The sequence below is a fragment of the Aeromonas eucrenophila genome (assembly GCF_000819865.1).
GTDB classification, from domain to species: domain Bacteria; phylum Pseudomonadota; class Gammaproteobacteria; order Enterobacterales; family Aeromonadaceae; genus Aeromonas; species Aeromonas eucrenophila.
In genome coordinates, this window is sequence record NZ_CDDF01000019.1 from 1 (window position 1) to 56,899 (window position 56,899).

Annotated in this window: 49 protein-coding genes and 1 riboswitch (1 of these 50 cut by a window edge); of the genes, 28 read left to right on the plus strand and 21 right to left on the minus strand. The window is 61.5% G+C overall.

Annotation, left to right across the window (positions count from 1 at the left end; translation table 11 throughout):
- Window positions 1-740 precede the first annotated feature (740 nt).
- The 4 genes from BN1124_RS19595 (at window position 741) to BN1124_RS19610 (ending at window position 5,824) form a co-directional block, all read left to right on the plus strand.
- On the plus strand, window positions 741-1,193 hold the full coding sequence (locus BN1124_RS19595) for an early set domain-containing protein (RefSeq protein ID WP_042644715.1): 453 nt from the start codon (window positions 741-743) through the stop codon (window positions 1,191-1,193).
- Window positions 1,194-1,403: 210 nt separating this feature from the next.
- Window positions 1,404-3,551: an adenosylcobalamin-dependent ribonucleoside-diphosphate reductase gene (locus BN1124_RS19600; protein WP_042644717.1), complete on the plus strand. Its 2,148-nt coding sequence runs from the start codon at window positions 1,404-1,406 to the stop codon at window positions 3,549-3,551.
- A gap of 9 nt (window positions 3,552-3,560) precedes the next feature.
- Entirely contained in the window at window positions 3,561-4,244 is a 684-nt protein-coding gene (locus BN1124_RS19605) for a TSCPD domain-containing protein (protein WP_042644719.1), read from the plus strand.
- Between the two features lie 209 nt (window positions 4,245-4,453).
- Window positions 4,454-5,824: a PhoH family protein gene (locus BN1124_RS19610; protein WP_042644721.1), complete on the plus strand. Its 1,371-nt coding sequence runs from the start codon at window positions 4,454-4,456 to the stop codon at window positions 5,822-5,824.
- A 69-nt stretch (window positions 5,825-5,893) separates the two neighbouring features.
- Here BN1124_RS19610 and thiQ read toward each other — a convergent pair whose 3' ends face one another.
- The 3 genes from thiQ to thiB all read right to left on the minus strand — a co-directional run bounded on the left by thiQ (window position 5,894) and on the right by thiB (window position 9,254).
- Complete coding sequence (gene thiQ / locus BN1124_RS19615) at window positions 5,894-6,601, minus strand: thiamine ABC transporter ATP-binding protein (RefSeq protein WP_042644723.1); 708 nt, start codon at window positions 6,599-6,601, stop codon at window positions 5,894-5,896.
- 68 nt (window positions 6,602-6,669) lie between these two features.
- Window positions 6,670-8,298, minus strand: coding sequence for a thiamine/thiamine pyrophosphate ABC transporter permease (gene thiP / locus BN1124_RS19620; protein ID WP_156128452.1), 1,629 nt, complete (start codon window positions 8,296-8,298; stop codon window positions 6,670-6,672).
- Window positions 8,274-9,254 (minus strand): thiamine ABC transporter substrate binding subunit, encoded by a 981-nt coding sequence (gene thiB / locus BN1124_RS19625; protein WP_042644726.1) that lies wholly within the window; start codon window positions 9,252-9,254, stop codon window positions 8,274-8,276. The genes thiP and thiB overlap by 25 nt, the downstream gene beginning before the upstream one ends.
- A gap of 53 nt (window positions 9,255-9,307) precedes the next feature.
- Window positions 9,308-9,398, minus strand: a riboswitch (TPP riboswitch).
- A 91-nt stretch (window positions 9,399-9,489) separates the two neighbouring features.
- On the opposite strand from thiB, the gene BN1124_RS19630 reads away from it, so the two are divergent.
- Window positions 9,490-9,780, plus strand: a complete 291-nt coding sequence (locus tag BN1124_RS19630; protein ID WP_042644728.1) for a PilZ domain-containing protein — start codon at window positions 9,490-9,492, stop codon at window positions 9,778-9,780.
- A gap of 127 nt (window positions 9,781-9,907) precedes the next feature.
- On the opposite strand, the gene BN1124_RS19635 is transcribed toward BN1124_RS19630, so the two are convergent.
- The 5 genes from BN1124_RS19635 to leuA all read right to left on the minus strand — a co-directional run bounded on the left by BN1124_RS19635 (window position 9,908) and on the right by leuA (window position 15,764).
- Entirely contained in the window at window positions 9,908-10,834 is a 927-nt protein-coding gene (locus BN1124_RS19635) for a transglutaminase-like domain-containing protein (RefSeq protein WP_042644730.1), read from the minus strand.
- Window positions 10,835-10,983: 149 nt separating this feature from the next.
- Window positions 10,984-11,583 carry a 3-isopropylmalate dehydratase small subunit gene (leuD, locus tag BN1124_RS19640; protein ID WP_042644732.1) on the minus strand — a complete coding sequence of 200 codons (600 nt, stop codon included), beginning with the start codon at window positions 11,581-11,583 and terminating at the stop codon, window positions 10,984-10,986.
- A gap of 12 nt (window positions 11,584-11,595) precedes the next feature.
- Window positions 11,596-12,993 (minus strand): 3-isopropylmalate dehydratase large subunit, encoded by a 1,398-nt coding sequence (gene leuC, locus BN1124_RS19645; protein WP_042644734.1) that lies wholly within the window; start codon window positions 12,991-12,993, stop codon window positions 11,596-11,598.
- 29 nt (window positions 12,994-13,022) lie between these two features.
- The gene (gene leuB / locus BN1124_RS19650) at window positions 13,023-14,108 is read right to left on the minus strand and encodes a 3-isopropylmalate dehydrogenase (RefSeq protein ID WP_042644736.1); all 1,086 of its coding nucleotides are present in this window, start codon (window positions 14,106-14,108) and stop codon (window positions 13,023-13,025) included.
- Window positions 14,109-14,201: 93 nt separating this feature from the next.
- On the minus strand, window positions 14,202-15,764 hold the full coding sequence (gene leuA, locus BN1124_RS19655) for a 2-isopropylmalate synthase (RefSeq protein ID WP_042644738.1): 1,563 nt from the start codon (window positions 15,762-15,764) through the stop codon (window positions 14,202-14,204).
- 404 nt (window positions 15,765-16,168) lie between these two features.
- On the opposite strand from leuA, the gene BN1124_RS19660 reads away from it, so the two are divergent.
- The 6 genes from BN1124_RS19660 (at window position 16,169) to ilvN (ending at window position 21,332) form a co-directional block, all read left to right on the plus strand.
- Complete coding sequence (locus BN1124_RS19660) at window positions 16,169-16,792, plus strand: TetR/AcrR family transcriptional regulator (RefSeq protein ID WP_042644740.1); 624 nt, start codon at window positions 16,169-16,171, stop codon at window positions 16,790-16,792.
- A gap of 140 nt (window positions 16,793-16,932) precedes the next feature.
- Complete coding sequence (locus BN1124_RS19665; protein ID WP_042644742.1) at window positions 16,933-17,436, plus strand: phosphatase PAP2 family protein; 504 nt, start codon at window positions 16,933-16,935, stop codon at window positions 17,434-17,436.
- On the plus strand, window positions 17,433-18,542 hold the full coding sequence (locus BN1124_RS19670) for an MJ1255/VC2487 family glycosyltransferase (RefSeq protein ID WP_042644744.1): 1,110 nt from the start codon (window positions 17,433-17,435) through the stop codon (window positions 18,540-18,542). Before BN1124_RS19665 ends, BN1124_RS19670 begins: the two co-directional genes overlap by 4 nt.
- 36 nt (window positions 18,543-18,578) lie before the next feature.
- The gene (locus BN1124_RS21470; RefSeq protein WP_156128454.1) at window positions 18,579-18,731 is read left to right on the plus strand and encodes a hypothetical protein; all 153 of its coding nucleotides are present in this window, start codon (window positions 18,579-18,581) and stop codon (window positions 18,729-18,731) included.
- A gap of 388 nt (window positions 18,732-19,119) precedes the next feature.
- Complete coding sequence (locus BN1124_RS19675; RefSeq protein WP_042644746.1) at window positions 19,120-20,838, plus strand: acetolactate synthase 3 large subunit; 1,719 nt, start codon at window positions 19,120-19,122, stop codon at window positions 20,836-20,838.
- Window positions 20,838-21,332, plus strand: a complete 495-nt coding sequence (gene ilvN, locus BN1124_RS19680; RefSeq protein ID WP_005311605.1) for an acetolactate synthase small subunit — start codon at window positions 20,838-20,840, stop codon at window positions 21,330-21,332. The genes BN1124_RS19675 and ilvN overlap by 1 nt, the downstream gene beginning before the upstream one ends.
- A 520-nt stretch (window positions 21,333-21,852) precedes the next feature.
- Here the strand turns inward: ilvN and pta are convergent.
- Both pta and BN1124_RS19690 read right to left on the minus strand, forming a co-directional pair.
- A complete protein-coding gene (pta, locus tag BN1124_RS19685) occupies window positions 21,853-24,006 on the minus strand; it encodes a phosphate acetyltransferase (protein WP_042644750.1) in 2,154 nt (717 codons plus the stop codon).
- A gap of 70 nt (window positions 24,007-24,076) precedes the next feature.
- Window positions 24,077-25,279, minus strand: a complete 1,203-nt coding sequence (locus tag BN1124_RS19690) for an acetate kinase (protein ID WP_042644752.1) — start codon at window positions 25,277-25,279, stop codon at window positions 24,077-24,079.
- A 302-nt stretch (window positions 25,280-25,581) separates the two neighbouring features.
- On the opposite strand from BN1124_RS19690, the gene yfbV reads away from it, so the two are divergent.
- Complete coding sequence (gene yfbV, locus BN1124_RS19695) at window positions 25,582-26,022, plus strand: terminus macrodomain insulation protein YfbV (protein WP_042644754.1); 441 nt, start codon at window positions 25,582-25,584, stop codon at window positions 26,020-26,022.
- 52 nt (window positions 26,023-26,074) lie between these two features.
- Here yfbV and BN1124_RS19700 read toward each other — a convergent pair whose 3' ends face one another.
- From BN1124_RS19700 to BN1124_RS19710, 3 genes are all read right to left on the minus strand, one after another.
- On the minus strand, window positions 26,075-26,575 hold the full coding sequence (locus BN1124_RS19700) for a YfbU family protein (protein ID WP_042644756.1): 501 nt from the start codon (window positions 26,573-26,575) through the stop codon (window positions 26,075-26,077).
- 200 nt (window positions 26,576-26,775) lie between these two features.
- Window positions 26,776-27,243 (minus strand): thioredoxin-dependent thiol peroxidase, encoded by a 468-nt coding sequence (gene bcp / locus BN1124_RS19705; protein ID WP_042644758.1) that lies wholly within the window; start codon window positions 27,241-27,243, stop codon window positions 26,776-26,778.
- A gap of 16 nt (window positions 27,244-27,259) precedes the next feature.
- On the minus strand, window positions 27,260-27,793 hold the full coding sequence (locus BN1124_RS19710; protein WP_042644760.1) for a glycine cleavage system transcriptional repressor: 534 nt from the start codon (window positions 27,791-27,793) through the stop codon (window positions 27,260-27,262).
- Between the two features lie 196 nt (window positions 27,794-27,989).
- Between BN1124_RS19710 and dapA the strand changes: the two genes are divergently transcribed.
- From dapA to BN1124_RS19725, 3 genes are all read left to right on the plus strand, one after another.
- Window positions 27,990-28,877 carry a 4-hydroxy-tetrahydrodipicolinate synthase gene (dapA, locus tag BN1124_RS19715; protein ID WP_042644762.1) on the plus strand — a complete coding sequence of 296 codons (888 nt, stop codon included), beginning with the start codon at window positions 27,990-27,992 and terminating at the stop codon, window positions 28,875-28,877.
- A complete protein-coding gene (gene bamC, locus BN1124_RS19720) occupies window positions 28,870-29,997 on the plus strand; it encodes an outer membrane protein assembly factor BamC (RefSeq protein ID WP_156128455.1) in 1,128 nt (375 codons plus the stop codon). Before dapA ends, bamC begins: the two co-directional genes overlap by 8 nt.
- Window positions 29,998-30,186: 189 nt before the next feature.
- Window positions 30,187-31,290, plus strand: coding sequence for a phosphoribosylaminoimidazolesuccinocarboxamide synthase (locus BN1124_RS19725; RefSeq protein ID WP_042644764.1), 1,104 nt, complete (start codon window positions 30,187-30,189; stop codon window positions 31,288-31,290).
- Between the two features lie 138 nt (window positions 31,291-31,428).
- Here the strand turns inward: BN1124_RS19725 and BN1124_RS19730 are convergent, their stop codons facing one another.
- Window positions 31,429-32,031 carry a short chain dehydrogenase gene (locus tag BN1124_RS19730; RefSeq protein WP_042644765.1) on the minus strand — a complete coding sequence of 201 codons (603 nt, stop codon included), beginning with the start codon at window positions 32,029-32,031 and terminating at the stop codon, window positions 31,429-31,431.
- A 99-nt stretch (window positions 32,032-32,130) separates the two neighbouring features.
- Between BN1124_RS19730 and BN1124_RS19735 the strand changes: the two genes are divergently transcribed.
- The 4 genes from BN1124_RS19735 to BN1124_RS19750 all read left to right on the plus strand — a co-directional run bounded on the left by BN1124_RS19735 (window position 32,131) and on the right by BN1124_RS19750 (window position 35,068).
- Window positions 32,131-33,030, plus strand: a complete 900-nt coding sequence (locus tag BN1124_RS19735; RefSeq protein WP_042644767.1) for a LysR family transcriptional regulator — start codon at window positions 32,131-32,133, stop codon at window positions 33,028-33,030.
- A gap of 83 nt (window positions 33,031-33,113) precedes the next feature.
- A complete protein-coding gene (locus tag BN1124_RS19740; RefSeq protein ID WP_042644769.1) occupies window positions 33,114-33,737 on the plus strand; it encodes a DUF2057 domain-containing protein in 624 nt (207 codons plus the stop codon).
- A 65-nt stretch (window positions 33,738-33,802) separates the two neighbouring features.
- Complete coding sequence (locus BN1124_RS19745; protein WP_042644771.1) at window positions 33,803-34,234, plus strand: HIT domain-containing protein; 432 nt, start codon at window positions 33,803-33,805, stop codon at window positions 34,232-34,234.
- A gap of 135 nt (window positions 34,235-34,369) precedes the next feature.
- The gene (locus BN1124_RS19750; protein ID WP_042644774.1) at window positions 34,370-35,068 is read left to right on the plus strand and encodes a DUF3334 family protein; all 699 of its coding nucleotides are present in this window, start codon (window positions 34,370-34,372) and stop codon (window positions 35,066-35,068) included.
- A 63-nt stretch (window positions 35,069-35,131) separates the two neighbouring features.
- On the opposite strand, the gene BN1124_RS19755 is transcribed toward BN1124_RS19750, so the two are convergent.
- Window positions 35,132-36,130 carry a DUF2860 family protein gene (locus tag BN1124_RS19755; protein ID WP_042644776.1) on the minus strand — a complete coding sequence of 333 codons (999 nt, stop codon included), beginning with the start codon at window positions 36,128-36,130 and terminating at the stop codon, window positions 35,132-35,134.
- A gap of 201 nt (window positions 36,131-36,331) precedes the next feature.
- Between BN1124_RS19755 and arcB the strand changes: the two genes are divergently transcribed.
- From arcB to BN1124_RS19785, 6 genes are all read left to right on the plus strand, one after another.
- Window positions 36,332-38,644: an aerobic respiration two-component sensor histidine kinase ArcB gene (gene arcB / locus BN1124_RS19760; RefSeq protein WP_042644778.1), complete on the plus strand. Its 2,313-nt coding sequence runs from the start codon at window positions 36,332-36,334 to the stop codon at window positions 38,642-38,644.
- A 40-nt stretch (window positions 38,645-38,684) separates the two neighbouring features.
- Entirely contained in the window at window positions 38,685-40,049 is a 1,365-nt protein-coding gene (gene dgt, locus BN1124_RS19765; RefSeq protein ID WP_042644780.1) for a dGTPase, read from the plus strand.
- Between the two features lie 287 nt (window positions 40,050-40,336).
- Window positions 40,337-40,540 (plus strand): hypothetical protein, encoded by a 204-nt coding sequence (locus tag BN1124_RS21055; protein ID WP_082041672.1) that lies wholly within the window; start codon window positions 40,337-40,339, stop codon window positions 40,538-40,540.
- Between the two features lie 143 nt (window positions 40,541-40,683).
- On the plus strand, window positions 40,684-44,967 hold the full coding sequence (locus BN1124_RS19775) for an ATP-binding protein (protein ID WP_042644784.1): 4,284 nt from the start codon (window positions 40,684-40,686) through the stop codon (window positions 44,965-44,967).
- 22 nt (window positions 44,968-44,989) lie between these two features.
- The gene (locus BN1124_RS19780) at window positions 44,990-46,171 is read left to right on the plus strand and encodes an EAL domain-containing response regulator (protein WP_378051864.1); all 1,182 of its coding nucleotides are present in this window, start codon (window positions 44,990-44,992) and stop codon (window positions 46,169-46,171) included.
- Between the two features lie 38 nt (window positions 46,172-46,209).
- A complete protein-coding gene (locus tag BN1124_RS19785) occupies window positions 46,210-48,183 on the plus strand; it encodes a HAMP domain-containing methyl-accepting chemotaxis protein (RefSeq protein WP_042644788.1) in 1,974 nt (657 codons plus the stop codon).
- A gap of 30 nt (window positions 48,184-48,213) precedes the next feature.
- On the opposite strand, the gene rfaH is transcribed toward BN1124_RS19785, so the two are convergent.
- The 6 genes from rfaH to queG form a co-directional block, all read right to left on the minus strand.
- A complete protein-coding gene (gene rfaH / locus BN1124_RS19790; RefSeq protein WP_042644790.1) occupies window positions 48,214-48,714 on the minus strand; it encodes a transcription/translation regulatory transformer protein RfaH in 501 nt (166 codons plus the stop codon).
- 97 nt (window positions 48,715-48,811) lie between these two features.
- The gene (metQ, locus tag BN1124_RS19795; protein WP_042644792.1) at window positions 48,812-49,612 is read right to left on the minus strand and encodes a methionine ABC transporter substrate-binding lipoprotein MetQ; all 801 of its coding nucleotides are present in this window, start codon (window positions 49,610-49,612) and stop codon (window positions 48,812-48,814) included.
- Window positions 49,613-49,638: 26 nt separating this feature from the next.
- The gene (locus BN1124_RS19800) at window positions 49,639-50,292 is read right to left on the minus strand and encodes a methionine ABC transporter permease (RefSeq protein ID WP_042644793.1); all 654 of its coding nucleotides are present in this window, start codon (window positions 50,290-50,292) and stop codon (window positions 49,639-49,641) included.
- Window positions 50,273-51,316 (minus strand): methionine ABC transporter ATP-binding protein MetN, encoded by a 1,044-nt coding sequence (gene metN / locus BN1124_RS19805; protein WP_042644795.1) that lies wholly within the window; start codon window positions 51,314-51,316, stop codon window positions 50,273-50,275. Before metN ends, BN1124_RS19800 begins: the two co-directional genes overlap by 20 nt.
- Window positions 51,317-51,922: 606 nt before the next feature.
- The gene (gene ppgK / locus BN1124_RS19810; RefSeq protein ID WP_042644797.1) at window positions 51,923-52,666 is read right to left on the minus strand and encodes a polyphosphate--glucose phosphotransferase; all 744 of its coding nucleotides are present in this window, start codon (window positions 52,664-52,666) and stop codon (window positions 51,923-51,925) included.
- Between the two features lie 187 nt (window positions 52,667-52,853).
- Window positions 52,854-53,996 (minus strand): tRNA epoxyqueuosine(34) reductase QueG, encoded by a 1,143-nt coding sequence (gene queG / locus BN1124_RS19815; RefSeq protein WP_042644799.1) that lies wholly within the window; start codon window positions 53,994-53,996, stop codon window positions 52,854-52,856.
- 135 nt (window positions 53,997-54,131) lie between these two features.
- On the opposite strand from queG, the gene BN1124_RS19820 reads away from it, so the two are divergent.
- The 3 genes in view from BN1124_RS19820 to BN1124_RS19830 are tightly spaced (at most 17 nt apart) and all read left to right on the plus strand, a layout consistent with a single transcriptional unit that may run on beyond the window.
- On the plus strand, window positions 54,132-55,634 hold the full coding sequence (locus BN1124_RS19820; protein WP_042644801.1) for a bifunctional ADP-dependent NAD(P)H-hydrate dehydratase/NAD(P)H-hydrate epimerase: 1,503 nt from the start codon (window positions 54,132-54,134) through the stop codon (window positions 55,632-55,634).
- A 17-nt stretch (window positions 55,635-55,651) separates the two neighbouring features.
- Window positions 55,652-56,125 carry a tRNA (adenosine(37)-N6)-threonylcarbamoyltransferase complex ATPase subunit type 1 TsaE gene (tsaE, locus tag BN1124_RS19825; protein WP_042644803.1) on the plus strand — a complete coding sequence of 158 codons (474 nt, stop codon included), beginning with the start codon at window positions 55,652-55,654 and terminating at the stop codon, window positions 56,123-56,125.
- Window positions 56,116-56,899 carry the 5' portion of an N-acetylmuramoyl-L-alanine amidase gene (locus BN1124_RS19830; RefSeq protein WP_042644805.1) on the plus strand. 752 nt of this gene lie beyond the right edge of the window, so the window shows 784 of its 1,536 coding nt (coding positions 1-784); the start codon lies at window positions 56,116-56,118; its stop codon lies off the right edge, out of view. The genes tsaE and BN1124_RS19830 overlap by 10 nt, the downstream gene beginning before the upstream one ends.

Below are 56,899 nucleotides of genomic sequence, written 5' to 3' on the forward strand. Positions count from 1 at the left end.
TCAATCGAGCGGGCTTTTTTATTGGCTGAGATGTGGGGTTTGGCAGATATTTTGTTCACCTTTAGCCTATTTATCAGACAACCACTTCGTAAAAACACATCAATTTAGTCAAATATACTGCCTTCTGCGTCTCCGATTACCTATCTCCAGCCTCTTTTTAGCTCCAAACTACCGGACTACCGGACTACCGGACTACCGGACTACCGGACTACCGGACTACCGGACTACCGGACTACCGGACTACCGGACTACCGGACTACCGGACTACCGGACTACCGGACTACCGGACTACCGGACTACCGGACTACCGGACTACCCGTATCTCCTCTCCACCTCCATACACAAGGCGGCTATGCCCTGCATCGATCATCACGATTGTTCGAAATGGGCGCGGCCAATCAGGTCATCAGCGTTATCTGAAATGGACGGGTGAAGAAGGTAATCAGCATTGCCTGAAACGGGCGCGGAATTGCCATTCCCTGAAACTGTTGGGGTCAGGCAGGTAATCACCATGGCCTGAAGCTGATGTGTGCAAGCAGACACAAACAAGTTCCTCTGATGTGGCTCCCTCTCTTTACCACGACAATCCCGTTACTCGATATTTCTCTGTTTACCCTTGTTTTGAATATAAAAAGTACAGAATGTGATACCCCTACCTTTCTTGGCGGGCCCGCTCTGCTTTAATTCGTCTGCCCACATTCGATGGGCCAAGGAAACACAATAATCTGAGGAAAGGACACATGTTCAAAAGAACAGTAACGATGATGCTGGCGGCGGGAACCCTGGTATTAGGCGGTTGCGCAGCTAACGGTGGCGCTGAACAGGCAGGGGCGGACAACAGCGATTTCGGTGGCAAGTCCATCTACCTGCGTGGGGAGATGAATGACTGGATGGCCAACGATGAGACCAAGGCGGTCAAGGTGGCCGACAAGCTCTACATGGCCAAGGGCACACTCAAGAAGGAGTGGGCTCCCTACAAATTCAAATTTGGTGACTCAAGCTGGAGCTGCGGCACCAACTTCGGCTACAAGAGCCCGAGCGATGGCGTTGCCGTGCTGGGCGGCGAGCCAGTCCCGGTCAACCCCTGTTCCAAATACGAGGACATGAAGTTCTCGCCGGAAGCAGACGGGGTCTATGAGTTCTATCTGAACCTGGCTGGCGAAACCCCGACTGTCTACGTCAAGAAGCCCTGATCCTGTCCCGAGTGGTCAATCTCTCGGACAATGAGACGGTTAACGGCCCTGGCTCAGCACTCTGCTGGCCGGGGCATTTTTTTAGGCTTGGGCCGACGACCCATGATATGAAGACTACTATATATAGTGTTTTCGTATTTCACATTTACATATGGGTTGTGTTTTTATCCCTGTCATGACGCTGATGCATTCACATAAGGTGGCTTGAAAATGGCTAAATCCAATCCGGTGCTGGAGACAGATCCCGGCACCGACCTCATCCCCCTGCAGGAAACCTCCCTCGAGATCTGGGACAGCAAGTATCGCCTCAAGCACAAGGATGGGGCCCCCATCGACGGCTCGGTTGACGAGACCTACCAACGGGTGGCCCGTGCCCTGGCCGCACAGGAGCGCGAGCCTGATGCCTGGTACGAGCCCTTCCTGTGGGCGCTGCGCAATGGGGCCATCCCGGCGGGGCGCATCACCTCCAACGCGGGAGCCTTCGAGCACAAGCCCGCCACCTCCACCATCAACTGCACCGTCTCCGGCACCATCGAAGATTCGATGGACGACATCCTCGGCAAGGTGCACGAGGCGGGGCTGACCCTGAAGGCGGGTTGTGGCATCGGCTATGACTTTTCTACCCTGCGTCCCCGTGGCGCCTTCGTCTCCGGCGCTGGTGCCTACACCTCGGGGCCTCTCTCCTTCATGGATATCTACGACAAGATGTGTTTCACCGTCTCGTCCGCCGGCGGTCGCCGCGGCGCCCAGATGGGGACCATGGATATCCGCCACCCGGACGTCGTCGAATTTATCCAGGCCAAGCGCGAGGATGGTCGCCTGCGCCAGTTCAACCTCTCCCTGCTCATCACAGAGGAGTTCGTCAAGGCGGTGAAGGAGGATGCCCCCTGGACGCTTATCTTCCCCTACACGGCGAAGGAGGTGGAGCAGGACGGGATCGCGCTGGACGACCCAGAGCAGGTGCTCTGGGCCGACTGGCCGAACAAGGAGGGGGTGGTCATCAATGCTCTGGGGCAGGTCGCCTGCAAGCGCTACAAGAGGCTGCCTGCCCGGAAGCTCTGGAACGTCATCATGAGTTCCACCTATGACTATGCCGAACCCGGTTTCATCCTGATCGACAAGGTGAACCAGATGAACAACAACTGGTTCTGCGAGGAGATCCGCGCCACCAACCCCTGCGGCGAGCAGCCACTGCCCCCCTATGGCGCCTGTCTGCTGGGCTCGGTCAACCTGACCAAGTTCGTACGCAACCCCTTCTCCGAGCAGGCGAGCTTCGACTGGCCCGCGTTTCGCAAGGTGGTGGCGATCTTCACCCGCATGCTGGACAACGTGGTGGAGATCAACCAGCTGCCTTTGCCCAAGCAGCGGGAAGAGATTATCAACAAGCGTCGGCACGGCATGGGCTTCCTGGGCCTCGGCTCGACCCTTACCATGCTGCAGATAAAATATGGATCCGCCACCTCCGTCGCCTTCACCGAAGAAGTCTCCCAGGAGCTGGCCATGACCGGCTGGCGCGAGTCCCTGGCCCTGGCTAAAGAGAAGGGCCCGGCTCCCATCATGGAGCAGGAGTTCGAGGTGACCGGCAAGATGCTGCGCCTGCGCCCGGAGATGGCGGCAGATGGCATCAAGCTCGGCGACAAGGTGAAGGGCCGGGTGCTGCACGCCCGCTACAGCCGCTACATGCAGCAGGTGGCCGAGGTGGATCCCGCCCTGGTGGCCGAGCTGGCCGAGCAGGGTGGCCGTTTCACCCACCACAGCAGCATAGCGCCGACGGGTACCATCTCTCTGTCGCTCGCCAACAACGCCAGCAACGGCATAGAGCCGAGCTTCGCCCACCACTACAGCCGCAACGTCATCAAGCCCGGCAAGAAGAGCAAGGAGAGCGTGGACGTCTACTCCTTCGAGCTGCTGGCCTACCGCGCGCTGGTCAATCCGGCCGCCATGCCCTATGGGGAGGAAGAGGGGACCCGGCTGCCGGACTACTTCATCACCGCCGATGACATCAGCCCGGCTCAGCACGTGGACATTCAGGCCGCGGCCCAGCGCTGGATAGACTCGTCCATCTCCAAGACTGCCAACATTCCCACCGACTTCCCGTTCGAGCAGTTCAAGGACATCTACCTCTATGCCTCGGATTCCGGGCTCAAGGGCTGCACCACCTTCCGCTTCAATCCGGCCGCCTTCCAGGGGGTCTTGGTGAAGGAGAAGGATCTGGAGAACACCAGTTACGAGTTCACACTGGAGGATGGCTCCGTCATCACCGCCAGGGGTAACGAAGAGATCGAATACGATGGGGAGCTGCACACCGCCGCCAACCTCTACGACGCCTTGAAAGAAGGCTATTACGGTAAATTCTGAGGACGACACATGGTCAAGAAGATCGACAGGAAAATCGTCGCTTACAAGGTGCAAACCCGGGACGAGCCGCAAGAAGCGCCGGCGCCGCAGGATGACGTGGTGCAGATGCACGAGACTGTGCTGCGCCCGGAGCGGCTGATGGGCACCACCTACAAGTTGAAGACGCCGGAGCATGTCTCCGAGCACTCGCTGTTCATCACCATCAACGACATCATTCTCAACGAGGGCACTGTGCACGAGAGTCGCCGCCCGTTCGAGATCTTCATCAACTCCAAGAGCCTGGAGCACTACCAGTGGATAGTGGCGCTGACCCGCATCATCTCGGCGGTGTTTCGCAAAGGGGGGGATGTCACCTTCCTGGTGGAGGAGCTGAGATCCGTGTTCGATCCCAAGGGGGGTTACTGGAACAAGGGCAAGTACGTTCCCTCCCTGATTGCCGAGATTGGCAACGTGATCGAGACCCATCTCACCGAAATCGGCATGCTCAAGGCCCCCAGGCTGGATGAGCATCAGCAGGCCTTCCTGGCCGAGAAGCGGGCCCAACTGCAGACCGAGCAGGAGGACGCAGCGCAATCTGCTGGCAGCGGCTTCCCCGCCAATGCGGCGCTCTGCTACAAGTGCCACACCAAGGCGCTGGTGCTGAAAGATGGCTGCATGACCTGTTTGAACTGCGGCGATTCCAAGTGCGGTTGAGAAGATAGAGTCTCAAAAAGACCGGCCCATTGGCCGGTCTTTTTTGTTGGGTGTTTTTTGTTCACTTGAATGTGGGAGCCAAAGGGATGTGTTGCGCACTGGTTAAATCGGGCGTAGCGTTGGTAGGTAATAAAACTGTCACGGCCGTGTGGTTTCAATGACATCTGAGATTCACACACGTGGCACCTTCAGTGCCAAGGAGGATGCTTATGGACAACACTGACCGAAAGCTGTTTATCCTGGATACCAACGTTCTGCTTCACGAACCCCTCGCCATTTACTCCTTCAAAGAGCACGACGTGCTCATCCCCATGACGGTGCTCGAAGAGCTCGACAACATCAAGGATCGCCAGAAAGACGTCAGCCGTGATGCGCGCGTCGCCATCCGGGCGCTGGAGGACGTGTTCCGCGATGCGGCCCCTGAGCAAATCGTGCAGGGGGTGGGACTGGCCGGGGAGGCGAGCGGTCACATCTCCATCTTCAGCGATCACCATCTGCCTCAGGATGCCGAGGTGTTCACCGACAAGGAGGCGGACAACCGCATCATCAATGCCGCCCTCTACCTGCAAAAGCATGAGATGAAACGCCAGGTGGTGCTGGTGACCAAGGACATCAACATGCGCCTCAAGGCCAAAGGAGCCGGGCTGGCGCACGTTGAGGACTATCGCAGCGACCAGTTGATCGACGATATCCGTCTGCTGGCCAAGGGCTTCCAGGTGGTGCCAGGCAGCTTCTGGGAGCGGGTCGGCGAGTGCGACAGCGAGACCCATGGCCGGGACACCGTCCATGTGATCGACGCCGAGCTGCTGGAGGGGGTACACGTCAACCAGTACCTGCTGGACGAGGAGAACTTCTTCGCGGCCCGGGTGCTGAGCCACGACGGCCACAAGATCCGCCTGAAAGATCTCGGCCGCGAGCGGTTGATGTCCCGCAAGGCCTGGGGCGTGCATCCCAAGAACGTCTATCAGGGCATGGCGCTGGACGCCCTGCTGGATCCGCACATCGATCTGGTGATCCTGACCGGCCCGGCCGGTTGCGGCAAGACCCTGCTGGCCATGGCAGCGGCGCTGGAGCTGGTGATCGAGAAGGGGATCTACGAGAAGGTGATCGTCACCCGCAACACCCCGGAGATCGCCGAGAGCATCGGCTTCCTGCCCGGCACCGAAGAAGAGAAGATGATGCCCTGGCTGGCGGCGGTCACCGACACCCTGGAGGTGTTGCACAAGCAGGACGAGAACATGAGCGGGTCGCTGAGCTACATCATGGAGAAGGCCAACATCCAGTTCAAATCCGTCAACTTCATGCGCGGGCGCAGCATCCAGAACACCTTCGTGCTGCTGGACGAGTGCCAGAACCTGACCGCGTCCCAGATCAAGACCATCATCACCCGCTGCGGCGAGGGCACCAAGATAGTCTGCTCCGGCAACCTGGCCCAGATTGACTCCAACTACCTGAGCCCGGTGACCTCGGGCCTGACCTACATCGTCGAGCGTTTCAAGGATTTCGACGGCAGTGCCAACATCTTCCTGAACGGGGTGGTGCGCAGCAAGCTCGCCTCCTTCGCCGAGGAAAATCTCTGATTTCACGTAATATCTTCATATGAAAAAGGGAGGCCACTGGCCTCCCTTTTTTGATCTCGTGACTTTGTGCTAGGTACTCTGGGAGTGGCCCAGGTAGCGCTGCAGGCCCGGGTGATCGCTGTTTTGCAAAATATCCGGTGTACCCTGCAGGGCGATGCGCCCCTCGTCCACGAACAGCACCCGATCGGCGATGAGCTGAGCATCCTCGGGATTGTGAGACACCATCAGTACGGTAATGCCCTGCTCGCAGGCGAGGCGGGCGACTTCTGCCAGCATCTCCCGGCGCAGGGCGGGGTCCAGCGCCGAGAAGGGCTCGTCCAGCAGCAGCAACGGCTTGCCACGCACCAGGGCGCGGGCCAGGCCCACCCGCTGCCGCTGACCACCGGAGAGCTGCTCCGGCAGCCGGTCCTGCATGTCGCCGAGCCCCACCTTGATGGCCGCTTCTTTCACCTGGGCGCGCTGGGCCGGGCTCAGGCGCAGGCCCGGATGCAGGCCGATGGCGATGTTGTCGAACACCGACAGGTGCAGAAACAGGTTGTGATCCTGGAACAGGGTGGTGACCGGACGCTCGGCGGGGCCGAGCGGTAATAGATCGATGCCATCGAAGCGCAGGGCTCCTGATTCTACCGGCACGAAGCCCGCTATCATGCCGAGCAGGGTCGATTTGCCGGCCCCGCTCGGGCCGATCAGCGCCGTGATCTCCCCCCTCGGCAGAGAGGCGCTGAAGGTCACCCGCCAATCAGGGTAACTGGTTGCCAAATCATCAATTAACAGCATCTTTGACTCCTATGATATGGCTGGGTGTACAGACCGCATGTGAAACCGTGCCATGGCAGCGAACTCGACTATCCAGCATCCTGGTTTTTGCCTCCGAGACCCCGCTCCACCAGCCAGAACAGGGAGAAACAGAGGATAAGCAGCAGCAGGGCGGTGGCCGCCGCCTCGGTCAGCCGGTAGCTGCCGAGCTGCTGATAGAGCAGCCAGGGCAATGTGGTGAGCTCCTGGCTGCCGAACATGGCGATGGCGCCGAGATCTCCTAAAGACAAGATCATGGAAAGCGCCATGGCCAGCGCCAGCGGGCGGCGCAGCAGGGGCCACTCCACCAGGCGCAGGCGCTGCAGGCCGCGCACCCCCAGACTGTCAGCCAGCCTGTCGTACTGGCGCACCACCAGCTGCATGGGGGCAGAAAGGGTGCGCAGCACATAGGGCAGCGCCATCAGGGCATTGACCAGCACCACCAGCCAGGGCCCGAGGGCGAAGACATCGGTGAAGGGCATAAACAGGATGAAGAGGCCGGTACTCAGCACCACCGCCGGGATCATCAGGATCATGGAGCCGCTGGCCTCCCACAGGGCGGCGGCCCGCCGCTTGCGCGCCCGTACCCGCAGGTGGCGGCTGGTGAGCAGCAGGCCGGCGCCGAGCAGAGTGGCGAGGCTCCCCGCCGCCAGCGCGATACCGAGGGACTGACCCCCCGCCTGCCACAGCCGGGAGGAGCCAAGCGCCGTCAGCAGGCCGGGGTTGAAGCCCGCCACCACGATGGCCAACAGGGGCGGCAGGAAGATGGCGAGGCCGAGGCTGAGGGCGGCGATGTCCATCAGCCGGGTGCCTGGCTGGAACCTGTCCGGCCGCAGGCTGGGACGACGAGTCGACACCCGGCTGGCCGGGGTGGTCTGCAGCTTGTGTTGCAGCAGCAACAGGCCTGCGGTCAGCAGCAGCTGCACCAGCGCCAGGCCGCCGGCGGTGGCGAGATCGAAGTCAAAGCGCAGGGCCTGATAGATGGCCACTTCCAATGTGGTGGACTTGGGGCCACCGCCCAGCGCCAGCACTGTGGTGAAGCTGGTGAAGCAGAGCATGAAGATGAGGCTCGCCAATCCCGGCAGCAGGCTCCGAATGATGGGCCACTCCAGCAGCCGGAAGATGTGGGAGGAGCGCATGCCGAGCTGGCTGGCGAGGCGCCAGGAGGACTCGGGGATGCTCTCTATCCCTTGCAGAATGAGGCGCGCGGCGAGCGGCATGTTGAAGAACACGTGGGCCAGCAGTATGCCGAACAGGCCGTACAGGTAGTTGCCGGGATCCAGCCCCAGGCTGCGCAGGGCGTGGGGCAGCCAGCCCTGGGAGCCGTGCACCGCGACTATGCCGAAGATGGCGATGATGACCGGCAGCACCAGGGAGAGGCCGAACAATTTGAGCAGCAGTCTTCGGCCGCGAAAACGGCGCCGCGCCAGGGCTCGCGCCACCGGAATGGCCAGTCCCAGGCTCAGCAGGGTGGAGAGCAGGGCCTGCCCCAGGCTGAAGCCCAGCACGTGGCGCAGGTAGGGGTCTGCCAGCAGGCTGCTTGGGAGCGCACCAGCCTGCCACAGCAGGGCCACGAGCGGCCCCAAGGAGAGCAGCAGTATGACGGCGGTGGCTGCGCTACCCGGCAGCCACCAGAGAGGACGAGAGTGGGCACTCACTGGGTGACGGCTTGCAGCCATTCCTTGATCCAGCCCTTGCGATTGGCGGCCACCTCATCGGAGCTAAAGCTCAGCGGTTTGGCGACTGTGATCATCTGCTCGAAGCCCTTGGGCAGCGGGGTGTCCGTCACCGGATACATCCAGTTGCCGCCCGGGATCTCCTGCTGGAAGGCGGGGCTGACCATGAACTGCAGGAACCGGTCCGCCAGCTTGTCTTGCTTGGCGCTCGCGAGCTTGGCGGCCACCTCTACCTGGCGATAGTGGCCCTCCTCGAAGGCCGCGGCCTGGTACTGGGCATTGTTCTCGGCGATCAGGTGATAGGCCGGGGAGGTGGTGTAGGAGAGCACCATGTCCGCCTCTCCGTCGAGGAACATGCCGTAGGCCTCGGACCAGCCCTTGGTGACTGTAACCGTCTTCTTGGCGAGCTGGGCCCAGGCGGCCGGTGCCTCCTTGCCATAGACGGACTTCATCCACAGCATCAGCCCCTGACCCGGGGTGGAGGTGCGGGGATCTTGGTAGATCACCTTGAGATCCGGGCGCTCCACCAGCTCTTTCAGGCTCTTGGGAGGGGTCTTGAGCTTGTCCTTGTTGTAGACGAAGGCGAAGTAGCCGTAGTCATAGGGAACGAAGGTGTCGTCCTGCCAGCCACCCGGCACCTTGAGGGCCGCGAGATCGGTGTGATGGGGGGCGAACAGGCCGCTCTGCTTGGCCTCGCTCACCAGGGCATCGTCCAGCCCCAGCACCAGATCGGCCTGGCTGTGTTTGCCTTCCAGTCGCAGCCGGTTGAGGATGGCGACCCCGTCTTCCAGCGCCACCAGCTTGAGGGTGCAACTGCACTCCTTCTCGAAGGCCTGCTTGATCTTGGGACCCGGTCCCCATTCGCTGGCGAAGGAGCCGTAGGTGTAGACGGTGAGGGTATCGGCCGCGAAGGCCTGGGCACTGAGCAGGCTGGTGGCGACCAGCAGCAGGGTTTTCATGGATGGCACTCCTGTGAGTCGTGAAGTGCCAGCGGGGGGAGGGCGCAAAAAACGAGCGCCATGCCTCAAATTCCTCCGCCAGCATTATCTGGATCAGGTTCACGGGTATAATCTCAGCGGCAAGCCGCACCCCGTTTGAGAAACGAACCGCATTGTATTAACGTTCCTTGGGGTAGGCCAGCACAATTATTTCACCGGCCGATACGGGCGTAGCGGCATAGCAGAGGAGGTCCTCGTGATCACCAGTACCAAGGAAAGGCGCGCCTTTGCGCGCATGGTCATCAATGCCCCCGTCACCCTGTTTCAGCATCAGGATGTGCTGGAGGGGGTTTGTCGGGATCTCAGTGCCAACGGCATGGGGGTCGAGGTGAACGAGCACAGCTTCGATGTGCATCAGCCCATCCGGGTGAGCCTGGCTACCAGCAGCAACCTGCTGCCGCCGTTCGAGGTTCAGGCTCGCATAGTGCGGGTGCTGGAGGAAGAGGGGGGGCTCTTGCTGGCGCTGGAGTTTCAGTCTCTGGCCTGATGTGACGACAGATTTCACTGCTTTTCATCGGCCAGCCTCTGTTGGCCGATGTCGTTTTGGTTATCAGTAGATTGATATGCTGCCGCCTGGCCATTCTCCATGGCTTCCCGGCCCGTCTGGCGGCGACTCACTGGCTGGCCAGCACGGGCTGCACACTTAGCTGCCGGCTGTCGATCAAGGTCTTGCTGGTGGGCGCGAGCTGGCCCATGGGGAGCTGGGCCGGGCCGGTCGGCTCCATCAGCAGATAGGTCTGCCCCTCCCAGCTCAGGGTCGCGTCTCCCGGTTTGGCGGGCAGGGCGACGCCGAGCAGCGCATGGCCAGGCACGAACACCATGGCCTGGGGGAGCTCGGGGAAGAGCTGGGCCAGCATGGCCGCCATCAGGGTCATCTTGCTGTCGCAATCCCCCCGGTTCTGCTCCAGCACCTGGCGCGGGGTCAGAAAGCCCTTGCCGGCGCGGCCGGACTGGCTGTCCAGCAGGCTATAGGGAATGGTTTGAACGAAGTCGAGCATGAAGGCCACCGTCTGCTGGCGCGCCTCCACCTCTGTGGTCCCCTGCCGTTTGAGCTGATCCGCCAGCGGTGCCAGCTCGGTCCGGCTCTCCAGTGCGATGCGCACGTGATCCTGCTTGATGGCGGGCACCCCATCGGATGGGGTGAAGCGCTGGAAGTAGTGCTGCTTGAGCCACTCCTGTTCCAATTTTGCCTGTTCAGGCCCAACCCAAGCCTGGGCTTCTCTCGCCTTGTCGGCGTTGCGGCTCTTGATGTTGAGGGCGAGCGCGGGGCGGGAGAGGGAGAACTGCACCTCGGGGAACTCGATGAAGGCCTGTTGCAACAGCTGTTGCAACATATCCTCCTGCATTCGCGCGGGTCTGTAGGCGATGAGGGGCGGCAAGGTGCCCGCCTCCAGGCGGTAGCTGAGCTGCTGTTCCTTGCCCTCCCTGTCCTGCCAGCCGACGTTGAGCTGGCCGCCGTTGCTGTGAAAATAGCGCTGCCCGGCACCGGCCGGCAGCGCGAACAGCAGGGCGCAGAGCAGGAGGCCACTCGCTTTCGTCATCATCCTCTCCTCGGGTATCGGTTGGCCGTTTGCCGGAAATGAAACAGGGAGCCTGGGCTCCCTGTGGATGCTACTCGTTGTGGCTATTCGTGCCTAGCTCCCGCTCGGCTGCCTTGTTTCGAAGGCGCAGAGACGGGTTTTGATCGTGCCTAGATCCAGCTCGGCTGCTTCGCCTCGAAGGCGCCGATGGCGGCCTCGTGCTGCAGGGTCAGGCCGATGGCATCCAGCCCGTTGAGCAGGCAGTAGCGGCGGAACTCGTCTATCTCGAAACCAAAGCAAAGCGTGCCTGCGCGCACCTGGTTGGCCTCCAGATCCACCTCGATCTGCTGGCCCGGGTTGGCCGTGACCAGCTGGAACAGGGCCTCCACCTCTTCGTCCTGCAAACGCACCGGCACCATGCCGTTGTTGATGGCGTTGCCGTAGAAGATGTCGGCGAAGCTCGGGGCTATGATGGTCTTGAAGCCGTAATCCGCCAGCGCCCAGGGGGCGTGCTCGCGGCTCGAGCCACAGCCGAAGTTTTCCCGGGCCAGCAAGATGCTGGCACCGGCATAACGCGGCTGGTTCAGCACGAACTCCGGATTCGGCTGCTGGCCGGCATCGTCCAAGAAGCGCCAGTCGTGGAACAGGTGCTTGCCAAAACCGGTGCGGTTCACCTTCTGCAGAAACTGCTTGGGAATGATGGCGTCGGTGTCTACGTTGACGCTGTCGAGGGGGACGGCGATCCCTTTATGTTGTTTGAATCCTGTCATGTTCATTCCCTCTTACAGCGCACGAATATCGGCAAAGTGACCGGTGACGGCGGCGGCGGCGGCCATGGCCGGGCTCACCAGATGGGTGCGGCCGGCACGGCCCTGACGACCCTCGAAGTTGCGGTTGCTGGTGGAGGCGCAGCGCTCCCCCGGTTGCAGTCGGTCGTTGTTCATGGCCAGACACATGGAGCAGCCCGGCAGACGCCATTCAAACCCTGCTTCGATGAAGATCTTGTCCAGCCCCTCGGCCTCGGCCTGGGCCTTCACCTGCTCGGAGCCCGGCACCACCAGCGCCTGTACCCCGGCGGCGACCTTGCGGCCACGGGCGATGGCGGCGGCGGCACGCAAGTCCTCGATGCGGCTGTTGGTGCAAGAGCCGATGAACACCTTGTCGATGGCGACGTCGGAGAGCTTCTGGCCCGGTTGCAGGTCCATGTAGGCCAGCGCCTTGCGGGCGGACTGCTGCTCCATCAGATCGGTGAAGGAGTCCGGATCCGGGATGGGATCCCCCACGGCGATCACCTGGCCTGGGTTGGTGCCCCAGGTCACCTGAGGGGCGATGTCGACGGCATCGAGTACCACTTCGGCGTCGAAGGTCGCGCCTTCGTCGCTCTTGAGGGTCTGCCAGTAGGCGATGGCCTGGGCCAGTGCCTCACCCTCGGGTGCGAACACCTTGCCGCGGATGTAGTCGATGGTGGTCTGGTCCGGGGCTATCATGCCCGCCTTGGCGCCGAGCTCGATGGCCATGTTGCACACCGTCATGCGCCCTTCCATGGAGAGGCTGGCGATGGCGTCCCCTGCGAACTCCACCACGTAACCGGTACCGCCGGCGTGGCCGACCCGGCCTATGATGGCGAGCACCACGTCTTTCGCGCTGATGCCCTCGGCCAGCTTGCCGTTGACGCTGATGCGCATGGTCTTGGCCCGGCCCTGTTTCAGGGTCTGGGTGGCCATCACGTGCTCCACCTCGGAGGTGCCGATGCCGAACGCCAAGGATCCGAAGGCGCCGTGGGTGGCGGTGTGGGAATCGCCGCAGACGATGGTGGTACCGGGCAGGGTGATGCCGAGCTCAGGCCCCATCACGTGGACTATGCCCTGATACTGGTGGTTCAGGTCGTAGAGGCGAACCCCGAACTCCTTGCAGTTGGCGGCCAGCGTCTCCATCTGGATGCGGGCCATCTCGCCGGAGGCGGCGATGTCCTTGGTGGTGGTGGAGACGTTGTGGTCCATGGTGGCCCAGGTGAGATCCGGGCGACGCAGTTGGCGGTTCATGGCGCGCAGGCCGTCGAACGCCTGCGGGCTGGTCACTTCGTGCACCAGGTGGCGGTCGATGTAGATGAGGGGCGTTTCCCCGGCCACTTCACGCACCACGTGGGCGTCGAACACTTTCTGATAGAGGGTCTTGGACATTGCTCTCTTCCTTATTTTTTGGTGCTGGATCAGATGCGCGCGGCTATCTGATCGCCCATGGCGGCGGTGCTCTGTACCGGGTGCTTGGCACTCGCCTGATGCAAGTCGGCGGTGAAGTAACCTTCGGCCAGGGCCTGGGCAACGGCCTGCTCGATGGCTTGGGCGGCGGCTTCCTGACCGAGGCTGTAACGCAGCATCAGGGCGGCGGAGAGGATCTGGGCGATGGGGTTCGCGATCCCCTTGCCGGCGATGTCAGGCGCCGAGCCACCGGCCGGCTCGAACAGGCCGAAGCCGGATTCGTTCAGGCTGGCGGAGGGCAACAGCCCCATGGAGCCGGTGATCATGGCGCACTCGTCGGAGAGTATGTCGCCGAACAGGTTGGAGCAGAGCAGCACGTCGAACTGGGACGGATCCTTGATGAGCTGCATGGTGGCGTTGTCGATGTACATGTGGTTCAGGGCCACGTCCGGGTAGGACTTGGCAACCTGAGTCACCACCTCGCGCCACAGGATGGAGGAGGCGAGCACGTTGGCCTTGTCGATGGAGGTGACCTTGGCCTTGCGCACACGAGCCGATTCAAACGCTATCTTGGCGATGCGCTCGATCTCGAAACGGTGATAGACCTCGGTGTCGAACGCCTTCTCGTTGGCGCCTTCACCCTCACGCCCCTTGGGCTGGCCGAAGTAGATGCCGCCGGTCAGCTCACGCACGCAGGCGATGTCAAAGCCCCGATCCGAGATGTCGGCACGCAGCGGTGAAAACTGCTCGAGACCGGTGTAGATACGGGCCGGACGCAGGTTGCAGAACAGCTTGAAGTGGGCGCGCAGGGGCAGCAGGGCGCCGCGCTCCGGCTGATCGTTTGGCGGCAGATGCTCCCACTTGGGGCCACCGACCGAGCCGAACAGCACGGCGTCGGCCGCTTCGCAGCCCGCTATGGTGCTCTGGGGCAGGGGAGTGCCGTGGTTGTCGATGGCGATGCCGCCCACGTCATGGCGGTCGTACTCGAGGGAGAAGCCAAACCTGGCCTGCACCTTTTCCAGCACCTTGACGGCCTCGGCCATCACTTCCGGGCCAATGCCGTCACCCGGCAATACTGCGATCCGATAACTGCTCATACTCTCTCCGTCCTGATGTTGTTATTGAGCTCCAACCGCTCAGCTATTTCCGTCTAGATGTCATTTTGTGTCCTATCCGCTCAGCGACGCTGCTCAGACGGTTTCCGTCTTGATCGTGTTTTTCTGTCCCATCTGCTCGGCGACCATGTCGGCACGCCAGATGCTGTTGATGACGTGGACCAGGGCCTGGGCCGAGGACTCGATGATGTCGGTGGCCAGCCCCATGCCGTGGAACTTGCGGCCCTTGTACTCGGCGACGATATCGACCTGGCCGAGGGCGTTCTTGCCTTCCCCCTTGCCCTTGAGCTCGTACTTGTCGATGCGGATCTCATAGCCGGTGATGCGGTTGATGCACTGGTAGACCGCATCCACCGGGCCGTTGCCGGTGGCGGCTTCGCTGATGGTCTCCTGGCCTACCTTCAGCTTCACCGAGGCGGTGGCGAGCACGGAGCTGCCGCTCTGCACCCCGAGGTACTCCAGCTTGAAGTGCTCCGGCTCTTCGTGGATCTGGCTGAAGAAGGCGAGCGCCTCGAGATCGTAATCGAACACCTGGCCCTTCTTGTCCGCCAGGGTCAGGAACTTGCCGTAGAGATCGTCCAGGTCGTAGCTGCTCTCGGTGTAGCCCATGGATTCCATGCGGTGCTTGATCACGTGGCGGCCGGAGCGGGAGGTCATGTTGAGGCTGTTCTGGGTGAGGCCGATGCTCTCGGGGGTGATGATCTCGTAGGTATTCTTGGCCTTGAGCACGCCATCCTGGTGGATGCCGGAGCTGTGGGAGAAGGCGTTGGCGCCGACGATGGCCTTGTTCGGCTGCACCGGCATGTTGCAGATCTGGCTGACGAGGGTGCTGGTGCGATGGATCTCGCTGTGGCGGATGTTGGTGTGAACCCCCAGCAAGTCGGCGCGGGTTTTGAGGATCATCGCCACCTCTTCCAGGGAGCAGTTGCCCGCCCGTTCGCCGATGCCGTTGATGGTGCACTCGATCTGGCGGGCCCCCATCTGCACGGCGCCGATGGAGTTCGCCACCGACAGGCCGAGATCGTCGTGACAGTGTACCGAGATGATGGCCTGATCGATGTTCGGCACCCGGTTGAACAGGGTCTGGATGATGCCGGAGAACTCGGTCGGTACCGTGTAGCCCACGGTGTCCGGGATGTTGATGGTGCGGGCGCCGGCCCGGATGGCGGCTTCCACCATGCGGCACAGGTTATCGATGGGGGTGCGGCCCGCGTCCTCGCAGGAGAACTCCACATCGTCCGTGTAGCGGCGGGCATGCTTGATGGCGCTGATCCCCATCTCCAATACGTCCTCGAAGCTCTTCTTGAGCTTGCTCTCGACGTGGATGGAGGAGGTGGAGATAAAGGTATGGATACGGAAGGCTTCTGCGACTTTCAAGGCCTCGCCGGCGGCATCGATGTCTTTGGGCAGGGCGCGGGCCAGGGCGCAGACCCGGCTGTTCTTGATGTGACGGGCTATGGTCTGCACCGAGAGGAAATCACCGGGGGAGGAGACCGGGAAGCCCACTTCCATGATGTCGACACCGAGTCGCTCCAGCGCCTGGGCGACCTGCAGCTTCTCCTTGACCGTCAGGCTGGCCGACAGCGCCTGCTCACCATCACGCAAGGTGGTATCGAATATGATGACGCGATCTGACATGTGACTTCCCTCTTCCTAAGTTCGGTGCGTGCACCCGCGCGGCATAAAAAAACCCGTGCGGGGTGCACGGGTTTTTGTAAATTCCGGCTATGCCTTAGCCCGGCTACAAGGATCCCGCGCGACGAGTCACGATTAGGGAAAGCAGTAGTAGCGGAGCGGCAAAATGCATGATGACTCAATCCTTCCAGTCGATAACGCTTCTACCAATATCGAGATTCTTATGCTGTGTCAACTCGAACGGGCAGGTTCATTACACTGTTTTATTTAATCGGATTGTAAAGGAGTGCAAATTTCCTTGTCCCATATTCGGTTCATGCCTGATTATCCGGTCATTCCTGCTGTACTCGATCATCCGCACAATCAGATCGACTTATCAGCACTTGCTGAATTATCTGAGGTATCCCATGGAAAAACGCAGACCAGGCCGTCCGGTCGGACGTTCCGACATTCGTGACAAGCTGCTTGCCGCCGCACGCGAACGTTTTCTGAACACTCCCTACAGCAAGGTGACGACCCGCGAGATCGCCGAGCTGGCCGGCTCCAATCTGGCGATGATCCACTACTACTTCGGTAGCAAAGAGGGCCTCTACAAGGCCGTGCTCGGGGATGTCGCCGAGCCGCTGGATCAGGCCTGGCAGGATGAGACCAGCAACCGCAGCCTCACCGACCTGCTCAATACCTACTATCAGGTGATGGCACCGAACAGTGAGCTGACCTCCGCCATCTCCAGTGCATTGTCGACCGAGAAGAGCCCGGGACGGGATTTCGTGCTGAACCGCCTGCTTGAGCGCCAGCTGCCCCAGTTCGATGCCCTGCTCGAATCCATGAAGTCCAACGGCCAGTTGGGCGACAACCTGGATCCCGAGATGCTGAAGATCTCCTTCCTCAGCATGATGTGGCAGCCGTTCGTGATGAAGGATCTCTACGAGCAGGTATTCGGCCTGACCGTAGACGAGAGTTTCATGAGCCGTCTGGCGGCCCACAACTGCCAGCTGATGGAAAACGGGCTGCGCGGCGCCCTGAACTGAGTTCCGCCACCTGAAAGAATCAAAAAAAGGGCCGTTCGGCCCTTTTTTCATCGTGCTTTTCACAAATCTGTTATCTGCCCTTCAACGAACTGTCACTCCGCCGCCCTAGTCTGCACAGAGATCTCGGGGAAGGAGGGGTTATGAACAAGATCCAGCAATGGGACCTGCAGGTGTGCCGTGTCTGTCTGCTCCATCCCTACAATCGTTCGCAAGCCAGAGTCAGCCGGCTCATCTCCCGCACCGGTGACGGTCCGCTCTACGCCGTGCTGGCGGCCCTGCTCTGGTGGCAGGGGGAGGCGCAGCGTGACGTGGTGCTGGTGGCCCTGCTGGCGTTTGCCCTCGAACTGCCGCTCTATCTGCTGCTCAAGAATGCCCTGAAGCGCCAGCGTCCGGTGGGCCTGCCGGTCTTCATCACCCCCTCCGATCGCTACAGCCTGCCGTCCGGCCACACCGCGGCGGCATTTTTGATGGCGACCGTGCTGGCGGCCAGCTTCCCGCTCTGGGCGCCGCTGCTGTTTGCCTGGGCCGCACTGGTGGGGGCATCCCGCCTGCTGCTCGGGGTGCACTACCTGAGCGATCTGGTGGCCGGCGCTCTGCTCGGCGGTGGCTGCGCCCTCTGGGCACTGAGCTGGAGCCAGGCATGAAGATACTGTTCGGGGTTCAGGGCACCGGCAACGGTCATATCAGTCGCAGCAGGACTCTGGCGCGGGCCTTGAAGGCCAGGGGGATCGAGGTTGACTACCTGTTCAGCGGCCGCCCCGCCGAGAGCTACTTCGAGATGGGGGTGTTTGGGGATTATCGCACCTTCCCCGGTATCAGCTTCGTCAGCCATGAGGGCAGCATCTCGGGCTGGCGCACCCTCAAGGGGCTGGCGCCAATCCGCTTCTGGCGGGACATGCGGGCCCTGGATTGCCGCGACTACGACCTGGTGATCAGCGATTTCGAGCCTCTCAGTGCCCATGCCGCCCGGCGCTGGCAAAAACCCAGCCTCACCATCAGCCATCAGGCCAGCTTCGACTGGTCCATCCCGCGCTGGGGGGAGAGCGGCTTCAGCCGGCAGTTGATGCACCATTTTGCCCCGGTCCGGCAATCCTTGGGGCTGCACTGGTTTCACTTCGGTCAGCCGCTGCTGCCCCCCATCATAGATCCCATCGCACTCGCCCCGGACAACCAGCAGGTGCTGGTCTATCTGCCGTTCGAGCAGACCGAGCAGATAGCGGCCCTGTTGTCGCGCTTCAGCCAGCAGCATTTCGTCTGCTTCCATCCCGCCATTCGCACCCCCAGCCAGTGGCGCAACATCCACTTCGAGCCCCTGGCGCGGGAAGGGTTCAAGCAGGTGCTGGCCGGTTGCCGGGGGGTCATCACCAATGCGGGTTTCGAGCTGGCCTCGGAGGCGCTCTCCCTTGGCAAGAAACTGCTGGTCAAACCCCTTGGCGGCCAGTTCGAGCAGCTGACCAACGGCAAGACCCTGGAGCTGATGGGCTTGGCCCAGCTGATGGAGGTGCTCGATGCCAATGCGGTGCGCGGCTGGCTTGAGGCGGCGGCCCCCGGCGCCATTCGCTATCCGGATGTGGCGGGCGAGTTGGCGGATTGGCTGGCCGCCGGGGCAGAAGAGGGTATTGAGCACTTGTCTCGCCGGCTGTGGGCCAGGACCCTCTTCCCGGAGGAGGTGTGTGATCGGCTCAGCGAGCTGGCCGAAAACCCGGCATTGACCCGCCCCTGGTTATCGCAACTCAGTGCCTTTGACTAAACTGAGATGACCCCACCCAAGGAGAGGACGGACAGCATGCGCTTTACCAATGAGAACGGCGATACCATGACCCTGGCGGACAATCTGACGCTCCATGAATTACTGGACATGGGCGTCAGCATCTCGGTCTGCGAGGAGACGGATCCGGATCAGCAGATCTGGCTGGTGGAGCCGGAACAGGACCAGTGAGTCACCGGATAGTTGACGGGCCCACCCAAGCGGTGGGCCATTTTTTTCCGTTAAACCTCAATTTTTCAGCATGATCCGCTGCTTTACTCCTCCTCCTCTTCGCTTTCTTTCCTGCCCTCTGGCCAAGTCACTGAATGTTAATAGCTGTTTGAAATTTATGACTGTTCAAGCCAGACAAAGCCGTGGACAAGCGTTCACAAGCGGGTTAAGTTGGTTTTTCACCCGATTTTCGGGTGAATGATGGAAAAAATCACTTTTTCTACTATCGACCGCTCCGTACTCGCCTGGTCTGTATTCAGACAACAACAAGACACGGACTGGCGTTGCCGGGAAGCAGCGGACTGTCGATAGCTTTCGCTTAACGGAGCAAAGCCTGGAGGGCTTTATCATGGAGATGTTATCAGGCGCCCAGATGGTGGTTAGAGCGCTGGAAGATCAGGGAGTGGAGCACGTGTTCGGCTACCCTGGTGGCTCAGTGCTCGACATCTATGACGCTCTCTTCGAAAACGGCAAGATGGAGCATGTCCTGGTGCGGCACGAGCAAGCCGCGGTGCACATGGCGGACGGTTACGCCCGCTCTACTGGCAAGGTGGGCACTGTGCTGGTCACCTCGGGCCCCGGCGCCACCAACTGCATCACCGGCATCGCCACCGCCTACATGGACTCGATCCCCCTGGTGATCCTGTCCGGTCAGGTGCCGACCAGCATGATCGGGGAGGATGCGTTCCAGGAGACCGACATGATCGGTATCTCCCGCCCGGTGGTGAAGCACAGCTTCCTGTGCAAGAAGGCCAGCGAGATCCCCGACGCCATCAAGAAGGCTTACTACATTGCTGCCAGCGGCCGCCCGGGGCCGGTGGTGGTGGACTTGCCCAAGGATGTACAGAACCCGAAGGAGAAGTTCCCCTATCAGTATCCCGAGTCTGTCTCGCTGCGTTCCTACAACCCGACCAAGGCCGGCCACAAGGGCCAGATCAAGCGCGCCGCCAAGCTGCTGACCGAGGCGAGCCGCCCGGTGATGTACGTGGGCGGTGGTGCCATCAACGCCAACGCGGATCAGCTGGTGACCCAGCTGGCGGAGCTGTTGAACCTGCCGGTGACCACCACCCTCATGGGGCTTGGCGCCTTCTCCGGCACCCACCCGCAGTTTATCGGCATGCTCGGCATGCACGGCACCTTCGAAGCGAACAAGACCATGCACAACGCGGATCTGATCTTCGCCGTGGGTGCCCGCTTCGATGACCGCGTCACCAACAACGTGGCCAAGTTCTGTCCCAACGCGACCATAGTCCACATCGACATCGATCCCACCTCCATCTCCAAGACGGTGCAGGCCCATGTGCCCATCGTCGGCTCGGTGGAAACCGTGCTGGAGCAGATGCTGGAGGTGATCCGCGAATGTGGCTTTGCCAACGACAAGCAGGCCTTGTCGGAGTGGTGGGAGCAGATCGCCCAGTGGCGTTCCCGCAACTGCCTGGCCTACGAGACCTCGCCCACCCTGATCAAGCCGCAGCAGGTCATTGAGGCGCTCTACAAGGTGACCAAGGGGGAGGCTTTCGTCGCCTCGGACGTGGGCCAGCACCAGATGTTTGCCGCGCTCTACTATCCGTTCGCCAAGCCGCGCCAGTGGATCAACTCGGGTGGCCTCGGCACCATGGGCTTCGGCATTCCGGCCGCCATGGGGGCCCAGTTCGCCAACCCGGATGCGGTGGTGTGCTGCGTGACCGGCGACGGTTCGGTGCAGATGAACATCCAGGAGCTCTCCACCTGCCTGCAGTACGGGGTGCCCATCAAGATCATCTCCATCAACAACCGTGCCCTCGGCATGGTCAAGCAGTGGCAGAAGATGTTCTACGGCGGCCGTCACAGCCACTCCTACATGGAGTCCCTGCCGGACTTCGTCAAGCTGGCGGAGGCCTATGGCCACGTCGGCATCGCGGTGAGCGATCCGGCGGAGCTCGAGAGCGCCATGGAGAAGGCCTTCGCCATGAAGGATCGGTTGGTGTTCATGGACATCTCGGTCGATCCGGACGAGCACGTCTATCCGATGCAGATCAAGTTTGGTGCCATGGATGAGATGTGGCTGAGCAAGACGGAGAGAACCTGATGAGACATATTATTTCCGTTCTGTTGGAAAACGAATCTGGTGCCCTGAGCCGTGTGGTGGGCCTCTTCTCCCAGCGCGGCTACAACATCGAGACCCTGACGGTGGCCCCCACCGAGGATCCGACCCTGTCGCGCATGACCATCGTCACCATGGGTGATGAGCGAGTGCTGGAGCAGATCCAGAAGCAATTGCACAAGCTGGTGGACGTGCTCAAGGTGTGTGACTTGAGCGAGGGTGAGCACATCGAGCGGGAGATCGCTCTGGTCAAGGCGCGTGCCGCCGGTGGCGCTCGCGACGAGCTGAAACGACTGGCAGATATCTTCCGTGGTCAGATCGTCGACGTGACTCCCGAGCAGTACACGGTGCAGCTGGTGGGGACGAGCGAGAAGCTCGACGCCTTCATCAAGACCGCCGCCCAGACCAACGAGATCATCGAGGTGGTGCGCTCCGGCGTCTGCGGGATCTCCCGCGCCGACAAGGCGCTGCGTCCCTGACTCGCCTTGCCGTCAATGGGTTATCCACAAAGGGCTCCTCGGAGCCCTTTTGTTATCTCGTAGGGGGGCGCGCCTCAAGCTGTCTGCGGGATTTGCAGACAAGGGGCTGTGTTCCTGTGACCCATACTGTCGGTCAGTGGGTTATCCACAAGGGGCTCCTCGGAGCCCTTTTTCATGGGCGAGCGCCGGGGCAGGGGAAGGGATGAGTCTGTCATTTTCTTTCAAATGATCGGTAAACTATCCACAAAAGCTGTGGAAAAGTCTGTAGATTAGCGGTGTGTCTGGCGTTAGTTGGCTGATCTTAAAGGAATATTTTGATTTGATCCTGGCTGGATCGCAATTGTGCAATTCATAGAGAGGTGGTGAGTGTTTGCTTATCGCCTAAGCCTTGCCAGACGAGCCCCAGCGCCGGGCGGGTGGATCCGCTCAGGATCCTGATTTGATCTTGCGGATCAACATCTCGCCGCCATAAAAAAACCCGCCGGAAGGCGGGTTTTTGATATGTCAGGGCTAAGGTCGATTACTCGGCCTGAGCTGCCTGAATACCGGTCAGGGCGATGGTGTAGACGATGTCGTCCACCAGGGCGCCACGGGACAGGTCGTTGACCGGCTTGCGCATGCCTTGCAGCATGGGGCCGATGGAGACCAGCTCTGCGGAGCGCTGTACCGCCTTGTAGGTGGTGTTGCCGGTGTTCAAGTCCGGGAACACGAACACGGTCGCCTTGCCGGCTACCGGAGAGTTCGGTGCCTTGGACTTGGCCACGTTCTCCATGATGGCCGCATCGTACTGCAGCGGGCCGTCGATGATGAGGTCGGGACGCTTGGCCTTGGCCAGCTCGGTCGCCTCACGCACCTTCTCTACATCCGCGCCGGCGCCAGAGGTACCGGTGGAGTAGGAGATCATGGCCACGCGCGGCTCGATGCCGAAGGCTGCAGCGGAGTCGGCGGACTGGATGGCGATCTCGGCCAGCTGTTCGGCGCTCGGGTCCGGGTTGATGGCGCAGTCGCCATACACCAGTACCTGATCCGGCAGCAGCATGAAGAAGATGGAGGAGATCAGGGAAGAGCCCGGCGCAGTCTTGATGATCTGCATCGGCGGACGGATGGTGTTGGCGGTGGTGTGCACGGCGCCGGAGACCAGGCCATCAACTTCACCACGTTCCAGCATCATGGTGCCCAGCACCACGTTGTCTTCCAGCTGTTCGCGGGCGACCACTTCGGTCATGCCCTTGCTCTTGCGCAGCTCGACCAGACGCGGCACATAGCGCTCGCGTACTTCCAGCGGATCGATGATCTCGACGCGATCGGTCAGCACCACACCCTGTTGTTCGGCGACGCGGCGGATCTCTTCCGGGTTGCCCAGCAGCACCGGACGGGCGATGCCACGCTCGGCACAGATGGCGGCAGCCTTGATGGTGCGCGGCTCTTCCCCTTCCGGCAGCACGACGCGCTTGTTGGCTTGGCGGGCCAGCTCGGTCAGCTGATAACGGAAGGCGGGCGGGCTCAGGCGACGGGAGCGGGTGGACTTGGCAGAGAGAGACTCGATCCAGTGCTTGTCGATGTGGCCAGCCACATAGTCCTGCACCAGCTCGATACGCTCGCGGTCATCTTCCGGGATGTCGACGTTGAAGTTCTGCAGGCTGACGGCGGTCTGCCAGGTGTTGGTGCCGGTGATCATGATCGGCAGGCCGGTGGCCATGGCCTGTTGGCACAGGGCGATGACTTGCGGCTCCGGATGATAGTTGCCGGTCAGCAACAGGGCGCCCAGCTTGACGCCGTTCATGGCGGACAGGCAGGCGGAGACGATGACGTCTGAACGATCGCCGGAGGTCACCAGCAGGCTGCCCGGACGGAAGTGCTCGATCATGTTGTGGATGGAGCGGGCACAGAAGGTCACGGTCTGCAGACGGCGGCTGTCGAGCTCACCCTTGTGCAGGATCTTGGCGGCCAGGTGCTTGGCGAGATCCTTGGCACGGGGGGCGATCAGCTGGGTGTTCCAGGGAATGCAGCCCAGGATGCGCAGCGGGCTCTTGCCGAACACTTGCAGCACTTCCAGGTTATGGGCGGTGTCGGAGGTGTGGTGATGAGCCTCGAACATCTCGGTCAAGTCAGGGCGGGTCACGCCGTGCTCGTCAACCGGTGCACCGACCTTGTTGATCACGCAACCGACGATACGCGGGTTGCTGACACCACCGAAGTTGGAGCAGGCCAGCTCGATGCGCTCTTTGAGCTTCTGGCTGGAGTCGTTGCCCGGATGGGTCACGAACACCATGTCGGCGTCCAGCGCCTTGGCGACATCGTAGTTCAGCTTGTTGGCAAACGGCTGCTTGTCGGTCGGGACCAGACCTTCGATCACCAGCACCTCGGCACCGCTGGCCTTCACGTGCTCTTCGAAGCGAGCCACGATCTCTTCCAGCAGGATATCGGTGTTGCTGGAGGTGATCATGTTCTCGGCGTAGGAGAGGGTGAACGGCTCGGGCGGGTTGATGTTGGCGGCGGCGCGGATCACGGCGGTGGAGCGCTCGGCACCGGTTTCACCCGGACGCGGCTGAGCAACCGGTTTGAAGAAGCTGACATTGACACCGTGACGCTCCATGGCGCGAACGACGCCAAGACTCACGGAAGTTACGCCGACACCAGTGCCGACCGGGATGAGCATAATAGTGCGTGCCACTTATTACCCCTTGTTCATTTTTTGGGATCAGGAAAAGGCCGCCCTGGGGCGGCCTTGCTCTACAGCTAAATTATGCGCCGACCAGTTCCAGCGCGTCGTGGGCGATGACCCACTCTTCGTTGGTCGGGATAACCAGGGCTTTGGTGGAGCCAGCCTTGGTGATCTCGCCACCCTTGCCGAAGCGTGCCTTCAGGTTCGCGTCGTGGTCGACGTCGAAGCCCAGCAGGCCCAGCTTGTTCAGGGTGATCTCACGGATCGGGGCGGAGTTCTCGCCGATGCCACCGGTGAAGACCACGGCATCCAGACGACCGTCCATGGCGGCGGCGTAGGCGCCGATGTACTTGGCCAGACGGTAGCAGTACACGTCCATGGCACGCTTGGCTTCTTCCTTGCTGTCGTAGTTGTCTTCGACGAAACGGCAATCGGAAGTGACTTCGGTCAGACCCTGCAGGCCGGATTCCTTGGTCAGCATGGTGTTGATCTCGGCAACGCTCATGCCCAGCTTGTCGTGCAGGAAGAAGATGATGGCCGGATCCAGATCACCGGAACGGGTACCCATCACCAGGCCTTCCAGCGGGGTCAGACCCATGGAGGTGTCGACGGACTGGCCGTTCTTGATGGCGCAGACGGAGCCGCCGTTGCCCAAGTGGCAGTTGATGATGTTCAGCTCGGACACCGGCTTGTTCAGCTGCTTGGCGGCTTCCAGGCTGATGTAGTAGTGGCTGGTGCCGTGGGCGCCGTAGCGACGGATGCCGTTCTCTTTGTAGAGCTTGTACGGCAGGGCGTACAGGAAGGCTTCTTCCGGCATGGTCTGGTGGAAAGCGGTATCGAACACGGCCACGTTCTTCTCGGCCAGCTCCGGGAACACCTTCAGCGCGGCACGGATACCGATCAGGTGAGCCGGGTTGTGCAGCGGCGCGTAAGGGATGGCGGCTTCGATACCAGCGATCACGTCCTTGCAGATGCGCACGGAGGAGGTGAATTGCTCGCCGCCGTGTACTACGCGATGGCCGATGGCGATCAGGTTCTTGGACAGTTCAGGGTTGAGCGGCAGGATCTTGTGGACGATGAAGTCCAGCGCTTCCTGGTGAGCGGCACCGGCACCCAGATCGGCGCTGCCTTTCTCACCATTGAGCTTCCACTTGATGCGGGCGTCGTCGAGGTTGAAGCACTCGGCCAGGCCGGACAGCAGATCATCACCGGTGGTTGCGTCAATGACAGCAAACTTCAGGGACGAGCTGCCACAGTTAAGAACAAGAACCAGCTTACTCATGAATAAATCCTATCGCAGATTGGGTTGGGTTGGAGGATGCGCCGGACGCGGAGCGTCCAAAAACTATCAACTTATCCTTATGAGGGTTGGCAATCTGTTGCTTGCCCCTTGTATAGTGATACAAGACCCGAAATCCAGACGTCCCTGACTGGCCAACGGCAGGCCGTTGGCGTAAAAATTAGGCGCTCAAAGGATAACCTGATTGTTGAAAAATAACAAAGTCATCCTCAACCTTTGTTATTGAACCTCAAATATTGTCGAGGTTTTGCCGTTAATACGTTCAAAAAGAGCTCGGAGGTAGTATGAGCATGAACATTTTTGGAACTAAATTACAGCAAGGCCGTCATTATATGACTCTTTGGCCGCGCCGTCCCGAGCTTAATTCCATGTTCCCGGAGAATCGGGTGATCAGGGCCACCGAGTTTGCCCTCAAGATCATTCCGGCCCTCGCCGTGCTCAGCGTCATGCTGCAATTCCAGTTCGGCGAACAGCATTACTGGCCTTCGGTCATGGCCTCAGTGCTGTTTCTGCTCAGCCTGCCGCTGCAAGGCTACTACTGGCTAGGTCAGCGTGCCGATACCCGGTTGCCTCCCTCTCTCGCTAGCTGGTATAGGGAGATCAACGGCAAGATGAACGAGCAGGGGGGGCACCGCCAGCTCGTATCCCGGCCCCGTTATGAGGAGCTGGCCGATACCCTCAACGCCGCCTTCAAGCAGCTGGACAAATCCTTCCTCTACGAATGACACCGCAGATGCTGCAACAAGGCGCCCGAGGGCGCCTTTTTCATCTGTATTTTCAGGCTGCCAGCACCTTGCTGATCTCCTGAATGGAGAGCTTGTACTGACGGGGGCACTGACGCCAGGCCGCCAGCATGCGCTGGTATTTGTCGCGCATGGCGATGTCGCTGGAGAGCTCGTCGCAAGGGCAGGGCAGCTCGGGGAAGCGCTTGTCCACCTCCAGCAGGAAGCAGACATAATCCGCCAGCTCCCGCTCCTGGCTGCGGCTGTAACCGTTGAAGGTCAGCCGGCTGGCGTTGACCTCGGCCTGGGCGGTGGCGTCGAGATTGCCCCAGGAGATGGCCAGCGCATGGTGCAGCTCCAGGGTGTCCAGCACTTCCTGGCAGGTGGCGAGATCCAGGTGGCCGAAACTCTTCTCCAGCTCGAGGATCTGCAAGCAGTAGCCACGCTCGACTATGGTGCTGGCCCGCTGGTAAAACGGTGCCTTCTCCGGATTGAGTTTGGCCAGGATCTCGTACTGATTGCTCAGGATCAGGCGTTCGGTGTGGCTCATGTTCATGGGCTTTCTCACTGGAAAATGAATCTGGGATAACGTTAACCCATATTCAAGATGAATTTTTTGATCTGAGCGGGGAGGTTGGCGAGAAAAGCAGGGGGGAGCAGGTACAGATGCGCGCCAGGGGGTCTGATGAAGCGCATCAGCGAAGAGGGCCTGCAACGGCAGGCCCTCTTCGTATCGGGAGAAGAATAAGCGGGCGCTTATTGCCCCTTGATCAGGTCGAGCACCACCTGATGGTGATCGCTGGTCTTGAACTTGTCGAAGCGATGGCTGATCTTGCCCTCCTCGTCGATGAGGAAGCTCAGCCGATGGATGCCGTCGTACTCCTTGCCCATGAACTTCTTCGGGCCCCAGACGCCGAACGCATCGGCCACCGCGTGATCCTCATCCGCCAGCAGGCGGAAATTCAGGTTGTCGCGCTCCTCGAACTTTTTCAGGCGCTTGGCCGGATCCGGGCTGATGCCGAGCACCACCACATTGAGGGCGGCCAGCTCGGCGTTGACGTCACGCAGACCACAGGCCTGGGTGGTGCACCCAGGGGTCATCGCCTTGGGGTAGAAATAGACGAGCACCTTCTTGCCGCGCAGGGAGACCAGGCTGACTTGGTTGCCATCCTGATCGGAGAGGGAAAAATCGGGGGCCTGAGTGCCAACTGATAAGGGTTGCATAGGATCTCCTGAGCCGTCAGGCGTACTTGTGATTGACGAGAAAGTCGAAGGATTCGGCGCCCAGTTCACGACAGAAATCGGCGAAAGCCGTCTTCGACTCACCGGCTTCACCCTGCTTGGAGAGGTTCAGCTGAAAGCTCGCCTTGAGCAGGTTGAACGGTTGCTGTTCCAGGGTAATGGTCTGCATGGCCTGGATGTCCCAACCATGATCACTGAAGAACTGGGTGCACTGGCTGACGATGCCGGGCTGGTCCCGGATCAGTACATCGGCGCTGGCGCTGATGTCATATTGCAGTGAGTGGTGGCGCTCGGTGCGCTTCATCATGGTGATGAGATCCCACTCCTGGCTGCGCAGGGGCAGGCTGATTTCGAGTTGCATCAGGCTGTTCCAGTCACCGGACAGCAGCATGATGAAGGTGAATTCATTACCAAAAATACCAAGACGGCTGTCGACTATGTTGCAACCGCAGCCACTGACGTGGCGGGTAACCTCATTGACGATGCCAGGCCTATCCGTGCCGATGGCCGTTACGACCAGGTAGTGAGTCATAAATGTCTCTCGTCCATTAGTGCGAATGCGATGACTGCGAGCGCTATTTATGGGCATGGCCGCCAAGCGTTGGCGCATGTCCTGCTCTCGTGCAGCATTTTTAGGGCGGATGGTATCACGGCTTGTCCCTTGCCTCCCTTGTTTTTCAAAGGGGGCAGCTTTACCATAACGCCCCTGAAAATCGGGAGAAAAATCCATGTTACGCGGTAGTATTGTTGCGCTCGTTACCCCCATGCTGGCCTCGGGTGACATCGATTGGACCAGCTTGGCAGCCCTGGTCGATTATCATGTCGACGCCGGTACTAGTGCCATCGTCGCGGTGGGCACCACGGGCGAGTCGGTCACCCTGACCGAGCAGGAACATATCGCCGTGGTGGAAAAAACCGTCGAGTTCACCGCCGGCCGCATTCCGGTCATCGCCGGTTGTGGCTCCAACAGCACAGCTCACGCCATCGAACTCTCCAGGCGTTTCGCCAACATGGGCGTAGTCGCGGGTCTCTCGGTCACCCCCTATTACAACAAACCGACCCAGGAAGGCCTCTATCGTCACTATTGTGCGATCGCCGAGGCTAGTGGTCTGCCCCAAATTCTCTATAATGTGCCCGGTCGCACCTGCTGCGATCTCAAACCCGAGACGGTGGCCCGGTTGGCCAAGGTACCGGGCATCATAGGTCTGAAAGAGGCCACCGGCGATCTGAGCCGAACCCCGTTGCTGCGCGAGCTGTGCGGGTCGGATTTTGCGCTTTATAGTGGCGATGATGCCAGTGGATGTGATTTTATGCTGCAAGGGGGCGATGGAGTCATCTCGGTCACCACCAATATTGCAGCGGCCCAAATGGCCGACATGTGTCGTGCTGCGCTGACTGGCGATGCCGGGCGGGCGTATGATATCAACAATCGATTGATGCCGTTGCATCAGACTCTGTTCTGCGAACCGAGTCCCATCCCGGTGAAGTGGGCTTGCGCCCGACTGGGATTGATGGCGACGGCGACCTTGCGTCTGCCGCTGACCGACCTCACCCCAGAGGGAGAACAGGCGATGGCGCGAGCACTGACGACTGCGGAGTTGATGGCGAGTGTTTAAAGCAAATGGAAAGGGAAATGCAGTGCGCCTGGTGCTGAGTGTCGCGACCGTTGCCGTGTTGGCAGCCTGTAGCTCACCCCAGGATCGCAAGATGGCCAACCGTGGCTTCGAGTATGAAGAGAGCCGCCTCGAAGGTCGCGCCTTCCTCGTACCCGCCGGGTTGAGTACCCCCGCCTTTAACAGCAGTTTCGACATTCCGGCCCTGCCCGAGAGCAGCCGCGAGGGCGCCCTGGGTGCCAAGGTCGACGTGCGTCCACCCGCCCAGTTGCTGACCGTGGTACCGGGCAGCCAGGTGGTGACCAAGGCCAGCGAGCCAACCCTGGCCTTCTATGCCCTGAGCACCAGTCAGAGCGTGGAGCGCGATACCTGGGCCTTCCTGATGAACTTCCTGGCTCAGCACAAGGTGACCACCGAGAAGCTGGATCAGCAGGCCGGCGTGCTGCAGACCGGCTGGTTCGACAACACGGTCGCACTCGATGGCTGGGGTGAAGAAGACGAAGACTTCAAGATCCGTCAGCGCTATCAATTCACCCTGAGCAACGATGCCCAGCGCCACGCCGTCAACATGTCGGTGCGGGTGCTGGAACACGAAGAGACCTACGACGGCGAGACCAGCACGGCGCTGACCGCCGCCGATGCCCAGCGCTACGCGACCCGGGCCCTGAACCAGTTCTCCCTCTACTACGACAAGCAGCTCAAGGCGCGCGAACAGCACAAGTCCAGCGATGGCATGGGCATGGAGCTGGGTCTGGACAACAACGAGCTGAGCGCCTGGATAGCCGACGGTTCCTTCGAGCAGGTGTGGCGCCGTCTCAACCAGGTGCTGCCGGGTTATGGCTTCACCATCAAGGATACCCAGCAGTCCCTGGGCTGGATCGACGTCGAGTATGACGATCCGGGCACTGACTTCTGGAAGGCGAAGGGCGCCGAACCGTTCAAGCTGGAGGAAGAGGCATACCGCTTCCAGCTCGGCGAGATGGCGGGAGGCAAGACCTCCATCACCCTGTTCGACAAGGACAAGAAGCCGGTCGCCTCCGGGATCATCTCCCAGATGTACATCAGCCTGTCCGAGGCATTTGCCAAGGGGCAGGCCGATCAGGCAGCAGCAAAAGCAGAATAGAAACAGGGGCCTAGTGCCCCTGTTTTGTTTTATGAATTCCCATACAAACAGGGAGCCTAGTGCACTGCGTTGTTAGATGAATTTCCCTCCCAAAGAGGGGTTGAGTGCTCTCGTGTAGTGATGTAAACCCCACAAGCAGGGGCCGAAGCCCCTGTTTTATTAGTCCCACAACAGGAAGTGTTATTAACCATGAGTCTTGCAGATCAAGTATTGGCGGTGAATGACGATTTGCCGATCCGTACCGATAAACCTGTCCATTCCGGCAAAGTGCGCAGCGTCTACTGGTTGACCCAGGCGGACAGTGCCCGGCTCATCAGAGAGAAAGGCTATGACGTACCGGCCGATGCACCGCTCGCCATCATGGTGATCAGCGATCGCATCTCGGCTTTCGACTGCATCTGGCAGGGCGTGGACGGATTGAACGGCGTGCCGGGCAAGGGCGCCGCACTCAATGCCATCTCCAGCCACTGGTTCAAGCTGTTCAAGGAGAAGGGCCTGGCCGACAGTCACATCCTGGACATCCCGCACCCCTTCGTCTGGATAGTGCAGAAGGCCCGTCCCGTGATGATCGAGGCCATCGCCCGCCAATACATCACCGGCTCCATGTGGCGTGCCTACAAGGACGGCGAGCGCGACTTCTGCGGCATCCGTCTGCCAGAAGGGCTTAAGAAGGATCAGAAGCTGCCCGAGATCCTCATCACCCCGTCCACCAAGGGCGTGCTCAAGGGGCTGGAAGGGATACCGGAGGCCGACGACGTCAACATCTCCCGTGCCGACATCGAGCGCCACTGTCAGAGCTTCAACTTCAGCACACCGGCCGACATCGATCGCTACGAGGTGCTGCTCAAGGAGGGCTTCAACGTGATCAGCGATGCTTTGGCTGCGCTGGATCAGATCTTCGTCGACACCAAGTTCGAGTTCGGTTATGTCAAGGACGCTGCCGGCAACGAGAAGCTCATCTACATGGATGAAGTCGGCACTCCCGACAGCTCCCGCATCTGGGATGGCCAAGCCCTGCGCGATGGCGAGATCATCGAGAAGTCGAAAGAGGGCTTCCGCCAGTGGCTGCTGAACCACTTCCCGGATCCGGACATTCTGCTCAACAAGCATCGCATGCCTGAGCGCTTCACCTTGGCCCGCGACAACAAGCTGCCCACCGAGGTGATGATGGACATCTCCAACACCTACGTGGGGATCGCCGAGAAGATCATCGGTCAGCCGCTGGTGCGCAGTGCCAATCCGAAGCAGGAGATCATCGAGGTCTTGCGCACTCAGTACGGTCTCGTCGACTGAGGCTTGCCGCCTTTTTTTGCTGCCGAAAAACAAACGTTTGCCGGTGATGAAAGGCTGGCAGCACCATAGCGGTGACAAACGAACGGGCCCCATTGCGGGGCCCGTTTTTATTGGGATATTCGCTGGTTTGAGCAGGCGTTAACCATTGACCCTGAACACCTGACCGCTCTGTACTCCCAGCACCGACTTCTTGTAGGCCTGGGCCACCCGGGCGGCGGGCACGGGCACGAAGCCCGGGAAGAAGTCGGCGTACTTGTCCATGGACTCTGTCAGCACTGTGGGGCTTATCACGTTGATGCGCAAGCCTCTTGGCAACTCGCAGGCGGCGGCGCGCACGAAGTGTTCGATGGCACCGTTGATGGTGCTGGCGCTGACACCCCAGTTGATGGGCTCCTCGCTCAGGATGCCGCTGATCAGGGTGATGGAGCCCTTGTCGTTGAGGTGCGGTATGGCGGCACGGGTCAGCCTGATCTGGCCCATCAGCTTGCTCTCGAGCCCTGTCTGCCATTGCTCGTCCGTCATCTCGGGGAAGGGGGCGAAGGCGACGTTGCCACTGGCGACCACCAGGGCATCGAACTGGCCTATGCCCTCAAACAGGGCGGCGATGGAGGCGCCGTCCGTCATGTCGACCAGGGCATCCCCCTGACGATGGCCGACCCGGATCAGCTGGTGATCCTCGGCGAGCAGTTCCGTGACGGCGGATCCGACGGTGCCGGAGGCACCCACAATTACGATTTTCATCTTGGTCACTCCTGTTTGGGATATTTATCATTCTAGTCGGCATAAAAAGAAGAAAAAGCGCTTAACATGAACGTATTGTTTCCATATTGGAGCTAATGAATGGATGTGACTCACCTGGCCAGCTTCTATGAGGTCGTCAAACGGGGTAGTTTCTCCGCCGCCGCCGAGCTGATGGGGGTGAGCAAGGGGATGCTGAGCCGTCACGTCAGCGCGCTGGAGGCATCCCTCAATGCCCAACTGTTGCAGCGCACCACCCGCCGACTCAGCCTGACGGAGGCGGGCAAGACCCTCTATCTGCAGGCGGGACAGATCTTCGCGCTGGCCCTGCAGGCGGAGCAGGACATCCAGGCCCTGACCGAGGAGGACAGCGGCCGGCTGCGCTTCACCTGCCCGGTCAGCACCGGGGATCGCATGGTGAGCGAGCTGCTCGGTCGTTTCGCCGAGCTCTGCCCCGGCGTCGAGGTCGAGCTCAACTTCACCAATGCCATGATCGACATGAGCCAGGGGGAACACGACATCGCCCTGCGCGCCATGGAGCGGATACCGGACAACCTGGTGGCGCTGCCGCTTGGTCGCTTGAAGGACGTGGTGGTGGCGAGCCCGGCCCTGATCGCGCGGGAAGGGATCCCGGCCACCCCCTACGAGCTCGGCGGTCGCACCTGTCTGCGGCAGGGGAGCAACCCCGCCTGGGAGCAGTGGCACTTTCGCAAGGAGGGAGAGGAGGTGCAGATCCCGGTGCAGGGGCGAGTGCGGGCCAACCACTACAGCACCCTGCTGCAACTGGTCCACGCCGGCATGGGTTATGCCAAGTGCCCGCTGATGCTGGTGGAAGCCAGCCTGGCCAAAGAGGAGCTGGTGGCCGTGCTGACGGACTGGCAGACGGGGCTGCACCCGCTGCACGTGCTCCATGCCCAGCAGCGGCGGGTGCCGCGCAAGATCCGGTTGTTCAAGCAGGTGCTGGCCCAGTGGTTCGCCGAGCGGCCCCATTACTTGCTCTGAAGGTGTTGTTCCGAGCTGCGTTATTTTTCTGTCATATCCGGCTGCTAGCCTGCGCCATCATCGCGATCAAAGAGAGGCAGGGAATGAAGCGTCATCAGGGTTGGATTGGGATCATGCTGCTGTGCGGCGGCGTGGCGCAGGCCGAGGTGCGGGTTGAGGTGCCCCAGGATTTCCGGATCCTGGCGGTGAGTAACGGCAGGTTGCAGGATGATCGGCACGCGGTGCTGGCCGATGGCGAGCAACAGCTGCTGGTGCGCTATGAGGGTGTGATCCCGAGTCGCAACAGCAGCGACAACGATCGCCAGATCCGCTCCGAGCCCCAGGTGATCCGCTATGAGGCCCGGGGCCAGCAGCTGAAACTGCAGGCCGCGGTGCCCACCGATGAGAACGGGATGGAGCGCTACGCCAAGGCCCCGGCCGTGAGTCTGCAAGGGGCGGGGCAGCCAGTGGCGGCGGTGCAGGATGAGCTGGCAATCAAGGGCATGCAGATCGGCATGGACTGGCCGGCCCGGTTGGCGGAATACAACCGTGGCGCGGGCAAGGCGGTGCTGGCAACGGGGACGGTCGCGACAACGGCCACTGCGGCGGCGACCCAGGCGCCGAGCGTGCCCGCCAGCGAGCTGGAGAGGCAACTGCAGCAACTCTTCCTGCGGGCGGATCCCGAGCTGCGCAAGCGCTTCATCGGCTGGGCCGTGCCCCGGCTTTAAGTTTGCCCCTCGTTGCAGTAACGTGGGCGCATCCAACGATGTGCCCTCCTACCGACGAGGTTCTTATGTTTGAATTACATCCCCGCCTGCTGGCGGATACCCGGTCCCTCGGGGATCTGCCGCTGTGCCGCGTCCTGCTTGCCAAAGACAGCCAATATCCTTGGCTCATCCTGGTGCCGCGCATCGCCAACTTGCGGGAGATCCACCATCTGGCCCCCGCTCAGCAGCAACAGCTGATGCAGGAGTCCTGCGCCGTCGCCGCCCTGATGGAGCAGGCGCTCAGTCCCGACAAGATCAACGTGGCGGCACTGGGCAACCTGGTGCCCCAGCTGCACCTGCACCACGTCTGCCGTTTCAGCACGGATCCCGCCTGGCCTGGCCCCGTCTGGGGGGCTCATCCCGCCGTCCCATATAGCGCGCAAGATTTGCAGCGCGAGGCCGATAACTGGCGAGCCCGCCTGGCCGGCGTGAGTGGATTCAGCCCGCTCGCCGACTGACAAAGTCGTCAAGTGGGAGCCGGCTCGCGGTTTCGACGCCAGGATAGCATTATCTGTTAGCGCGACGGCCGAGCGCGTGGTGACATGAGTGACGAGACAGACAAGCCCATTTTTTTCGATCAGCAGGAAGGTTCCATGATAGTGACAAGATCCGAGGATGATGCCGTATTCACCACAGAGGACGTGCTGCTGAGCCTGTGCAATTCGGTGACGACGGTATTGAGCGCGGCGACCATGAGTCAGGTCCGCTTCTCCGGCATGGTGCAGCGGATCAACAAGACCTGCCTCAAGCCTGACATCGGCTGCTTCGTGTTGTTCGACGGCGGCTTCTCCGGCTTGGTGGTGATCAACTTCTCCGCCGCGGCGGCCATGGAGCTTTACCAGAGTTACATGCTAAACATGGGGCTTTCCAAAGAAGATCTCGCTATTTCTCATACCTCTGACGAGGTGAGCAACGTCATGGGCGAGCTGATGAACCAGATTGTCGGCAGCTTCACCGGCAAGGTAGGGCGCGAGCTGCAGACCCACATCACCCAGAACCAGCCCAAGATGCTGGCCCTGAACAAGCAGGTGATGCTGAGTGTCGACACCAACCTCGACAACCCCGAGACCCGCCGGGTCACCTTCTTCACCGCCACCAACAACATCTTCTATCTGGAGCTGGCGATGGACAGGACCGAGTTTATCCGGATCCACGATGGCGGTGTGCAGGAGGAGGTCGATCCGGACGAGCTGATCGCCCAGGCCAAGCTGGCGGCGGCCAAGCCGGCCCCTGCACCGGCGGCGCTGGCCAGCAACGATCACGACGATCTGCTGAACTCCCTCGGTCTGTAAGCGACTCGCGGATACGACAAGGCCACCCCAGGGGTGGCCTTGTTTTTTTGCGTCGGCAGCGACTCAGAAGTTGTAGAGCAGGCCTGTGTTGAGGCTGCTGGTCTGGGTGTCGTAGAAGGCGATGTCTGCGTCGGCCTGGCTGTAGGTCGCGGTGATGACGCCGGTGAGATCCTTGATCCCCAGCAGGCGGTGCCAGAAGAAGGTGCCGGTGAGGGCCAGCTCCTCGGCGTCGGCACGCTGACCGAAGAGGGGATTCGCCTCGTCATAGTCGCGTTTGCCCACATAGGCGTTGCTGACGAAGGACCACTGGGGGCCGCGCTTGGCATAGGTCAGCTGCAGCCCCTTGCTGTCGAAACTCTCGGCGCTGCCGTCGAGTTTGGCCTGCTTGTAGAGAAGGGCGGGCTCCAGCAGCTGGCCATCGCCGAAGTGCCACTGGTAGGAGAGCTCCATGTCGTGGACCTTGCCGTTGCGATCCAGCATGGAGGCGTAGTGGGTGCCGTGGCGCTGATCGTACTGCTGGCCGCTGCGCTCCTCGTCCAGGTCCACTTCACGGCTGGTGATGCTGCCGTTAAAGTTGCTGCCCCAGATCTTGTCCCAGGCGAAACGTACCCCCTTCGACTTGGCATCGGTGGAGCTGCGATCCACGCCGGTGGCGAAGGGATCGCTCCACAGCTCGACCGGCATGACGTTGAACACCACAGAACCGGCCACTATGCCCTTGTCCCCCATGGCCTGGCGGATCCCGAGCTGCTGGGTAAAGTCGAAGCGCAGCGCGTCCTGGATCAGGTTGCCGAGGAATACCTGGGTGCGGGTATCGGCGAAGGTGTAGCGGATGTCGGCGTTGACGAGTGCCGAGAAGGCACTCTCGCTGTGGGGGGAGCCGAGGTTGTCGATGCGGCTGTGGCTGTCACCACCGGCATAGAAGTTGGACTCATGGCTGCTGGCGGTGACGCCCCCCAGCAGAAAACCGGACCAGCCTGATTGCGTGGGGATGGCGCCGAGGTCGGCGTGGGCCGCATTGGCGATCAGCAGGCCGAGGCTCAGCAGGACGGGATTGCGCATCGGTAGGGGCTCCTGAGGTTGGGGATGATGACGGTGACAGCCAGGCTCGGATTCGTTTGCTGAACTGGAGCTGACTGGGCGCAGGGGCATGCTACCCCAGCAGGAGTGTGACGTTAATCAATAATTTAAGATGCAACGGGCAAGAGTTCGGGGCGCCGTACTGGTATTCTGTTTGCGCAATAGCGGGGAGAAAACAACGAGATGAAGCAAATCAAATCCTGGGCGCAATACTATGTCGACCTGATGACCAAGCTGGGGCTGGTGCGTTTCAGCATGCTGCTGGCGGCCTGCATCATAGTGCTGGCGGTCTCCATCCAGATGGGAGTGACGCTATTTCTGCGCGGCACCGTGGACATCGTCGATCTGGTGCGCTCGGTCTTCTTCGGTCTGCTGGTGACCCCCTGGGCCGTCTATTTTCTCTCCATAGTGGTGGATCAACTGGAAGATTCCCGCCAGCGCCTGAGCCGCCTAGTGGCGAAGCTGCAGGACATGCGCGAGCGGGATCTCGAACTCAACAGCCAGTTGCAGGAGAACATCCACCGCCTCAACGCCCAGATAGCCGAGACCAACAGGGCCGAGACCCTGCGCCAGCAGGCGATCGAGGATCTGGAGAACGAGGTGTTCCAGCGCGAGAAGGCTCAACTGCACCTGGGCGAGCGCACCGCCCTGCTGCGCTCCTTCATCGACTGCTCGCCGGATCTGGTCTATTACCGCAACGAGGAGGAGCAGTTCTCCGGTTGCAACCGCGCCATGGAGGAGCTGACCGGCCGGGTCGAGGCGGATCTGATTGGCCTGACTCCCTTCGATGTCTACAAGCAGGATATCGCCAGCAAGGTGGTGGAGACCGACAAGCAGGTCTTTGCCAACAACGAGCCGCTCACCTATGAGCAGTGGCTGGAGTACCCGGATGGCCGCAAGGCCTACTTCGAGCTGCGCAAGGTGCCCTTCTTCGATCGTTTCGGCAAGCGGCTCGGCCTGCTCGGTTTCGGCCGGGACATCACTGAGCGCAAGCAGTATCAGGACAAGCTGGAGAAGGCGAGTCGGGACAAGACAACCTTCATCTCCACCATCAGCCACGAGCTGCGCACCCCGCTCAACGGCATCGTCGGCCTGAGCCGGATGCTGATGGACACGCCGCTCGACCCAGTTCGTCACCAGCAGCTCAAGACCATTCACCTGAGCGCAGTGACGCTCGGCAACATCTTCAACGACATCATCGATCTGGACAAACTCGATCGGCGCCGGCTGGAAATTGCGCCGACCCGCATCGACTTGCCCGCCTTCCTCGACGAGCTGGAGACGCTGTCGCGCATCCAGGCGGAGCAGAAGGGGCTCTACCTGCATTTCGACAGGGATGGCGACATGCCGCAGTTCGTGATGGCCGATGGTACCCGGTTGCGCCAGGTGTTGTGGAACCTGGTGGGCAATGCGGTCAAGTTTACCGACGAGGGGGGAGTGACGGTGCGTTGCCTCTCCCACGCGTCCGATGTGCCGGGCAAGCTGGCGCTGCACTTCGAGGTGGAAGACACAGGTGTCGGTATTCCCCGCGCCCAGCAGGAGAAGATCTTCGCCATGTACTATCAGGTGCAAGGCAAGAAGCACGCCACTGGCACCGGCATCGGCCTCGCGGTCTCCCGCCAGCTGGTGCAGGCCATGGGTGGTCAGCTCTATGTGGACAGCGATCCGGGGGAGGGCTCCTGCTTCACCGCCGAGCTGGAGGTGGACTGCGTCGAACCTCAGGCCATCGAGCCGGAGCAAGAGCTGCCGTCCCTGGACATCCTGCTGGTGGAGGACGTGGAGCTGAACGTGACCGTGGCCTGCGCCCTGCTGAGCAAGCTGGGCCACGAGGTCAAGGTGGCGCGGGATGGCACCCAGGCGCTGGCCATGGCCAACCCGGATGACTTCGATCTGATCCTGCTCGATATCCAGCTGCCGGACATGACCGGCTTCGATGTGGCGGCTCAGTTGCTGGCGCGCTATGGCGACAGCCTGCCCCCCATGGTGGCGCTCACCGCCAATACCACAGGGGATCGCCAGTATTATCGGGATCGCGGCATGCAGGATGTGATTAACAAGCCGCTCGGATCCAAGGCGGTGCGGGAGGTGATAGGCCACCTGTTTGCGGATCTGGCCTTCGATGAGGCCGATGCCATAGAGGATGCGAGCAATCAGGATGCCTTGCTGGACTTGCCCTTCCTCACCGATTACGCGAGCACGGTCGGCAAGCCGATACTGCTCTCCAGCGTCGACCTGTTCGAGAAGATGATGCCCGATTACATGGCGGTGCTCGATTCGAACATGATTGCCAAGGATCAGGCCGGGGTGGTGGAGGAGGCGCACAAGATCAAGGGGGCCGCCGGCTCCATCGGTCTGCGCCGCCTGCAACAGACGGCCCAGCTGATCCAGAGCCCGGATCACCCCGCCTGGTGGGAGAACGTGGAAGACTGGATTGAGACGCTGCGCCGGGAATACCCGGGGGACATCGCCCGCCTGCGCCGCTGGTTGCTCTCCTGAGTCGCTCGCCGATTGTCATCAAAGCCAAGGAGGCAGACCCATGTATCAGCGCCTGATCCCGTCACTGCGAATTCACTGCTGGGGCGAGGAGCCCCTGCTGGAGGCGACCGAGCAGGATCGCGCGCGCATAGTGCAAGCCGCGCCGGTGCGCCGCCTGCAGCAGAAGACCCAGGTCTTCCCGCTGGATGTGAAGGCCTCGGTGCGCAGCCGCCTCACCCACTCCCTGGAGGTGCAGGAGACGGGTCGCCAGATCAGCCGCCGCATCCTGGCCCTGCTGCCCGCCGGCACCGTGTGCGAAGGGGCCTTCATCAACCTGGTGGAGATGTCCTGCCTGTTGCACGATGTCGGCAACCCGCCGTTCGGCCACTTCGGCGAGCAGGTGATGAGCCAGTGGCTGGCAGAGGCGCTGGATGATCTCTTTGCCAGCGCCCACGACCAACTGCCGAGCCCGCAGTGGGCCGAGCTGCGCCAGGACCTGCTGGTGTTCGATGGCAACGCCCAGAGCCTGCGACTGGTGCACAGCCTGCACGAGCTGAACCTGACCCTGGGCCAGCTGGCGGCCCTGTGCAAATACCCGCAGCAGCCCCAGCCAGGACTGCATTATGGCCAGCACCACGGCTGGACCAGCAAGCGCGGCATCTTCTTCAGCGAGCAGCCGCTCTATAGCGCCCTCGGCCAGAGCCTGGGGCTGGCACCGGGCTGTCGCCATCCGCTGGTCTACATCATGGAGGCGGCGGATGACATCTCTTACTGCATCGCCGATCTCGAGGATGCGGTGGACAGACGCATCCTCAGCCTTGGCGAGTTGTTGCAGGCACTGCACAGCGCAGATCAAGGGGACTATATGGCCGGGCTGCTGGCGGATGCCGGCGCCTCCGAGCGGGGCTTCTTCCCCCATTTTCGTCAACAGCTCACCCGGGATCTGGTGACGCTGGCGGCCGATACCTATGTGAGCGAGCATACGGCCATTCTGAGCGGAGCCTACCCCCAGGCGCTACTGCACGGTCAGGCGCCGGCGGCGCGGGTGCTCGATACCCTCAAACAGGTGGCTCGTGAGCTGGTGTTCATGCGCCCCGAGGTCGAGGCGTTGGAGCTGGAGGGCTACGCCGCCCTGCGCGGGGTGCTGTCTACCTACGCCTGCCTGCTGGCGCTGCCGGTCTCCCAGTTCGAACGGTTGCTGGCCGGCGAGGGCGGGAGCGAGCTGTTCTTCGCCCGTCGGCTGTTTCACCGGCTCTCGGCCCGCCACCTCAAGGCGTATCGGTTGGCGGTGGCCACGGCGGATCCCCGATTCGCCTCTGCGGCAGAGCAGGAGTGGTATTACAGGGTGCGATTGCTGCTCGATTACGTCAGCGGCATGACGGATACCTATGCGCTGGAGGAGTTCCGGTTGTTGTCCGGGATCTGAGCGGCTTCATCAGGCATCCCACCCATATGGGTGGGATAGATATTGCACAATATTCGGTGTTTTTCTAGACTGTGGCAACTTGTTCAACTTTCACTCGGTAAGGAGACGTCTATGCAACATTCAATGCTCAACGTTGCGTTCGTCCGCTGCTCTGGCAGCGCGAAGACTCGTGCTCTTTATTTACCGCGTGGAGGGAACAGGTAACACCTGCCTTTTCATCACCCGCGGTTATCCCGCAGGGTGATGTCCTCTCTCCGGGAGAACCGCATGTTCAACTGGAGAATCATATGTCTATCGAACTCACTCTGCTGCGCACCGTCGAATCCCTGGTTCAGAAACGGATCACCCGACTGGAGCGGCGCGTCAGCTATCCGCACCTCTCCCCGGCCATGTTGAAGGATATCGGCCTGGAAGGAATGGATGTGCAGGTCTCCCATGTGCGTGAGCAGGAGTTTCAAACCGGCTTCCGGCTTGGGAATCGAATAACCTGATGACAGGGGCGCTGGCCCCAAACCACTCAATGGCAGGCCTTTGGCCTGCCATTTTTATTACCGATGGATGGGTCACGTATTTATTAGTCGCACATTTGGTTAAAAACTCTATGATCACCCTCCTGTCCATATGGGAGTTAACCATGTTGTGTCGCTGCTATCGTCTCGTCTTGCTGTGCTGGCTCGCCTGCTGGAGTCTGGTGACTGTGGCCGCCACCGCCCTGAGCCACGACAACCTGGTGCAAGCGGAACAGCTGTGGCTCGAGTCGCGCAGCGAACTGGTGGTTGGCATGGTTTCGGTGGACTGGCCTCCTTATGTCTATACCAATGGCCAGGGTGGTTTCAGTGGCCCGCTGGATGACTTCGCCGAACGGGTGAGCAACCAGCTGGGGCTCACGCTCAAGTACAAGGGGTATCCCGATTATGCCCGTGCCCAGCAGGCGCTGATCGATGGTGAGGCAGATCTGTTGCTGGGAGTGGTGCCCGAGCAGAGATCGCAACAGCAGGCGCTGAAGACGCTGGATATCATGGGGGTACCGCGGGGGATCTTGCTTGCTCGTTCGCAGACACACTCTTCTCTGGCCGAGGCGCGAGCCTGGCGCTGGGTCTGCATACGGGGCTTTGGCGCCTGTGACGAGCTGGGCAAGCTTGGGATGACCTCGCTGGAGGAAGCTGACAGCGTCGACGAGGCTGCCTTCATGGTGAAGCGAGGGCTGGTGGATGCCTATCTCGCGGACTTGCCGACCCTGCTCCGCCTGCAGCAGTTGCGACAGCATGCCAAGTTGCAGGTGATCACTCCGCCCTGGGTGCCAGCCACTCGGCTGACCATGGTCATGACCGCCGACAATCTGGGGTTGCATAGCCTGCTGCAGCGAGTGCTTGACTCCATCCCGGATGGGGAGCGGTCGCACCTGTTGGAGGCGGACGGTGGCATCGATTATGGCCAGGTACAGGGGCTGCGCCAGAGCCTCTTCAATCAGGATGAGCTGAACTGGCTAGCACAGCACTCGACTTTGAAATATGGGGTCTCTCCTAATTGGCCGGCAATGAGCAATATCAGCAAACGAGGGGAGCTGACGGGGTTTGTCGCCGACCTGCTGGAGCTGATGAGTGCCCGCTCCGGTCTCAAATTCACACTGGTGCCGACCCAGAGTTGGGCCGATACCCTGGGGCAGTTTCAGGCAAGCAAGCTGGATTTCGTCCCCGCCGTGACCCCGACCGATGAGCGCCGTCGCTCCATGTTGTTCACCCCGGATTATGCCTTCATCAACCGGGTCATAGTGGCGAAGCAAGGGGTAGCCGAGCTGCCCAACACGGCAGTGCTGAAAGGACGTCGGGTGGGGATGGTTCGGGGATCGGTGGAGCAGCTACTGCTGGAGCAGGTCGGGGCAGTGCTGGTGGTAGTAGACAGCGACACTCAGCTGCTGTCGCTGCTCGACAGCGGTGAGGCCGAGTACACGCTGATGAGCATGAACACCCTGGGACAAGCGTTGCAAAAGGGATTCAGCGAGCGCTATCGGGTGGTCTTCTCCGGCAACGAGCTCAGGGTTCCCATCGCCATGGCGGTGCAGCGCAAGGATCCCATGCTGCAGCAGATCCTGAGCAAGGCTTTGCTCTCGGTCCGGCCGGACGAGCTGGCCAGACTGGAACACAAGTGGATGTCCCTGACCATACAGACGGGGATAGATCCGGGCAAGGTCCTGTTCTGGTCTTCCCTCGGAGGGGGCATCTTCCTGCTCTGCGTGCTGTTGTTTGTGGGCTGGAACCGCACTCTACGCCGTCAGATCAGCCAGCGACGGGAAGCGGAGCGGCGACTCGAGGAGCAACTGGCGTTCGTGCAGATGCTGCTAGACGCCCTGCCCAACCAGGTGGTGCTGACCAACGAACGCTATGAAATCGCCATGACGAACCGGGCGTACCGACAGTTGTTCTTGCAGGGGGAGAACCTGAGCGGTTCCTATGAACTATTGCTCCAGGATCGGCTGCCAGACGCCATCCGGGCCAGAGTCATCGAGGAGGATGCCAGGGTCTGGGAGAGCGGTGAGGAGCTCAATGGCAGCGGCGAGGTTCAGCTGTCGGACGGTGCGCTGCATCAGATGCTCTACACCAAGCGGCTATTTGTCGGCCCCGACAACAAGCGGCTCGGGATCCTGACCGTGCTGACCGATGTCACCGAGTTGCAGCAGGCGCGCTCCGCGGCGCTGGAAGCTGAGACCCGGCTCACCCAGATCACCGACAGCATGCCGGGCCTCGTCTATCAGTATCACTGGATTGGGCCGAGGAATGGACGCTTCCTCTATACCTCCCAGGGGATCAAGGAGATGGTGGACTATGACGAGGATCCTGTTCAGACAGCTGTCTCTGGCCACACCCTTTTAGGGCTGACGGGAGCGGCAAGTGACGACTTTATTGAGACCGTTGGGCAGCATGCCAGGACGATGAAACCCCTGGATCTTGAAGTGGAAGTAAGACGCAATGGTGAACTTTGCTACCTGCAGATCCGGGGGCATTTTACCCATCAAAAGGGGCTCGAGGGGGTCATCCTGAACGGGGTGGTGCAGGATATCACCGGCCTGAAGCGACAGGCACTGGAGCTGCGCCAGGCCCGCACTGTGGCGGAGGAGGCAATGCAGGCCCGCAGTCGCTTCCTCGCGACCATGAGCCATGAACTGCGCACCCCCATCTCCGGCATGCACGGCATGCTGGAGCTGCTGCAGATGAGCGATCTGGACGACGACCAACGCTATATGCTGCGCAACGTCTCGACCTCCACCAATCACCTGCTCTACCTGGTCAACGACATCCTGGACTTCTCCAAGATGGAGGCGGGCCAGTTGCAACTGCATTATCAAGTGGGCAGGCTCACCACCGTCATCTGCGATGTCATCCGTGGCCATGCCACCCTGGCCCATGGCAAGGGGCTCGGCGTGACCTTGGCCTGGGGGGCCGAGGTGCCGGATCAGGCCAGTATCGACGCTATTCGGGTCGGGCAGGTGATCTCGAACCTGCTCAACAACGCGGTGAAATTCACCGAATCGGGGCAGATAGACATCCGGGTCGATTATGACGACCATCGGCTGGCATTCATCGTTCAGGACTCGGGGATCGGCATTCCCCTGGACAAACAGGCCAACCTGTTTACCCCGTTCAAGCAGGTCGAGTCCGACATCACCCGGCGTTTCGGCGGGACCGGGCTCGGGCTCGCCATCTGTCACCAGCTGGCCCAGAAGATGGGGGGCAGTCTGACGCTGGAGAGCCAACCCGGGGTGGGAACCAGGATGACTTTCAGGGTCCCTCTGAGCGACTGCCAGTGGGATCTGCCGCCGCTGGCGGGGCAGGATTGGTGGTGGTTTGGCGAGGACGCCGTGCTGCAGTCGGTGATGGAACGGTTCGGCGCCAGGCTTCATCGACTGGAACCCGCCCAGTGGCAGCCGTCGCTCGGCGGATGCCTGTTGGCACAAGAGAGCCACCTGGAGCAAGCCCTCGGCGGTGACTGGTTACAGCATTTGCAGCAGTCCGCGCTCAAGGGCATAGTGCTCTCTTCACAGGAGGCGTTGCGTGGCCGCATGGGCTCGGATGCCTGGTGGCGACTGGGCCAGTCCCCGCTCTATCCCGACCTGTTGCTGGAGACCTGTCGCCAGCTGTCGGGGGAGCGCGCAGTCCAACCGGTGCAGGCCCTGGGAGACAAGTTGCAGGGCCGGGTGCTGGTGGCCGACGATCACCCCGTCAACCGCGCCCTGCTGGCCCGCCAGCTCGCCATTCTCGGCATAGATGCCGAGCTGGTGGATGATGGGGAGAAGGCGCTTCGCGCCTGGCAGGGGCAGGGCTTTGCTTTGCTGCTGACCGATTGCCACATGCCGGTGATGGACGGCTATACCCTGACGCGCACCCTGCGAGCGGCGGGCGACGAGGCACCCATCATCGGGGTCACCGCCGATGCCTCCGAGGAGGCCAGTCTGCAGATGCAGGCCGCGGGCATGAACGACATGCTGTTCAAGCCTTACAGCCTGGAAACCTTGCGCCAAACGCTGGAGCGCTGGCTACCGACCGCCAGCTTGCCGCCGTGCGAGCCCGAGCCGCTGGTGCAGGCGAGGGCGCAGGAGCAGGGGTTGAGCTGGCTATCCTTGTTCGGCGATGAGGCGCTGGCGCGCAGCATGGCGATGGAATATCTGGACTCCAATCGTCAGGATAGCGAGGACATGATGCGGGCGCTGGCGCGCCAGGACGCCCAGGCGCTGGTTGAGACGGCGCATCGCATCAAGGGGGCGGCCCGCATGGTCGGGCAGCTCGCGCTGGCAGAAGAGGCGGCCCGGCTTGAGACGGCGGCCCGCCTGAAGCAGCTGGACAGGCTCACCGAGTTGAGCCAGACGGTACAGGCATTGATGGATTCTATTACAGGCGAAATTGGATTATGGCTCGATGAATAGCACAGGGAATAATTTGGCAATCATGGTGGTGGAAGATCACAACTTCCAGCGCAAGGCCCTGATGCATCAGATCCGCGGGCTCGGCTACGGCAATCTGCTGGAGGCGCAGGACGGGGAAGAGGCGCTGGCACTGTGCCAGCATCACCAGGTTGACATTCTGTTTTGTGATCTGCGCATGCCCGGCATGGATGGCATGGCCCTGTTGCGCCGGCTGTCGCTCGGGGGATTTCGTGGCGGCATCATTCTGTGCAGTGCGCTGGAAGACGATGTGGTCGAGGCCGTGCTGCGCATGAGCAGCGCCTACGGCCTGCAGGTGCTGGGACGCATCGACAAACCGGCGAGCCATCAGCAGATCAAGCAGATGATCGGTGCCTGGCGGCCGCAACTGGTGCACAGTCAGCAGGAAGATGGCCACAGCCTGACGCTGGATGAGCTCAGCCAGGCGCTGGAACAGGATCAGCTGCTGCCCTGGTATCAACCCAAGGTGAGCTTTGGCACCGGTCAGTGGGTCGGCATGGAGGCGCTCGCGCGCTGGCAGCACCCGAAATACGGGCTCATCTCTCCGGCCCGCTTCATTCCGCTGGCGGAGCATCACGGGCTCATCGATCCGCTGACCGAGCTCATCATCAGCAAGTCCCTGCGTGATGGCCATCTGTGGGAGCAGACCGGACTTTCACTCAACCTGTCGATGAACCTCTCCACCACCTCGCTGATCGAGGGGGATCTGTGCAACACCCTGCTCAACCACTGCCAGCGCTGGAGCATCAACCCCGAACTGATCACCCTGGAGGTGACAGAAAGCGCCTTCGTCAAGGATCTGGGGAAGTCCCTCGAGGTGCTGACACGGCTGCGCATGCACGGTTTTGGCCTCTCCATCGATGACTTCGGCACCGGTTACTCCTCCATGCAGCAGCTGGCCCTGTTGCCTTTCACCGAGTTGAAGCTTGACAGATCCTTCGTGGATCGTTGCTATGAGGATCCCTCCCGGCTCGCCATCATAGAGTCGAGCATAGAGCTGGCTCGCAAGCTGGGGCTCAAGTCGGTGGCCGAGGGGGTCGAGGATGAACCCACTTGGCAGTTGCTGGCCAGACTGGGATGTGATCAGTGTCAGGGCTTCTTCTCCGCCCGGCCCATGCCGCGGGATGAACTGCTGGAGTGGCATCGCACCTGGCTCGAACGATTACCGACGTTGATCAAGCACTAAACCCTGGGCAGGATGCCCGCAGTGGAACAAGGACGTTTATGAAAATATCAAGCAAGCTGTTGTTGAGCTTCTGTTTTATCAACCTGCTCATCATTCTCTCCTCCACCCTCGTCTACCATCAGCTCGGCCAGATTGAACAGTCGCAAGATGCCTTGCTGGAGCAGGCGTTGCCCGCCCTGCAACGGGATGAAGCGAGCCAGAAGGCGTTGATCGCCACCGTCTCCTCCCTGCGTGCCTACCTCATCCTCGGCAAGGATCAGACCCAGGCCAGTCGTCTCAAGCAGGAGTGGGATGGCGCCTGGCATGCCATCGAGCAGCAGACCTTCACCCCCGCACTGACCCAGTCCCTCAAGGCGTTCAAGGGCGCCCAGGAGAAGGTGTGGGCCATCGCCCATACCGAGGAGAACCTGCCGGCCCACAGCCTGATGCTGCTGGAGGCGGGCCCGCTGGCGGAGGCGGCGCTCGATCAGCTGCAATCCTTTGCCAATGAAGAGGTGGCCACGTCCCAAGCGGAGCTGCCCGGGGATCGTCGGCTGCTGCTCAAGCAGGTGGGGGATGCCTACAACGGCCTCGCCAATGCGCTCTCCGCCCTGCGGGATTTTCTCATCTCGGGGGACAAGGAGTATCGGGACAAGTACCAGGATTACTACCAGTTTCACCTGCAGCGGGTGGCCGAGCTGAAGCAGCAAGAGGCGAATTTCACCGAGGCACAGAAGGGGCTCTGGGCGCTGTTCGAGCAGATGTCGGCCCCCTTTGCCGAGCTGGTGGGTCAGGTGATCAGCAAGCGCCAGGCACCGGACTGGGATCAGGCCAACCACCTGATGGCGACCGATATCGAGCCGTCGCTGACCCGGCTCGCCGACCAGCTGGCGTCCCAGGTGACCCATACCCGGGCCGAGGTGGACGGGATGGCGCACAAGATGGCCGGCGCCAGCCAGACCATTCACCGCACCTTGCTACTGGCCACCCTCAGCGTCATCCTGCTCGGCACCCTGGTGGCCTTGCTGTTCAGTCGCCGGCTGACCCGGGACATCGCCAGCCTGGTAACGCGCGCCGGCCTGGTGGCGGATGGCCGCCTGCCGGCCGAGCCCTTGCCGGTACTGCGTCAGGACGAGCTGGGCGGCCTGACCGGCTCCATCAACCGGATGTCGACCCAGTTGCGCCAGCTGGTCGGTGAGATCCAGGGCGCGGTGGGGCAGGTGGAAGGGGCTGGCCGCGAGGTGGGTCAGACCACCAATGCCATCGTCGAGGATCTGGCAAGCCAGAATCAACGGGTCGATATGGTCGCCGCCGCCATCGAGCAGATGTCGGTCAGCTCCCGGGATGTGGCGGGCAACACCGCCGGGGCGGCGGAGGCGGCGCGGCAGACCGAGCATCAGGCCCGCCAGGGGAGCGACAGGCTGGAGCGCATGGTGAACACCATGAAGCAGGTCGCCGTCATGATCACCCAGGCCAACCAGGCCATGGGGCAGCTCAGCAGCCAGAGCGAGCAGGTGGGGCGCGTCACCGAGGTCATCGCCACCATCGCCGAGCAGACCAACCTGCTGGCGCTCAATGCCGCCATCGAGGCGGCCCGCGCTGGCGAGCAGGGGCGTGGCTTTGCCGTGGTGGCGGACGAGGTGCGTCAGCTGGCCAACCGCACCAGCCAGTCGACGGCGGAGATCAACCAGACCATCGCCAGCATCCAGCAGCAGACCCGCCAGACCGCCGCGACCGTGGGGGGAGGTACTCAGCTGGTGGAACAGGGGCGTACCGTCATGTTCGCACTGGCCGAGACGTTCGAGACAGTGATGCGGCTGGTGCAGGATCTCTCTGGTCAACTGGAAGCCATCGCCGCCGTGACCGAGCAGCAGTCCAGAGTAGCGCAGGAGGTGGCCGGGACTGTCGAGGAGATTGCGGGTCTCAGCCGCCAATCCAGCGAGCGTGGTCAACAGGGAGAGCTGATTGCCGCCAGATTGACCCGGGAGACGGGCCGCTTGACCTCGGTCATCAGCCGGTTCGAACTGAGGTGACAAGGAGGCGGGCAGATGCCCGCCCGTGGTTTAGTCCAGGCGGCGAAAGGCCTGGTTGTCGAAGCTGCCGCTGGTCTCCTGATTGAGCAGGGTGACCAGCAAGATGGCGCGCTTCTCGCCATCCGGCTCCAGATAGATGGCCTCGAATCCGGTCAGAGGGCCCGCCTCGATGAGCACCTTGTCCCCCTGAGTCGGCAGGCTGGCATAGCTTGCCCTCGCCTCGTCGCTGTCATCACGACTCATCAATCGGTAGATCAGCTGACTGCTGATGGAGGTCCACTCCTTGCCGAAATGGACGATGCGGCTGATGCCGCGGGTGGACTTCAGGGTGACTGGGGTGACCTCTTCCAGATCCACATAGATGAACAGATAGTTGGGAAACATGGGCTCGCATACGGGGACCCGCTTGCCGCGGCGCAGTTTCTCGACTTCGACCATGGGGTAATAGGATTCGACACCTTGGGCTGCCAGATGAGCGCGGGCGCGAGCCTCTTCCTTTGGCTTGCAGTAGGCCAGATACCATTTTTTCATTGTTCTATTTTTTTTCGTGTTGCCGTGCTTGTGGCTATGATAGCGGGGGCAAAAAAAAAGGCCACGCTTGGCGCAGCCTTTTTTACAGAGTGAGTGATTACCAACCTTTGACCAGACCACCCTTGAACAGTTCGGTGCCTTTCTTGTAGACCTCGTCGGTCTGGAAGGACTGAACGAACTCCTTGACCTTCTCGTCATCCTTGTTGTTTTCACGGGCGACGATCAGGTTCACGTAGGGGGACTCCTTGTCTTCCACGAAGAGGCCGTTCTCGGTCGGGGTCAGGCCGATCTGACCGGCGAAGGTGTTGTTGATGATGGAGAGATCAACATCTTCCAGGGAGCGGGGCAGCTGAGCGGCTTCCAGCTCGACGATCTTGAAGTTGCGCGGGTTGCTGGCGATGTCCAGTACGGTGGCTTCCAGGCCGGCACCTTCCTTCAGTTTCAGCAGACCTTGCTTCTCCAGCAGGATCAGGGAGCGACCCAGGTTGGTCGGATCGTTGGGGACCGCGATTTGGGCGCCGTCTTTCAGTTCGCTCAGGGCCTTGATCTTCTTGGAGTAACCGGCAATCGGGTAGACGAAGGTGTTGCCAACCGGCACCAGCTTGAAGCCACGATCACGGATCTGGGCATCCAGGTAGGGCTTGTGCTGGAAGGCGTTGACGTCGACGCTGCCGTCGTTCAGTGCCACGTTCGGGGTGACATAGTCGGAGAAGGTCACGATCTCGACGTTCAGACCGTATTTCTCTTTCGCCACCTTGGCGGCAGTCTCGACCAGCTCGGTCTCCGGACCGGCGATGGCGCCGACTTTCAGGGTCTTGTTCTCTTCCTTCTGGCCGCAGCCGACCAGAACCAGTGTAGCCAGCAGTGCAGCCGCAGCGGATTTAATGCCCAATTTCATAAAAACCTCCTGTCAGAAATCGACGATTAACGATGATCACATTGTTGAACCAGGCGCTCACCTGCGCTCTGGATGAGTTGAACCAGCACTACCAGAATGACCACGGTAACCAGCATGACGGTGGGATCGAAGCGCTGGTAGCCGTAGCGAATACCCACATCTCCCAGACCACCACCACCAATGGCACCGGCCATGGCGGAGTAGTTCACGAGCGTGACTAACGTGATGATGACGCTGTTGAGGATCCCGGGCAGGGCCTCGGGCAGCAGCACCTTGGCGATGATTTGCAAGGGTTTGGCACCCATGGCCTTGGCCGCCTCGAGCAGGCCGTCCGGCACTTCCATCAGGGCCCCTTCCACCAGGCGGGCGATAAAGGGGATGCAACCGACGGTCAGCGGCACTATGGCGGCTATGGTGCCGATGCTGGTGCCGACGATGAAGCGGGTCAGCGGAATGATGGCCACCAGCAAGATGATGAAGGGCACGGAGCGGCCGACGTTGACTATGATGCCGAGGATCCGGTTCAGCAGCGGGTTGGCCAGGATCTGGCCGGCCTTGGTCACGTGCAGCGCCACGCCGAGGGGCAGGCCGAGCAGGCAGCCAAACAGGGCGGAGGCAAACACCATGATCAGGGTGTCGCCGAGGGCTGAGATCAGCAGATTAATCATTGCTTCGGACATAGCCCATCACCTCTAACTGAATATGGTTGTCTATCAGGAACTGCTGGGTGGCCTCGCACTGGGCCTCATCCCCGAACAGTTCCGCCAGCAGGAAGCCGAACTTGACCCCGCCGGCGTATTCGATGTCGGCACTCAGGATGCTGATATCGATGTTGAAGCGGCGGCTCGCCTCGGAGATGAGCGGGGTGTCGACCGTGCTGCCGGTGAAGCCGAGCTTGACCAGCGGGTAGCTGTTCGCCACACGCTCCGCACTCATCCTGTCCTGGTACTCCTGCGGCACCTCCAGATGGATGGTGGAGTGGATGAAGTCACGGGCCAGCTGGGTCTTGGCGTTGCTGAAGAACCAGGCCACTTCCCCCTGCTCGATCAGACGGCCGTCGCTGATGATGGCGACCTCGTCACAAATCCCCTTCACCACGTCCATCTCGTGGGTGATGAGCAAGATGGTGAGCCCCAGCTTGACGTTGATCTCCTTGAGCAGGCTCAGGATGGAGCGCGTGGTCTGGGGATCCAGGGCCGAGGTGGCCTCGTCACACAGCAATACCTTGGGGGCCGGTGCCAGGGCGCGGGCGATGGCGACGCGCTGCTTCTGACCGCCGGACAGTTCGGACGGGTAGGCGTGGGCGCGGGCTTCCAGCCCGACTAGGGCGAGCAGCTCCTCGACCCTGGTCTGGATCTGGGCCTTGCTCCAGCCTGCCAGCTCCAGCGGGAACGCGATGTTGGCGAACACGGTGCGGGAAGAGAGCAGGTTGAAGTGCTGGAAGATCATGCCGATCTGGCGGCGCGCCTGGGTCAGATCCCGCTCTGGCAGGGCCACCAGATCCTGGCCATCGACGATGACCTGGCCGTCGGTGGGACGCTCCAGCAGGTTGACGCAACGAATGAGGGTACTCTTGCCGGCACCCGAGGCGCCGATCACGCCGAAGATCTTGCCTTGTGGCACATGCAGGCTCACGTCACGCAGGGCGTGCACGGCGTCAGTGCCCTTACCGTAGACTTTGTTGAGACCGTTCAACTTAATCATGAATTCTTCCGTGCTAACAGCCTTAAAGCACAGGGCGCTACAGGCGAGTGAATTGGGCAGAGGTTCCACTGGGTTAGTCTGCCATCATGGAGGATGATGCTAAGATGTCTGGATGGCCGTGTCAACGCATGTTTCTACGTCTAGACGGCTAAAAAATGGATAAGGATTTCTGCTGATTGACTATGGATTGGCGGGAAACGGATCGATTCAATATTAGATTCTTATATATAGCCTAATGTCCGAATATAACCCAATTTATGGGCCTCATGGCGCTGATTCATCAGGGTCGCCATTTCTCGTTGCTTGCCTCTCCCGGCCAGCCATTGCCAAGATGACACGGATCCCTCTGCCTTGTCCCGCCCTCTTTCTCTTTTCCATCCTATTGATAAAGCACAATAAATGACCATTTCTGGTGAGGGGTCGAGCCGGCTATCGTTTGAGCCTGCCAGGAGGTGTATGCCAAGCGGGGAAATCGGAGACTAAAAGAAGGAGGAGCGTACTCACCGAGGCGGCACTGTCTCGGCGCTGGCCACCTTATCCCACCCCGATGATCGAAGAGGCCCGACATATGCCGGGCCTCATTTCATCATCTTGCGAGAGCGTGACTCACTTCCCTTGCTGGGACTCGGCGTAGAGGGCGGCGCCTATGATGCCGGCCTGATTGAGGCTGGCCGCCGCCAGCAGCGGGGCCCGGGTCTCTATCTTGTCGATGAACTTGTCGAGCTTGGCGGCGCTGCCACCCCCCAGGATGAAGAGGTCGGGGGAGAACAGGAACTCCAGCCTGGCCAGGTACTTGTTGAAACGCTTGCCCCAGCGGCTCCAGGAGAGATCCTCGCGCTTGCGCACGGCGTCCGAACAGTAGTGCTCGGCGATCATGCCTTCCAGCATCAGGTGACCCAGTTCGGTGTTGGGCAGCAGCTGACCGTTGACGAAGATGGCGGTGCCTATGCCGGTGCCGACCGTGATGAGGATGATGACCCCCTTGCGATCCTGACCTGTGCCAAAGCGCATCTCGGCAATCCCGGCCGCATCGGCATCGTTGATCACGTGGCAGGGCAGGCCGGTCACGTCCGTAAACAGGTGGGCCGCATCGGTCTCGACCCAGCTCTTGTCGATGTTGGCGGCGCTTTTGGCGATGCCGTTGTGAATGATGGCGGGGAAGCCGCAGCCCACCGGGCCCTTCCATTCGAAGTGCTCGACCAGCGCCTTGAGGGTATGGGCAATGGCGGCCGGGGTGGCCGGCTGCGGGGTGGTCAGACGCAGGCGTTCGCCAATCAGCTCGCCGGTCTTGGTATCGACCAGGCAACCCTTGATCCCGGACCCACCTATATCAACTCCCAACATCTGCATCAGAATGTTCCTTTTATTGTGCCGATGATCAATGGTCGGCAGAGCATGAAAAAATGGCTGGCATCCGGCAAGGGGCAGATCGCAGGGGCGTGATCTGGCAGTCCTTTTTTACTGCAACGGCTGTGCAACCTTCCCAGCGGGTGCCTATGGCACACCCCGCTATCCACATCCGTAAGGGGCCGATCACTCAGGCGTGATCCGGCAGCCCTTTTTCGATGCAACGGATCAACAACTTGGTCTTTTTGTTCTCTTCCTGCTGACGGTTGGCCAGGGTTGCCAGTGCCCATTCTATGTGTTCGGCCACCATGGGCTCGGCCTCGGCCAGCGCCTGCTGAAGGGCCTCGATCGCCTCGGGGCTGGCCGGACCGTTGCCGAGCGCCACCGCCAGGTTGCGGCGCCAGCGCTGATAACCGATGCGGCGAATGGGGCTGCCCTCGGTGTGCTTGAGAAAATCGCTCTCGGCCCAGTGCCACAGGGTGAGCAGGGGCGGGCGGTGCAGGTTGGACCTGGGACTGAAGTCCGGCTCGGGACTGACGTCCGCATAGCGATTCCAGGGGCAGATGAGCTGGCAGTCGTCACAACCATAGATGCGATTGCCCATGAGCGGGCGCAGCTCCTCTGGGATGGGGCCGTCGTTCTCTATGGTGAGATAGGAGATGCAACGCCGGCCGTCCACCACATAGGGCGCTATGATGGCACCAGTCGGGCAGATGTTGATGCAGGCCACGCATTTGCCGCACTGTTCTTTCTCCACCGGCGCATCCATGGGCAGCGGCAGGCTGACGAGCAGCTCTCCGAGAAAGAAGAAGGAGCCGGCGGACTCGTTGAGCAGCAGCGAGTGCTTGCCCACCCAGCCGAGCCCGGCCTTGGCGGCGAGCGGCCGTTCCAGTATGGGGGCCGAGTCGACGAAGGGACGCCACTCTCCCGTGGCGTGGAGCAGCGCCTGGCAGCGTTGCTCTATGCGATCCCCCAGCTGTTTGAGCCGGTTGCGCATGACCTTGTGGTAGTCGCGGCCGAGGGCATAGCGGCTGATGTAACCCAGGGTGGGATCGCGCAGGGTAGCGGCAAATCCGGCCTCGAAGGGCAGGTAGTTCATGCGCACCGACAGCACCCGCTGGGTACCGGGCAACAGTTCATGGGGGCGTGCGCGCATCATGCCGTGACGGGCCATGTAGTCCATGTTGCCGTGATGGTTCGCATCCAGCCAGGCCTGCAATCTAGGCTCCTCGATACGCAGATCGGTGTCGGTGATCCCGACCTGGTCAAATCCTAGCTCGCGTGCCCAGAGCTTGATATCTTGGGCCAGTTGCTGGAGTTCGGTGGCCGTCATGCTGCGCGGTCGGCCCCGAGCCCCGAAGGCGGGATCTTGGGGGGCGGGCATGGGGCTGAGCAGCTGTCGTCATGCCACGGCATATGCCCGGCGCCGAAAGGCCGGATCAGGGGATGATGAAGGTCGGGAGCCGTCATGGTACAGGTTATCGAGGATGCTATCTGCGGGGAAGAAGGCAACAGTTTAGCACAGCCCCTGTGGCGGACCGAACAGATCCGTCGCCTGGAGCAGCACTGGGCCAGGCACGAGGGGCGTGAATGCTATGACCTGATGGAGCGGGCTGGCGCCGCCCTGTGCAGCTACGCCTGCCACCATTGGCCCGAGAGCCGCCACTGGTGGATCTTCGTCGGCCCCGGCAACAACGGCGGTGATGGCTATGTGCTGGCGCGCCTCGCCAGGCGAGTCGGTCTCGAGCCTCTGGTGATAGCCGCACGGGCTCCTGAGTTACTCAAAGGTGACGCCAGGCGAGCCGCCGATGCATGGCTCGCCGCAGGCGGCTGCGTGATCATGGCCGAGGAGGCCGAGCTCGCCTCACTGATGCCACCGGATCTGGTGATAGACGCCTTGCTCGGCACCGGTGTCCATATTTCCCTCTCCCCCGCAATGACAAGGATTGTCGCAACAATCAATGCCTTGCAGGCCCCCGTGTTGGCGGTGGACCTGCCCTCCGGGCTCAATGCCGACACCGGTCGCGCCATGGGCGCCCTGGTACGAGCCACCCGCACCCTCACCTTCATCGGCATCAAGCAGGGCATGTTGACCGCTGACGGGGTGGACGGGGTCGGTCGGCTCGACTGCGACAGCCTCGGTGTGACACCGCCGGATGGCGTTATCCCTGCTGCTCTGCGAATAGACTATCCCGGCCTCAAGGCGCTGCTGACCCCGCGCCCTCGCTCGGCCCACAAGGGGAGCAACGGCAAGGTGCTGGTGGTGGGGGGCAACCTCGGCATGCAAGGCGCCATCCTGCTGGCGGGAATGGCCTGCCTGCGGACGGGGGCCGGCCTGGTGCGGCTGTCTCAGCATCCAGACTTGCCCCCCGTCAGTCTGGCGCAGCCGGAACTGATGGGCTGGTCTGGCGGAGTTGACGATGGCTGGGCCCAGGTCAGGGTGCTGGGACCCGGGCTCGGCCGGGACGAGTGGGCAAGGAGCCGGTTCGAGCAGCTGATCACGACCGAGGGGCCGCTGGTATTGGATGCCGATGGATTGAATTGGCTGGCGCAGGGGCCCCGTCATCAGGATAATTGGGTGCTCACCCCCCACCCGGGGGAGGCGGCTCGCCTGCTGGGTTGTGCCATCGCCGAGATAGCAGCGGATCGCTTCGCCGCGGTGCGGCAACTGCAGCGGCGCTACGGCGGCGTCGTGCTGCTCAAGGGGGCGGGCACCCTCATCTGCGACGGGCACAGCATAGCCCTGTGCGACGAAGGCAACCCCGGCATGGCCAGTGGCGGCATGGGCGACCTGTTATCTGGTATAATCGCCGCCCTCCTGGCTCAGGGCTGGTCTGCCTCCATGGCAACCCGGCTGGGCGCAGTGATCCACGGCGAGGCGGCCGATTGCGCCGCCGCCGAGGGAGAGAGGGGCATGCTGGCATCGGATCTGCTGCCCTGGATCCGCCGTCTGGTCAATCCGACACAGTAACAAGTTAAAAGAAGAACATGGCAAAACAGTTGATGATGACACTGCCGGATGAGGCAGCAACAGTGGCACTGGGCGGACGGCTGGCGCAGGCGTGCCAGCAGGCGACCACGGTATTCCTGCACGGCACTCTCGGAGCCGGCAAGACCACCCTGACCCGAGGTTGGGTGCAAGGACTCGGCCATCAAGGCAAGGTTAAGAGTCCGACCTATACCCTTGTTGAGCCCTATGAATTGGCCAACTGGCAGGTCTATCACTTCGATCTCTATCGACTGGCGGATCCGGAAGAGCTGGAATTCATGGGCATTCGGGACTACTTCGTGGCCGATACCCTCTGTTTGGTGGAGTGGCCACAGAAGGGGGAGGGCTGGCTGCCCGCACCCGATCTCGAGATTACCCTGACGTATGTAAACGAGCAGCGTGAGGCCCTGATAGTGGCCCGCACTGCTATTGGCGAAGCCATTCTGGAACGGTTGTCATCTCAGTGCGCTTGATCCTTTTCGTTGTATTTTCCCTGCTGGCCCTGCCCTCCTACGCGAATCAGCTCAAGAGTGTGCGGGTCTGGCCATCGCCGGATAACACCCGGGTCGTGCTCGACATGAGCAGTGCCCCCAATTTCAACTATTTCACCCTGACCGGTCCGAGCCGGCTGGTGATCGATCTGAAGGGGGCGAGCAACGCCGCCAACCTGACCCGCATCGAGAATAAGAGCGAGTTGGTGCGCAAGATCCGCGAGAGCACGCCGCTCGAGAAGGGCAGCATGCGACTGGTGCTGGATCTCAGCTCCAACATCAAGCCGGTGGTGTTCCCGCTGGCACCGGCAGGCCCCTATGGTCACCGGCTGGTGATCGACTTGCCCTATGAGGAGAAGGGGGCCAGCACAGCGCAGTCCACTCCCGTCGGCGGGCAGGGCAAGGCCATCGTCATCGCCATCGATCCCGGTCATGGCGGGGAAGATCCCGGCTCCATAGGCCCGCGCCGCACCTACGAGAAACGGGTGACCCTGGCGGTATCCCAGAAGTTGGCGGCGCTGATCGACCGTGAGCCCGGCATGCGCGCCGTGATGACCCGGCGTGGGGACTACTTCGTCGACCTGAACAAGCGCTCCGAAATCGCCCGCAAGGCCAAGGCCGATCTGCTGGTGTCGGTGCACGCGGACAGCTTCCATAACTCCACCCCGCGCGGCGCCTCCGTCTGGGTGCTGTCGACCAACCGCGCCAACCGCGAGATGGGTAGCTGGCTGGAGAAGCAGGAGAAGCAGGGGGAAC

Excerpts from the sequence above, each read along its gene's own strand:
- BN1124_RS19775 (WP_042644784.1), top strand. The coding sequence starts at position 40,684 with ATGTTGTGTCGCTGCTATCGTCTCGTCTTGCTGTGCTGGCTCGCCTGC.
- BN1124_RS19610 (WP_042644721.1), top strand. The coding sequence starts at position 4,454 with ATGGACAACACTGACCGAAAGCTGTTTATCCTGGATACCAACGTTCTG.
- BN1124_RS19785 (WP_042644788.1), top strand. The coding sequence starts at position 46,210 with ATGAAAATATCAAGCAAGCTGTTGTTGAGCTTCTGTTTTATCAACCTG.
- BN1124_RS19665 (WP_042644742.1), top strand. The coding sequence starts at position 16,933 with ATGAACAAGATCCAGCAATGGGACCTGCAGGTGTGCCGTGTCTGTCTG.
- arcB (WP_042644778.1), top strand. The coding sequence starts at position 36,332 with ATGAAGCAAATCAAATCCTGGGCGCAATACTATGTCGACCTGATGACC.
- BN1124_RS19605 (WP_042644719.1), top strand. The coding sequence starts at position 3,561 with ATGGTCAAGAAGATCGACAGGAAAATCGTCGCTTACAAGGTGCAAACC.
- BN1124_RS19635 (WP_042644730.1), bottom strand. The coding sequence starts at position 10,834 with ATGACGAAAGCGAGTGGCCTCCTGCTCTGCGCCCTGCTGTTCGCGCTG.
- BN1124_RS19745 (WP_042644771.1), top strand. The coding sequence starts at position 33,803 with ATGTTTGAATTACATCCCCGCCTGCTGGCGGATACCCGGTCCCTCGGG.
- queG (WP_042644799.1), bottom strand. The coding sequence starts at position 53,996 with ATGACGGCCACCGAACTCCAGCAACTGGCCCAAGATATCAAGCTCTGG.
- BN1124_RS19820 (WP_042644801.1), top strand. The coding sequence starts at position 54,132 with ATGGTACAGGTTATCGAGGATGCTATCTGCGGGGAAGAAGGCAACAGT.
- BN1124_RS19750 (WP_042644774.1), top strand. The coding sequence starts at position 34,370 with ATGATAGTGACAAGATCCGAGGATGATGCCGTATTCACCACAGAGGAC.
- metQ (WP_042644792.1), bottom strand. The coding sequence starts at position 49,612 with ATGAAATTGGGCATTAAATCCGCTGCGGCTGCACTGCTGGCTACACTG.
- leuC (WP_042644734.1), bottom strand. The coding sequence starts at position 12,993 with ATGTCCAAGACCCTCTATCAGAAAGTGTTCGACGCCCACGTGGTGCGT.
- leuB (WP_042644736.1), bottom strand. The coding sequence starts at position 14,108 with ATGAGCAGTTATCGGATCGCAGTATTGCCGGGTGACGGCATTGGCCCG.
- dgt (WP_042644780.1), top strand. The coding sequence starts at position 38,685 with ATGTATCAGCGCCTGATCCCGTCACTGCGAATTCACTGCTGGGGCGAG.
- BN1124_RS19600 (WP_042644717.1), top strand. The coding sequence starts at position 1,404 with ATGGCTAAATCCAATCCGGTGCTGGAGACAGATCCCGGCACCGACCTC.
- BN1124_RS19675 (WP_042644746.1), top strand. The coding sequence starts at position 19,120 with ATGGAGATGTTATCAGGCGCCCAGATGGTGGTTAGAGCGCTGGAAGAT.
- BN1124_RS19670 (WP_042644744.1), top strand. The coding sequence starts at position 17,433 with ATGAAGATACTGTTCGGGGTTCAGGGCACCGGCAACGGTCATATCAGT.
- BN1124_RS19740 (WP_042644769.1), top strand. The coding sequence starts at position 33,114 with ATGAAGCGTCATCAGGGTTGGATTGGGATCATGCTGCTGTGCGGCGGC.
- BN1124_RS19595 (WP_042644715.1), top strand. The coding sequence starts at position 741 with ATGTTCAAAAGAACAGTAACGATGATGCTGGCGGCGGGAACCCTGGTA.
- BN1124_RS19800 (WP_042644793.1), bottom strand. The coding sequence starts at position 50,292 with ATGTCCGAAGCAATGATTAATCTGCTGATCTCAGCCCTCGGCGACACC.
- tsaE (WP_042644803.1), top strand. The coding sequence starts at position 55,652 with ATGGCAAAACAGTTGATGATGACACTGCCGGATGAGGCAGCAACAGTG.
- BN1124_RS19780 (WP_378051864.1), top strand. The coding sequence starts at position 44,990 with ATGGTGGTGGAAGATCACAACTTCCAGCGCAAGGCCCTGATGCATCAG.
- thiB (WP_042644726.1), bottom strand. The coding sequence starts at position 9,254 with ATGAAAACCCTGCTGCTGGTCGCCACCAGCCTGCTCAGTGCCCAGGCC.
- BN1124_RS21055 (WP_082041672.1), top strand. The coding sequence starts at position 40,337 with ATGTCTATCGAACTCACTCTGCTGCGCACCGTCGAATCCCTGGTTCAG.
- BN1124_RS19725 (WP_042644764.1), top strand. The coding sequence starts at position 30,187 with ATGAGTCTTGCAGATCAAGTATTGGCGGTGAATGACGATTTGCCGATC.
- leuD (WP_042644732.1), bottom strand. The coding sequence starts at position 11,583 with ATGACAGGATTCAAACAACATAAAGGGATCGCCGTCCCCCTCGACAGC.
- BN1124_RS21470 (WP_156128454.1), top strand. The coding sequence starts at position 18,579 with ATGCGCTTTACCAATGAGAACGGCGATACCATGACCCTGGCGGACAAT.
- dapA (WP_042644762.1), top strand. The coding sequence starts at position 27,990 with ATGTTACGCGGTAGTATTGTTGCGCTCGTTACCCCCATGCTGGCCTCG.
- BN1124_RS19730 (WP_042644765.1), bottom strand. The coding sequence starts at position 32,031 with ATGAAAATCGTAATTGTGGGTGCCTCCGGCACCGTCGGATCCGCCGTC.
- bcp (WP_042644758.1), bottom strand. The coding sequence starts at position 27,243 with ATGCAACCCTTATCAGTTGGCACTCAGGCCCCCGATTTTTCCCTCTCC.
- BN1124_RS19710 (WP_042644760.1), bottom strand. The coding sequence starts at position 27,793 with ATGACTCACTACCTGGTCGTAACGGCCATCGGCACGGATAGGCCTGGC.
- BN1124_RS19690 (WP_042644752.1), bottom strand. The coding sequence starts at position 25,279 with ATGAGTAAGCTGGTTCTTGTTCTTAACTGTGGCAGCTCGTCCCTGAAG.
- leuA (WP_042644738.1), bottom strand. The coding sequence starts at position 15,764 with ATGTCAGATCGCGTCATCATATTCGATACCACCTTGCGTGATGGTGAG.
- ilvN (WP_005311605.1), top strand. The coding sequence starts at position 20,838 with ATGAGACATATTATTTCCGTTCTGTTGGAAAACGAATCTGGTGCCCTG.
- BN1124_RS19755 (WP_042644776.1), bottom strand. The coding sequence starts at position 36,130 with ATGCGCAATCCCGTCCTGCTGAGCCTCGGCCTGCTGATCGCCAATGCG.
- BN1124_RS19660 (WP_042644740.1), top strand. The coding sequence starts at position 16,169 with ATGGAAAAACGCAGACCAGGCCGTCCGGTCGGACGTTCCGACATTCGT.
- thiP (WP_156128452.1), bottom strand. The coding sequence starts at position 8,298 with ATGGCTGCAAGCCGTCACCCAGTGAGTGCCCACTCTCGTCCTCTCTGG.
- metN (WP_042644795.1), bottom strand. The coding sequence starts at position 51,316 with ATGATTAAGTTGAACGGTCTCAACAAAGTCTACGGTAAGGGCACTGAC.
- rfaH (WP_042644790.1), bottom strand. The coding sequence starts at position 48,714 with ATGAAAAAATGGTATCTGGCCTACTGCAAGCCAAAGGAAGAGGCTCGC.
- yfbV (WP_042644754.1), top strand. The coding sequence starts at position 25,582 with ATGAGCATGAACATTTTTGGAACTAAATTACAGCAAGGCCGTCATTAT.
- ppgK (WP_042644797.1), bottom strand. The coding sequence starts at position 52,666 with ATGCAGATGTTGGGAGTTGATATAGGTGGGTCCGGGATCAAGGGTTGC.
- BN1124_RS19735 (WP_042644767.1), top strand. The coding sequence starts at position 32,131 with ATGGATGTGACTCACCTGGCCAGCTTCTATGAGGTCGTCAAACGGGGT.
- thiQ (WP_042644723.1), bottom strand. The coding sequence starts at position 6,601 with ATGCTGTTAATTGATGATTTGGCAACCAGTTACCCTGATTGGCGGGTG.
- BN1124_RS19700 (WP_042644756.1), bottom strand. The coding sequence starts at position 26,575 with ATGAACATGAGCCACACCGAACGCCTGATCCTGAGCAATCAGTACGAG.